The 56,905-nt window shown below is 68.6% G+C and carries 56 protein-coding genes (2 of these 56 only partly in view); 23 read left to right on the top strand and 33 right to left on the bottom strand.

From position 1 onward, the window contains the following. A protein-coding gene (locus AB0I34_RS27715; RefSeq protein WP_360450427.1) for a 2-oxoacid:acceptor oxidoreductase subunit alpha crosses the window boundary here: on the top strand, window position 1 shows a 1-nt sliver of it. Its footprint begins 1,991 nt before the window's first position; only 1 of the gene's 1,992 nt is visible here; its start codon lies beyond the left edge, outside the window; its stop codon straddles the left edge of the window (only 1 of its three bases is visible, at window position 1). Next, window positions 1-1,077 carry the 3' portion of a 2-oxoacid:ferredoxin oxidoreductase subunit beta gene (locus AB0I34_RS27710; protein ID WP_360450424.1) on the top strand. Its footprint begins 3 nt before the window's first position, so the window shows 1,077 of its 1,080 coding nt (coding positions 4-1,080); its start codon lies beyond the left edge, outside the window; the stop codon is at window positions 1,075-1,077. Before AB0I34_RS27715 ends, AB0I34_RS27710 begins: the two co-directional genes overlap by 4 nt. On the opposite strand, the gene AB0I34_RS27705 is transcribed toward AB0I34_RS27710, so the two are convergent. Next, a complete protein-coding gene (locus tag AB0I34_RS27705) occupies window positions 1,070-1,825 on the bottom strand; it encodes an alpha/beta hydrolase (RefSeq protein WP_360450421.1) in 756 nt (251 codons plus the stop codon). The two genes, AB0I34_RS27710 and AB0I34_RS27705, sit on opposite strands and share 8 nt — an antisense overlap. After that, on the bottom strand, window positions 1,806-2,957 hold the full coding sequence (locus AB0I34_RS27700; protein ID WP_360450418.1) for a serine hydrolase domain-containing protein: 1,152 nt from the start codon (window positions 2,955-2,957) through the stop codon (window positions 1,806-1,808). Before AB0I34_RS27700 ends, AB0I34_RS27705 begins: the two co-directional genes overlap by 20 nt. An 81-nt stretch (window positions 2,958-3,038) precedes the next feature. Between AB0I34_RS27700 and AB0I34_RS27695 the strand changes: the two genes are divergently transcribed. Beyond that, window positions 3,039-4,001: a helix-turn-helix domain-containing protein gene (locus tag AB0I34_RS27695; RefSeq protein ID WP_360450415.1), complete on the top strand. Its 963-nt coding sequence runs from the start codon at window positions 3,039-3,041 to the stop codon at window positions 3,999-4,001. Window positions 4,002-4,127: 126 nt separating this feature from the next. On the opposite strand, the gene AB0I34_RS27690 is transcribed toward AB0I34_RS27695, so the two are convergent. Next, window positions 4,128-4,772, bottom strand: a complete 645-nt coding sequence (locus AB0I34_RS27690; RefSeq protein ID WP_360450412.1) for an HAD family hydrolase — start codon at window positions 4,770-4,772, stop codon at window positions 4,128-4,130. Next, a complete protein-coding gene (locus AB0I34_RS27685) occupies window positions 4,769-5,920 on the bottom strand; it encodes an alpha-hydroxy-acid oxidizing protein (RefSeq protein ID WP_131360346.1) in 1,152 nt (383 codons plus the stop codon). The genes AB0I34_RS27690 and AB0I34_RS27685 overlap by 4 nt, the downstream gene beginning before the upstream one ends. A 360-nt stretch (window positions 5,921-6,280) precedes the next feature. On the opposite strand from AB0I34_RS27685, the gene AB0I34_RS27680 reads away from it, so the two are divergent. Genes AB0I34_RS27680 through AB0I34_RS27665 form a run of 4 tightly spaced genes read left to right on the top strand, consistent with a single transcriptional unit; the run spans window position 6,281 to window position 10,331 of the window. Continuing rightward, window positions 6,281-7,264: a hypothetical protein gene (locus tag AB0I34_RS27680; protein WP_360450409.1), complete on the top strand. Its 984-nt coding sequence runs from the start codon at window positions 6,281-6,283 to the stop codon at window positions 7,262-7,264. Continuing rightward, window positions 7,242-8,465, top strand: a complete 1,224-nt coding sequence (locus AB0I34_RS27675; protein ID WP_360450407.1) for an MFS transporter — start codon at window positions 7,242-7,244, stop codon at window positions 8,463-8,465. Before AB0I34_RS27680 ends, AB0I34_RS27675 begins: the two co-directional genes overlap by 23 nt. A 35-nt stretch (window positions 8,466-8,500) precedes the next feature. Next, window positions 8,501-9,748: a DUF445 domain-containing protein gene (locus tag AB0I34_RS27670; RefSeq protein WP_360450403.1), complete on the top strand. Its 1,248-nt coding sequence runs from the start codon at window positions 8,501-8,503 to the stop codon at window positions 9,746-9,748. A 25-nt stretch (window positions 9,749-9,773) separates the two neighbouring features. Beyond that, on the top strand, window positions 9,774-10,331 hold the full coding sequence (locus AB0I34_RS27665; protein ID WP_360450401.1) for a DUF402 domain-containing protein: 558 nt from the start codon (window positions 9,774-9,776) through the stop codon (window positions 10,329-10,331). On the opposite strand, the gene AB0I34_RS27660 is transcribed toward AB0I34_RS27665, so the two are convergent. Together AB0I34_RS27660 and AB0I34_RS27655 are read right to left on the bottom strand one after the other, a co-directional pair. Continuing rightward, window positions 10,328-11,074, bottom strand: a complete 747-nt coding sequence (locus AB0I34_RS27660) for a D-Ala-D-Ala carboxypeptidase family metallohydrolase (RefSeq protein WP_360450399.1) — start codon at window positions 11,072-11,074, stop codon at window positions 10,328-10,330. The genes AB0I34_RS27665 and AB0I34_RS27660 overlap by 4 nt on opposite strands. Window positions 11,075-11,218: 144 nt before the next feature. Beyond that, a complete protein-coding gene (locus AB0I34_RS27655) occupies window positions 11,219-11,971 on the bottom strand; it encodes a TIM barrel protein (RefSeq protein ID WP_360450396.1) in 753 nt (250 codons plus the stop codon). Window positions 11,972-12,113: 142 nt separating this feature from the next. Between AB0I34_RS27655 and rarD the strand changes: the two genes are divergently transcribed. The 5 genes from rarD to AB0I34_RS27630 are packed head-to-tail and all read left to right on the top strand — an operon-like array spanning window position 12,114 to window position 17,053. After that, window positions 12,114-13,031 carry an EamA family transporter RarD gene (gene rarD / locus AB0I34_RS27650; protein ID WP_360450394.1) on the top strand — a complete coding sequence of 306 codons (918 nt, stop codon included), beginning with the start codon at window positions 12,114-12,116 and terminating at the stop codon, window positions 13,029-13,031. Window positions 13,032-13,076: 45 nt separating this feature from the next. Next, window positions 13,077-13,559, top strand: coding sequence for an Rrf2 family transcriptional regulator (locus AB0I34_RS27645; protein ID WP_360450392.1), 483 nt, complete (start codon window positions 13,077-13,079; stop codon window positions 13,557-13,559). A gap of 45 nt (window positions 13,560-13,604) precedes the next feature. Then, entirely contained in the window at window positions 13,605-15,014 is a 1,410-nt protein-coding gene (locus tag AB0I34_RS27640; protein WP_360450389.1) for an MFS transporter, read from the top strand. 28 nt (window positions 15,015-15,042) lie between these two features. After that, window positions 15,043-15,516, top strand: coding sequence for a cupin domain-containing protein (locus AB0I34_RS27635; RefSeq protein ID WP_360450387.1), 474 nt, complete (start codon window positions 15,043-15,045; stop codon window positions 15,514-15,516). Between the two features lie 28 nt (window positions 15,517-15,544). Further along, window positions 15,545-17,053, top strand: coding sequence for a phospholipase D-like domain-containing protein (locus AB0I34_RS27630; RefSeq protein WP_360450384.1), 1,509 nt, complete (start codon window positions 15,545-15,547; stop codon window positions 17,051-17,053). Here AB0I34_RS27630 and AB0I34_RS27625 read toward each other — a convergent pair. From AB0I34_RS27625 to AB0I34_RS27540, 18 genes are all read right to left on the bottom strand, one after another. Further along, window positions 17,050-17,607 (bottom strand): hypothetical protein, encoded by a 558-nt coding sequence (locus AB0I34_RS27625; protein WP_360450382.1) that lies wholly within the window; start codon window positions 17,605-17,607, stop codon window positions 17,050-17,052. The two genes, AB0I34_RS27630 and AB0I34_RS27625, sit on opposite strands and share 4 nt — an antisense overlap. A 252-nt stretch (window positions 17,608-17,859) precedes the next feature. Continuing rightward, window positions 17,860-18,882 carry a polyprenyl synthetase family protein gene (locus AB0I34_RS27620; RefSeq protein WP_360450380.1) on the bottom strand — a complete coding sequence of 341 codons (1,023 nt, stop codon included), beginning with the start codon at window positions 18,880-18,882 and terminating at the stop codon, window positions 17,860-17,862. Next, on the bottom strand, window positions 18,879-20,468 hold the full coding sequence (nuoN, locus tag AB0I34_RS27615) for an NADH-quinone oxidoreductase subunit NuoN (protein WP_360450377.1): 1,590 nt from the start codon (window positions 20,466-20,468) through the stop codon (window positions 18,879-18,881). The genes AB0I34_RS27620 and nuoN overlap by 4 nt, the downstream gene beginning before the upstream one ends. Beyond that, window positions 20,465-21,988, bottom strand: coding sequence for an NADH-quinone oxidoreductase subunit M (locus tag AB0I34_RS27610; RefSeq protein WP_360450375.1), 1,524 nt, complete (start codon window positions 21,986-21,988; stop codon window positions 20,465-20,467). The genes nuoN and AB0I34_RS27610 overlap by 4 nt, the downstream gene beginning before the upstream one ends. Next, a complete protein-coding gene (gene nuoL, locus AB0I34_RS27605; RefSeq protein ID WP_360450373.1) occupies window positions 21,985-23,856 on the bottom strand; it encodes an NADH-quinone oxidoreductase subunit L in 1,872 nt (623 codons plus the stop codon). The genes AB0I34_RS27610 and nuoL overlap by 4 nt, the downstream gene beginning before the upstream one ends. A gap of 11 nt (window positions 23,857-23,867) precedes the next feature. Further along, entirely contained in the window at window positions 23,868-24,167 is a 300-nt protein-coding gene (nuoK, locus tag AB0I34_RS27600) for an NADH-quinone oxidoreductase subunit NuoK (RefSeq protein WP_132411663.1), read from the bottom strand. Then, entirely contained in the window at window positions 24,164-25,000 is an 837-nt protein-coding gene (locus AB0I34_RS27595; RefSeq protein WP_360450371.1) for an NADH-quinone oxidoreductase subunit J, read from the bottom strand. Before AB0I34_RS27595 ends, nuoK begins: the two co-directional genes overlap by 4 nt. Further along, window positions 24,997-25,560, bottom strand: a complete 564-nt coding sequence (gene nuoI, locus AB0I34_RS27590; RefSeq protein WP_360450368.1) for an NADH-quinone oxidoreductase subunit NuoI — start codon at window positions 25,558-25,560, stop codon at window positions 24,997-24,999. Before nuoI ends, AB0I34_RS27595 begins: the two co-directional genes overlap by 4 nt. Continuing rightward, the gene (gene nuoH, locus AB0I34_RS27585) at window positions 25,553-26,860 is read right to left on the bottom strand and encodes an NADH-quinone oxidoreductase subunit NuoH (RefSeq protein ID WP_360450365.1); all 1,308 of its coding nucleotides are present in this window, start codon (window positions 26,858-26,860) and stop codon (window positions 25,553-25,555) included. Before nuoH ends, nuoI begins: the two co-directional genes overlap by 8 nt. Next, entirely contained in the window at window positions 26,857-29,286 is a 2,430-nt protein-coding gene (locus AB0I34_RS27580; protein WP_360450362.1) for an NADH-quinone oxidoreductase subunit G, read from the bottom strand. Before AB0I34_RS27580 ends, nuoH begins: the two co-directional genes overlap by 4 nt. Further along, window positions 29,283-30,584 (bottom strand): NADH-quinone oxidoreductase subunit NuoF, encoded by a 1,302-nt coding sequence (gene nuoF / locus AB0I34_RS27575; RefSeq protein WP_360450359.1) that lies wholly within the window; start codon window positions 30,582-30,584, stop codon window positions 29,283-29,285. Before nuoF ends, AB0I34_RS27580 begins: the two co-directional genes overlap by 4 nt. A 2-nt stretch (window positions 30,585-30,586) precedes the next feature. After that, window positions 30,587-31,315: an NADH-quinone oxidoreductase subunit NuoE gene (nuoE, locus tag AB0I34_RS27570; RefSeq protein WP_360450356.1), complete on the bottom strand. Its 729-nt coding sequence runs from the start codon at window positions 31,313-31,315 to the stop codon at window positions 30,587-30,589. Then, window positions 31,316-32,668, bottom strand: coding sequence for an NADH-quinone oxidoreductase subunit D (locus tag AB0I34_RS27565; protein ID WP_360450353.1), 1,353 nt, complete (start codon window positions 32,666-32,668; stop codon window positions 31,316-31,318). Beyond that, entirely contained in the window at window positions 32,668-33,375 is a 708-nt protein-coding gene (locus tag AB0I34_RS27560; RefSeq protein WP_360450350.1) for an NADH-quinone oxidoreductase subunit C, read from the bottom strand. Before AB0I34_RS27560 ends, AB0I34_RS27565 begins: the two co-directional genes overlap by 1 nt. Then, complete coding sequence (locus AB0I34_RS27555; RefSeq protein ID WP_360450347.1) at window positions 33,372-33,926, bottom strand: NADH-quinone oxidoreductase subunit B family protein; 555 nt, start codon at window positions 33,924-33,926, stop codon at window positions 33,372-33,374. The genes AB0I34_RS27560 and AB0I34_RS27555 overlap by 4 nt, the downstream gene beginning before the upstream one ends. Window positions 33,927-33,929: 3 nt before the next feature. Then, entirely contained in the window at window positions 33,930-34,289 is a 360-nt protein-coding gene (locus tag AB0I34_RS27550) for an NADH-quinone oxidoreductase subunit A (protein ID WP_360450344.1), read from the bottom strand. A 108-nt stretch (window positions 34,290-34,397) separates the two neighbouring features. After that, a complete protein-coding gene (locus AB0I34_RS27545; protein ID WP_360450341.1) occupies window positions 34,398-35,711 on the bottom strand; it encodes a geranylgeranyl reductase family protein in 1,314 nt (437 codons plus the stop codon). A gap of 151 nt (window positions 35,712-35,862) precedes the next feature. Continuing rightward, window positions 35,863-36,561, bottom strand: coding sequence for a demethylmenaquinone methyltransferase (locus AB0I34_RS27540; protein ID WP_360450338.1), 699 nt, complete (start codon window positions 36,559-36,561; stop codon window positions 35,863-35,865). Window positions 36,562-36,868: 307 nt separating this feature from the next. On the opposite strand from AB0I34_RS27540, the gene AB0I34_RS27535 reads away from it, so the two are divergent. Both AB0I34_RS27535 and AB0I34_RS27530 read left to right on the top strand, forming a co-directional pair. Beyond that, entirely contained in the window at window positions 36,869-38,140 is a 1,272-nt protein-coding gene (locus AB0I34_RS27535; protein WP_360450336.1) for an isochorismate synthase, read from the top strand. 2 nt (window positions 38,141-38,142) lie between these two features. Continuing rightward, entirely contained in the window at window positions 38,143-38,760 is a 618-nt protein-coding gene (locus AB0I34_RS27530; protein ID WP_360450333.1) for an MBL fold metallo-hydrolase, read from the top strand. Window positions 38,761-38,786: 26 nt separating this feature from the next. Here AB0I34_RS27530 and AB0I34_RS27525 read toward each other — a convergent pair whose 3' ends face one another. Together AB0I34_RS27525 and AB0I34_RS27520 are read right to left on the bottom strand one after the other, a co-directional pair. Then, on the bottom strand, window positions 38,787-39,623 hold the full coding sequence (locus AB0I34_RS27525; RefSeq protein ID WP_360450330.1) for a GNAT family N-acetyltransferase: 837 nt from the start codon (window positions 39,621-39,623) through the stop codon (window positions 38,787-38,789). Continuing rightward, a complete protein-coding gene (locus tag AB0I34_RS27520; protein ID WP_360450327.1) occupies window positions 39,620-40,447 on the bottom strand; it encodes a GNAT family N-acetyltransferase in 828 nt (275 codons plus the stop codon). Before AB0I34_RS27520 ends, AB0I34_RS27525 begins: the two co-directional genes overlap by 4 nt. Before the next feature lie 57 nt (window positions 40,448-40,504). Between AB0I34_RS27520 and AB0I34_RS27515 the strand changes: the two genes are divergently transcribed. From AB0I34_RS27515 to mptB, 4 genes are read left to right on the top strand one after another with little or no spacing between them, the layout of a single operon-like run. Continuing rightward, a complete protein-coding gene (locus AB0I34_RS27515) occupies window positions 40,505-41,152 on the top strand; it encodes a PadR family transcriptional regulator (protein WP_360450324.1) in 648 nt (215 codons plus the stop codon). Between the two features lie 58 nt (window positions 41,153-41,210). Further along, complete coding sequence (locus tag AB0I34_RS27510; RefSeq protein ID WP_360450322.1) at window positions 41,211-42,206, top strand: ATP-binding cassette domain-containing protein; 996 nt, start codon at window positions 41,211-41,213, stop codon at window positions 42,204-42,206. Continuing rightward, complete coding sequence (locus tag AB0I34_RS27505; protein ID WP_360450319.1) at window positions 42,203-42,967, top strand: ABC transporter permease; 765 nt, start codon at window positions 42,203-42,205, stop codon at window positions 42,965-42,967. The genes AB0I34_RS27510 and AB0I34_RS27505 overlap by 4 nt, the downstream gene beginning before the upstream one ends. 50 nt (window positions 42,968-43,017) lie before the next feature. Then, entirely contained in the window at window positions 43,018-44,439 is a 1,422-nt protein-coding gene (gene mptB / locus AB0I34_RS27500) for a polyprenol phosphomannose-dependent alpha 1,6 mannosyltransferase MptB (RefSeq protein ID WP_360450317.1), read from the top strand. Here the strand turns inward: mptB and menD are convergent. From menD to menE, 3 genes are read right to left on the bottom strand one after another with little or no spacing between them, the layout of a single operon-like run. Continuing rightward, window positions 44,426-46,066 carry a 2-succinyl-5-enolpyruvyl-6-hydroxy-3-cyclohexene-1-carboxylic-acid synthase gene (menD, locus tag AB0I34_RS27495; protein ID WP_360450314.1) on the bottom strand — a complete coding sequence of 547 codons (1,641 nt, stop codon included), beginning with the start codon at window positions 46,064-46,066 and terminating at the stop codon, window positions 44,426-44,428. The two genes, mptB and menD, sit on opposite strands and share 14 nt — an antisense overlap. Further along, the gene (locus AB0I34_RS27490) at window positions 46,063-46,995 is read right to left on the bottom strand and encodes an o-succinylbenzoate synthase (protein ID WP_360450311.1); all 933 of its coding nucleotides are present in this window, start codon (window positions 46,993-46,995) and stop codon (window positions 46,063-46,065) included. Before AB0I34_RS27490 ends, menD begins: the two co-directional genes overlap by 4 nt. After that, entirely contained in the window at window positions 46,992-48,083 is a 1,092-nt protein-coding gene (gene menE / locus AB0I34_RS27485) for an o-succinylbenzoate--CoA ligase (RefSeq protein ID WP_360450309.1), read from the bottom strand. The genes AB0I34_RS27490 and menE overlap by 4 nt, the downstream gene beginning before the upstream one ends. Window positions 48,084-48,145: 62 nt before the next feature. Here menE and AB0I34_RS27480 point away from each other — a divergent pair, with 62 nt between their 5' ends. Beyond that, the gene (locus AB0I34_RS27480; protein ID WP_360450306.1) at window positions 48,146-49,018 is read left to right on the top strand and encodes a 1,4-dihydroxy-2-naphthoate polyprenyltransferase; all 873 of its coding nucleotides are present in this window, start codon (window positions 48,146-48,148) and stop codon (window positions 49,016-49,018) included. Window positions 49,019-49,042: 24 nt separating this feature from the next. Here AB0I34_RS27480 and AB0I34_RS27475 read toward each other — a convergent pair whose 3' ends face one another. Then, on the bottom strand, window positions 49,043-50,449 hold the full coding sequence (locus AB0I34_RS27475) for an MFS transporter (RefSeq protein ID WP_360450304.1): 1,407 nt from the start codon (window positions 50,447-50,449) through the stop codon (window positions 49,043-49,045). Window positions 50,450-50,559: 110 nt separating this feature from the next. Between AB0I34_RS27475 and AB0I34_RS27470 the strand changes: the two genes are divergently transcribed. Continuing rightward, window positions 50,560-51,171, top strand: a complete 612-nt coding sequence (locus AB0I34_RS27470) for a TetR/AcrR family transcriptional regulator (RefSeq protein ID WP_360450302.1) — start codon at window positions 50,560-50,562, stop codon at window positions 51,169-51,171. Window positions 51,172-51,186: 15 nt separating this feature from the next. On the opposite strand, the gene AB0I34_RS27465 is transcribed toward AB0I34_RS27470, so the two are convergent. Further along, the gene (locus AB0I34_RS27465; protein ID WP_360450299.1) at window positions 51,187-52,305 is read right to left on the bottom strand and encodes a PLP-dependent cysteine synthase family protein; all 1,119 of its coding nucleotides are present in this window, start codon (window positions 52,303-52,305) and stop codon (window positions 51,187-51,189) included. Window positions 52,306-52,386: 81 nt separating this feature from the next. Between AB0I34_RS27465 and AB0I34_RS27460 the strand changes: the two genes are divergently transcribed. The 3 genes from AB0I34_RS27460 to AB0I34_RS27450 are packed head-to-tail and all read left to right on the top strand — an operon-like array spanning window position 52,387 to window position 54,282. Then, entirely contained in the window at window positions 52,387-52,746 is a 360-nt protein-coding gene (locus tag AB0I34_RS27460; protein ID WP_360450296.1) for a hypothetical protein, read from the top strand. Further along, window positions 52,743-53,762 (top strand): M48 family metallopeptidase, encoded by a 1,020-nt coding sequence (locus AB0I34_RS27455; protein ID WP_360450293.1) that lies wholly within the window; start codon window positions 52,743-52,745, stop codon window positions 53,760-53,762. Before AB0I34_RS27460 ends, AB0I34_RS27455 begins: the two co-directional genes overlap by 4 nt. A 37-nt stretch (window positions 53,763-53,799) precedes the next feature. Continuing rightward, complete coding sequence (locus tag AB0I34_RS27450) at window positions 53,800-54,282, top strand: GNAT family N-acetyltransferase (protein WP_360450291.1); 483 nt, start codon at window positions 53,800-53,802, stop codon at window positions 54,280-54,282. 73 nt (window positions 54,283-54,355) lie between these two features. Here AB0I34_RS27450 and AB0I34_RS27445 read toward each other — a convergent pair whose 3' ends face one another. Together AB0I34_RS27445 and AB0I34_RS27440 are read right to left on the bottom strand one after the other, a co-directional pair. Beyond that, complete coding sequence (locus tag AB0I34_RS27445; protein ID WP_360450288.1) at window positions 54,356-55,918, bottom strand: MFS transporter; 1,563 nt, start codon at window positions 55,916-55,918, stop codon at window positions 54,356-54,358. A gap of 58 nt (window positions 55,919-55,976) precedes the next feature. Beyond that, window positions 55,977-56,582, bottom strand: coding sequence for a TetR/AcrR family transcriptional regulator C-terminal ligand-binding domain-containing protein (locus AB0I34_RS27440; protein WP_360450285.1), 606 nt, complete (start codon window positions 56,580-56,582; stop codon window positions 55,977-55,979). Between the last annotated feature and the right edge of the window lie 323 nt (window positions 56,583-56,905).

Below are 56,905 nucleotides of genomic sequence, written 5' to 3'. Positions count from 1 at the left end.
AGTACGGTCGACCTCGGCCTGCCGAGTCTGCCCGGTGGGCTGCACGGCGTCCCGGCCGCGAGCGAGCCGCAGAACCGCAAGGAGTACGTGTCGGACCAGGAGGTCCGGTGGTGCCCCGGCTGCGGTGACTACGCCGTGCTGGCCGCGTTCCAGGGCTTCCTGCCCGAGCTCGGGATCAAGCGCGAGAACATCGCGATGGTCTCCGGCATCGGCTGCTCGTCCCGGTTCCCGTACTACCTGTCGACGTACGGCATGCACTCGATCCACGGGCGCGCGCCGGCGATCGCGACCGGTCTCGCGGTGGCCCGGCCGGACCTGAGCGTCTGGGTGGTGACCGGTGACGGCGACGCGCTGTCGATCGGCGGCAACCACCTGATCCACTCGCTGCGGCGGAACGTGAACCTGAAGATCCTGCTGTTCAACAACCGGATCTACGGCCTCACCAAGGGTCAGTACTCGCCGACCTCGGAGCCGGGCAAGGTGACGAAGTCGACGCCGATGGGCTCGGTGGACAACCCGTTCAACCCGGTCTCGCTGGCGCTCGGCGCGGAGGCGACGTTCGTGGCCCGCACGATCGACTCCGACCGCAAGCACCTGACCTCGGTCCTGCGCGCGGCCGCCGAGCACCGTGGCACCGCGATCGTGGAGATCTACCAGAACTGCCCGATCTTCAACGACAACGCGTTCGAGGCGTTCAAGGACCCCGACACCCGTGACGACGCGATCATCCCGCTGGTGCACGGCGAGCCGATCAGGTTCGGCAAGGAAGGCCGGCTCGGCGTGGTCCGCGACGGCTTCGCCTCGCTGGCCGTGAAGGAGGTCGCCGACCTGCCCAACGGCGAGGCCGACCTGGTCGTCCACGACGCCCACGCGGACGACCCGGCGTACGCGTTCGCGCTGTCCCGGCTGACCGACGCCGGTGTCTTGCACCAGGCGCCGATCGGCATCTTCCGTGCGGTCGAGCGCCCGGCGTACGACGACATGGTCCGTCAGCAGATCACCACCGCCCAGGAGGCTCAGGGCACCGGCGACCTGCAGGCCCTCGTCACCGGCTCGGATACCTGGACCATCAACTGAGAAAGGTCCGGACGGCTTTCTGAAAGCCGTCCGGGTCTTCCACCCACGGGTAGTGCCCGACACCGTCGAGCACTACCCGTTCCGCATTCGGCAGCGCGCGCAGCAGACTGTCCGTGACGTACGGCGGCCGCAGATCCTCCGCACCGTGGATCAACAACGTCGGTACGTCGATCCGCTCGCAAGCGCCAGCCCGATCCGGCACCGCACGGAGCTCGGCCAGCAACGCGTCGGCGCATTCCTGGTTGGGCTCGAAGCGTGGTGTGTTGAGCCGACGCGCGGAGTCGAGAGCGGTGGACTGGTCGGCGAAGTTCGTGGCGATGCGCGCGATCCAGGGATCAACTGACGGCACGAGCCGCTCGGCAACGCGGTCCCGGTACGACGGGGGTGGTCCGTCGAGCCCGGTGCTCGAGACCAGGATCAGGTGGCTGAGGTGGTCGAGGTGCGCAGCGGCGTACTGGAGCGCGAGGGCCGCACCCCAGGAGTGGCCGACCAGGACGAACTTGTCGTGGCCGCGGCGGATCGTCTCGAGGTCGGCGACCGAGCGTTCGAGGGTGTACGGACCGCGGCGATCGGACCGGCCGCAGCCGCGCTGGTCCCACCGGTGGACCCTGAAGCCGGGCAGCAGCCGAGGGAGGCCGTCGAAGACGTCCCACCAGCCAGGGCCGCCGTGGACGAGGACGACGGTTGGTCCGTCGCCGGTCGCCTCGGTCCAGAGCCGGCAACCGTCGTCAGTCGTCGAGTGAGGCATAGACAGCGGCGCGCAACTCGCGACGGATCGGATAGCTGGAGGACGGACGCAACTGGGTCAGGAAGACGACGGCCAGCTCGTCGGCCGGCGAGACGAAGAACGCCGTCGAGGCGGCACCACCCCAGAAGTACTCGCCCGGGGTGCCGATCGTCTGCGCCACCGCCGGATCCAGCAACACCCCGAACCCGAGGCCGAAGCCTTGTCCCGCTCGCTTCGTCTCGCCACCGAAATCGGCCACCGCCGCGAGGTCCTGACCACCGGGGAGGTGGTTCATGGTCATGAACCGCAGTGTCCGTGGGCCGATGATCCGCACACCATCCAGCGAACCGCCGGCGGCCAGCATCCGGGCGAACCGCAGATAGTCCCCGGCCGTCGACACCAACCCAGCCACGCCGGACAGGAACGCGCGCGGCCGAAGGTACGCGCTCGTCAACGGGTCGTCCGCCGGCGCGAAGCTGCCGTCGGCGTACGTGTAGCTCGCGGCGAAGCGGGAGATGCTTGCCTCGGGCACCGAAAACCCGGTGTCCGTCATACCGAGTGGATCGAAGATCCGGGTGCGCAGGTACTCGTCCAGCGGCAGACCGCCGATCACCTCGCAGAGCAGCCCGACCAGGTCGGTCGAGATCCCGTAGATCCAGCGCGTCCCCGGATCCGCCTGCAGTGGAAGATCTGCCAGCCGGGCCGGTAGCTCCGACAACGGTGCGTCCGAGTCCATCCCGGTCAGCCCGGCGTCCTGGTAGAGCCGGCTGACCGGGTGCTTGCCGTTCGAGGCCGCGAGCCCCGACATGTGCATCAGGATGTCGCGCACCGTCATCTCCCGAGTGGAGTCGCGGAGCGCGCCGTCCGCGAACACCTTCGGGCGGCCGAGCGCGGGCAGGTACTTCACCACCGGATCGTCGAGCTGGAACCGGCCCTCCTCGTACAACTGCATCAACCCGAGGCTCACGATCGGCTTCGTCATCGAGAAGATCCGGAAGATCGTGTCCGGCCGCATCTCCCGGCCACGCTCGGCGTCCGCGAGTCCGCAGGCCTCGAAGAGCTCCACCTTGTCCCGCCGGGCCACGGCTGTGACCGCGCCCGGATAGCGTCCCGCGTCGACGTACCGCCGGACCAGGGCCGCGACTCGCTCCATCGAACCTCCTTGTAGCGAACACTTCAGAACCGACGGTATGTGTTGTGAACGTTACATTGCAAGAGCGGATACCGTGGCGACGTGGACGAACGCCTGGTCCTCCTGGTCGCGTACGACGGTGCCGAGTTGCTCGACATCGCCTGTGTGACGTCGTGTCTGGACATCGCGAACCGCATCGGCGCCAACCCGCCGTACCGGATGGTGCTGGCGACGCCGGGGAAGCGCGCGGTGCACTGTGACTCGGGTCTGCAACTGCAGGCCGATGTGGCGCTCGAGCGGTTCAACGAACCGATGGATACCTTGCTCGTGTCCGGCGGACTCGGACACGAGGACGCCGCCGCCGATCGCAGCCTGGTCGGGCATGTACGACGCTTGTCCGCGCTCGCCCGCCGGGTGTCGTCGGTCTGCACCGGCGCGACCGTGCTCGCGGCCACCGGCCTGCTGAGCGGGCGCCGCATCACAACCCACTGGATGTACGCCGACCAGCTCGCGGCGAAGCACCCGGATGTCGATGTCGACGCGGATCCGATCTACATCCGCGACGGCGAGATCGCGACCTCGGGTGGCGTCACGAGCGCACTGGATCTGACCATGTCGTTCATCGAGGAGGACCACGGCGAGGCGATCGCCCGCGGTGTCGCGCTGGGCACGGTCACCTACCTCCAGCGGCCGGGCGGCCAGTCCCAGATGAGCATGTTCGTGGCGAGCCGGCTGAGCGGCGACCTCCTCGTCCGCCGGCTCCGCGACCACATCGTCAGCCACCCGACCTCGGACCTGAGTACGCCGGCCCTGGCGCGACTCGCCGGGGTCAGCGAGCGGCACCTGTCGCGGATGTTCCTCACCCACGTCGAGCAGACGCCGGCGCAGTACGTCCGCGGTGTCCGCACCGAGGCAGCGGCACACCTCCTGGTTTCGGGAGAGCTGCCACTCGCGGCCGTCGCCCGGCAGTGCGGCTTCGGCTCGACCGAGTCCCTCCGGCAGGCCTTCCTCGACCGGTACGGCGTACCTCCGTCGCAGTACCGGCGGACGCAGACACCGGCCTGATCCCAGGAATCCGGCCCGGTCCAGCAGACATCCGGACCTGATCGGTCCGGATGGATGGCCCGGCGCCGGACAGTCCGGAAGATCGTGCCATGACGAACGACTTCTCCGACTCCGAAGACCGGAATCTCAGACCAGTTGCGTGAGGGTGACGCCGGCCGCGCGATCGAGGTGATGCGCGGTCAGGCCGACGGCGCGGGCCGCCAGCACGTCCAGCTCGAGGTTGTCGCCGATCATCAGTGTGTCCACCGGGTCGACGCCCAGCGCCTCGCAGGTCCGCAGGTAGGTCTCTGGGGCGGGCTTGCTGACGCCGAGGGATTCCGTCGTACAGACCACGTCGACGAGGTCAGCCAGTCCGATCGCCTGGAGCTTCGCGTTCTGCTGTTTCGTGCTGCCGTTGGTCAGCACGCCGATCCGCCAACCGTTGCTCCGGGCAACTTCCAACGCCGGGCGCGCGTCCGGGTACGCGGTCCAGCTCGACCGGTAGTGGTGCAGGTAGCCGGTGAACAGCTCGTCCAGCTCCGCATCCGTCGGCGGCACCGGGAGGCCGAGCAGGGGCAGGAAGTCGCGGAGCCGGCCACGCCGCTGCCCCTGGTGCGTGATCTCGCGGGCCAGGAACCGGCTGTAGACACGGTCCTCGATCACGAACCACTCCGCGACCAGCTCGTCGGTCGTCGTACCACCCAGCTCGGGGATCCAGCTCCGGATCGCGTACGTCGCCGACCCGGTGTGGTCGAACAGTGTGTTGTCCAGGTCGAAGATGACCGCCTTCACGCCCGGACCACCGAGTCCCGGTTGAGCTCGCGGTGGTTGGCGTAGCCGGACAGTGCCAGGGTCAGGTCGAGCTCGGCCAGGAAGCAGCGCAGGACGTGCTCGACACCCGCCTGCCCGGCCAGTGCGAGGCCGTAGAGAAGCGGACGGCCGAGCAGCACGGCCTTGGCCCCGAGTGCGAGGGCCTTCGCCGCATCCGAGCCGGTGCGGACGCCAGAGTCGAAGAGGACTGTCAGCTGCTCACCGACCGCGTCCGCGATCGCCGGCAGCGCGTCGAGTGACGCGATCGCGCCGTCGACCTGGCGGCCGCCGTGGTTCGAGACCACGACCCCGTCCACGCCGTGCTCGGCGGCCAGCTTGGCGTCCTCGACGGCCGTGATCCCCTTCAGCACGATCGGGCCGTCCCAGTTGTCCCGCAGGAACGACAGCTCGTCCCAGCCCAGGCCGACGTTCGGGAACATCTGCGCCCAGTGCATCACCGCCGCGCCCGGGTCCTCGGCGACCGGCTTGGCCAGCTTCGCCTGGAACGCCGGGTCGCTGAAGTAGTTCGCCAGACCCTCTCCCTTGAGGAACGGCAGGAACCCGCGGTCCAGATCGGCCGGACGCCAGCCCAGCGTCCCGGTGTCGAGGGTGACGACCAGGACGCCGTACCCGCTCGCCTTCGCCCGCTGCAGGAAGCTGAGGCAGACGTCGCGGTCGGTCGGCCAGTAGAGCTGGTACCACTTGCTCTTCGCCTCGATCTGCTCGAAGGCGTGACTCGCCTGCGTCGAGTGCGTGTAGGTCAGGCCGAGCGCGTCCGCCGCCCGGGCCGTCGCCAGCTCGCCGTCGGGGTGGGCCAGCGTCTGTACTCCGATCGGCGCGACCAGCACCGGCGCGGGCATCGCCGTACCGAGGATGGTGCAGGACAGGTCACGGTCGGTGCTGCCGCGCAGCATCCGGGGCACCAGCCGCCACCGATCGAACGCCGCCAGGTTCGCGCGCGCCGTCGCCCCGCTGCCCGCGCTCGGCACGATGTACCCCATCGCCTCAGCGGACAGCGTCCCGGCCGCCTGCGACTCCAGCCGGGCCAGGTCGGTCGTGATCTCCGGCCGTGTCCCCTGCAGCATCCCCTGCAGATAGATCTGCAACTGGTGATCCCCATAGTTGGCCATGCCGGATGCTCCCACGCCCACCGCGCGACCTCAACCACACCACCCCGGCCAGGGCGACGAGGCAGCACAGCCAGGCGAACCAGTCGCCCCAAGCGGTGTAGACGGTCCGGTCTCTGCGCGTCGCTGAGGGTGAGGCGGCTCTGGCTGCGTCGCGGGCCATCGGGATGGAAGACCAGGGCGCGGTTGTAGTCGTCGGGACCGAAGACGGTGAGGCCGACGACGAGCTCAACCTTGTTGCTCGTGGCAAGTGTCTGGCCCTGAGCCATGACATCCGTCAGGTCCGGGGCCCGACGTCCGTCAGCGCAGGATCCGGACGGATCGCATCGGTGCCGGCGCCCGTCGAACGCGAGAGTGAGGAGCGTGACCGACACAACCGATGTGAGTGTGATGAAGCGGACCCTGCCGGCCCTCGGGTTGTTCTTCCTGGCGCCACTGGTGGCGGAGTTCCTGCTGGGGAACATCCCGATCAACCAGATCTTCGCGCTGCTGTTCCTGGCCCCGCTGTACGGCGGTGGCGCGGTGCTGATCCGTGAAGTCGTCAGGCGCCGCGGCTGGGGCTACCCGAGCGTGATGATCCTCGCGCTGGCGTACGGCGTACTCGAGGAAGGGGTAACCACGCAGTCGCTGTTCAACCCGAACTACGCGGACCTGCGGCTGCTCGACCCGGGACATATCTCGGCGCTGGGCATGGGCGCGCCATGGACGTTGTTCGTTCTCGCGCTGCACACGGTGTGGAGCATCACCGTGCCGATCGTGCTGGTCGAGTCGGCCTCGCGCCGCCCCCGCGAACCGTGGCTCGGCAAGATCGGCCTCTGGGTGTACGGCGCGATCTTCGTCGCCGGCATCGTGGCCAACACGGCGTTCGCCCTGAGCAGCGACTCGTTCGTCGCATCGCCGGCGCAGTTCGCCGGGACCGGAATCGCGATCGTCGTCCTCGTCGCCATCGCGGCCCGGGTCGGCTCCCGCGGACGGCGTCGTACGGCGGGCACGGTGCCCTCGGCGTGGCTGGTCGGCGCCGCCGGGCTGGTGCTCAGCTCGGCGTTCATGCTGGTGAACGACCTGGTGAAGAACGGCTGGCTGCAGGCCGGGCTGATGGCCGCGCTCGACGTACTCGCAGTGATCGTGGTGGTGCGGTGGTCGCGGCGGACCGGCTGGACGCAGCTGCATTCGCTCGCGGTTGCGGGTGGCGCGCTCCTGACCTACGCGTGGCACGCGTTCCCGGAGGACCCGGTGATGGACGCGTCGCGGACCACCGACCTGATCGGCAATGTGGTCTTCGCCCTCATCGCGGTGCTGCTGCTCGTGGGTGCGACAATCAGGCGTGAAAAACTCAGTGACTCCTGACAGCCGCAGCACCGAGTGGCCTGTCGGCCTCGCTCTGTTCGCGCTGGCGACCGGTGGTTTCGCGATCGGAACCACCGAGTTCGTCACGATGGGAGTACTGCCCCAGATCGCTGACGGTGTGGGGATCTCGATCCCGACCGCCGGCCACCTCATCTCGGCGTACGCGCTGGGCGTGGTGGTCGGCGCACCGGTGATCGCGGCGCTCGGTGCCCGGACCGGCCGGAAGCGGCTGCTGCTCGGGCTGATGGCGGTGTTCGTGATCGGCAACGTGCTGTCGGCCGTTGCCTCGAGCTACGAGTTCCTGATGGCGGCGCGGTTTCTGACCGGCGTACCGCACGGGGCGTTCTTCGGCATCGGCGCGGTGGTCGGGACCACACTCGTGCCGGTCAATCTGCGGGCCTGGGCGGTGTCGATGACGATGGTCGGTCTCCCGGTCGCCAACATCATCGGCGTACCGATCACCACTCTGATGGGTCAGCGACTCGGCTGGCCAGCGCCGTTCCTCGCTGTCGGCGCGCTCGGGCTGGTCACGCTGGTGGCGGTGTGGTTCTGGGTCCCGCCGCAGCCGGTCGGCAGCGACGTCAACATCCGTAGCGAGCTCAGTGCCCTGTCCCGGCCGCAGGTGTGGATGGCGCTGCTGGTCGGGATGGTCGGCTTCGGTGGCATGTTCGCGACGTACTCCTATATCGCCCCGACGATGACGGAACTGTCCGGGTTCTCGGAGGCCGCGGTCACGGTGGTGTTGGCCATGTACGGCATCGGCATGACTTGCGGCACCGTCGTCGGCGGCCGGCTCGCCGACCGCGCCCTGATGCCAAGCCTGTACGGCGGCCTGCTGGCGATCACCGTCGTACTCGGGACGTTCGGATGGCTGGCGCAGACCCGACCCGGAGCCCTGATCGCCGTGTTCGCGATGGGGTTCTCGGCGAGCATCCTGGTGCCGGCGCTGCAGACCCGGCTGATGGACGTCGCGCACGAGGGACAGTCGCTGGCAGCGTCGCTCAATCACTCGACGCTGAACATCGCCAATGCCCTCGGCGCCTGGCTCGGCAGTGTCGTCCTGGCCGCCGGCTACGGCTACGAATGGCCGAGCCGCGTCGGCGCCGTCCTGGCCGTCGCCGGGCTGCTCCTGGCCCTCGTCTCCGGTCTGATGGATCGTCGTACGGTCCGGAACTCAGACACGACCTCAGTCGTCGCCTGACCTTCTGATCACCGGGGACTTGGTTAGATCGGGGTATGGCGACATTGACGTTGGGCGCCGCCGACCTCGTCCGGCGGCGCGGGCTGCGGCAGATGCGATCGGTGGCGTTGTCGTTGCTGCTGCTGGCAGCGGTGATCTATGTGGCCACGCTGCACCGCGACGGCGGCTGGGCGTACCTGAACGCCGCGGCAGAGGCTGCGATGGTGGGTGCGCTGGCGGACTGGTTCGCGGTGACCGCGCTGTTCCGGCGGCCACTGGGGCTGCCGATCCCGCACACGGCGATCGTGCCGACCCGCAAGGACAGCCTGGCCGAGAGCCTGGAGCAGTTCGTCACCGAGAACTTCCTGTCCCAGGAGGTGGTGGCGGAGAAGATGCGGACCGCCGAGGTGAGCCGGCGGGCCGGTGAGTGGCTTGCCTCCGGCACCCATGCCGAGCGGATCGTGGCCGAGGGCGCCCGGACCATCGGGGCGGCGCTGCCGCGACTCGGCGACGAAGACGTGGCGGCGTTCGTCCGGGGGTCGCTGCTGCCGCGGTTCGTGCAGGAGCCGCTGAGCCCGATCGCGGGGCATTTCCTGCAGTCGGTCGTCGATGACGGCGCCCACCACGCACTGTTCGACCTGCTGATGGTGGAGGCGCATGACTGGTTGCGTGACAACCGTGAACTGCTCGCCGACGTGGTCGGTCCGCGGGCGCCGCGGTGGTCACCGCAGTGGGTCGACCGGCTGGTGATCGACCGGATCCACCGCGAGGCGCTGGCCTGGCTGGCCGACGTACGGGACAACCCGACGCATGCGGCGCGGCGAGCGGTCGACCGGCTGCTCGGGCAGCTCGCCCACGACCTGCAGAACGATCCGGCGACGATGGCGCGCTTCGAGGCGTTCAAGGCGCGGATGCTGACTCATCCCGATATGGGCTCCAGCCTGACCGCGGTGTGGGACGCCGTACGCACCGCACTGATCGACTCGATCGCCGATCCGGACAGCACACTGCGGGTGCGCGCGACCAAGGCCATCCAGGAGCTGGGGCAACGACTGCAGGACGACGAGGCGCTGCGCGGGAAGGTCGACGCCCGCGCCTCCGAAGCCGTCGGGTACGTCGTACGCACCTACGGCAACGAGATCGTCTCGGTCATCTCCGACACCATCGAACGCTGGGACGGCCGCGAAGCCGCCGCCCGGATCGAACTCCACGTCGGCCGGGACCTCCAGTTCATCCGCATCAACGGCACCGTCGTAGGTGCCCTCGTCGGCCTCCTCATCCATGCCGTGAGCCAGCTCCTCTGACCTGTGGGGTTGGGATGGTGGGAGTGTGAAGACGACGTACGTCCGGAAGCGGAAGAGGCCGATGGGGTGTGGGTTGTGGCCGTCGTACGAGTGGGAGGCGGATGAGTTCGGGACGTGGTTGTTCACGCCGGCACATTCGCGGCATCGGGGGGACGACGGGGCGTTCTGCGAGGTGGCGCAACGCTGGCCGGGTGGGCCTGGGGAGGACGCGTTGCATCTGGTGCCGCGGGATGGGTGGTGGTTTGCGACGTGGCGGCCGCGTGGGTTGCTGGTGGCGGACGTGAGTACGCAGCCGGTGCTGGTCGGGGACGAGTGGACGTACGTCGATCTCGAACTCGATCCGTACCGTCGGCCGGATGGGACCGTGGGCACCGAGGACTGGGATGAGCTCGCGGAGGCACAGGCCGCTGGTTTGATCGACGATCACGAACACCGGGCGGCCGTCGAAGCGGCTCACACGTTGGAACAGCAGTTCACCGACGGCATCGAGCCCTTCGGCACCACAGGCTGGACCAGGCTGTCAGAGGCGATCGCCCTGGAGCTACCACCCCTGACCAACTTCGGCAACCAACCGATCACCTAGATCCCGCAGTTGGGGGCGTCCCAGACGTTGCTGGTGCGGATGTCTACGTGGGTGTGGTCGTTGTGGCCGGGGTAGCCGGGGCCGAAGATGCCGCCGAAGCCGTGGTTGCGGGCTTGTTTGGCGAGGGTGCAGAACGAGTGGACCCCGGTGAGGTCGGCCGACCGGCCGTACAGGTGCTGGCTGTTACTCGCGCCACCGACCGAGTTGTTGCAAGGAATGCTCCGGAACCCGCTGGAGATGTTCAACGGCTGGTCGCCGAGCGCGTGCCGCATCGCCTCCAACTGCCACATGGTCTGCAACGCGTTCGCCTTGGTCGCCGCCGCCGACAGCGGTCCGCCATCCCACCCGGATCCGCCGCACCCGTCGTCGAGTTCGGTGTACGCGAAGTGGATCGGCGTGCAGTCGTCGTCCTGCAGCGCATAGATCTTGCTGAACGTCGCCGGCCCGGCGACCCCGTCCGCCCCGAGCCCGTACGCCGACTGGAACCGCTGCACCGCGGCCTTGGTGGCCGGCCCGAAGTCTCCGTCGACGGCGAGGTGACCGCCGTACCCGGGATATCCGGCGACCCTGATCTGCAACTGCCGCACATCCTCGCCGTTCAGGCCCTGGCTGAGCGTGCGGCCCCACGTGTAACAACCATCCGCGTGCGCCTCGGTCGCGGTCACGACCTGGCTGGTCGTGAGCGTCGCCGCGAACAGCAGCAGTACGGCGATCAGCCGCGGCGACGGTCGGGTGATGGACATCGGACACCTCCGGGGCGGTGAAGGAACCTGTCCCGGCCCAGCATTCCGTCACCATCCACCGCTTGGCCAGTGCTCAGCGAAACTTTCCGACGCGACGGCACCCATCCGCCCGACCCACCCGGTCGCTCTCTACCTGCCCGTCGATCAGACCCAGGCGTGCAGGTCGGCGGCGTCCTTGGCGAGCTGCTCCGGGGAGTCGTCGGCGACGAACTCGAGGAGAGCGTTGATCTCGCGGGGCTCGGCGGCGAGGCGGTCCAGGACCGGGCGCCAGAGCGACTCACGGCCGGCAAGCGGGAGCCGGGTGTTCGACGGCCACCAGGAGAAGACGTGGACAGTGGTCAGCCACGGCATCAGGGCTTCGAGCTGGTCGAGGCACTGGGCGTCGTCCAGGTCGACGGGCGGCTGCCAGTACGTCTTGAGGTTGGGAGCCCCGACGTCGAGCAGCAGCGTGATGGTGGAGTCGACCTCGTCGGTGAGCGTGTTGCGGTGGAACTCCATCGCGATCTCGATCCCGGACGAGGCCGCCACATCGGCCAGCTCGGCCAGCCCGCGGGTCACCGCCATCCGGTCCCCCACGCCCGCTTGCGCCGTACCGACATTGCCCGCCCAGACGCGGATCCGGGGCGCGCCGAGGGCCTCCGCGGTCGCGACCGCGGAGCGCATCTCCTCCCGGTCGATGCTGCCCGCACGCAGGTAGGAGCCGTACGCCGCGATCTCCAGCCCGTGGACCTCGCACAGCGCCTTGACCCGCTTGGCGGTGACCAGATTGCCGAGCGGGACATGCACGTCACCACCCCACTCGATCGCCGCGAGTCCGGCCTTCGCAGCCAGCCCCACCACCTCGTCGGCCGGCAACTGGCGGAACGTCACCGAGACCAGACCGGTCCTCACACCCACGCGTGCCTCCTCGTGTCCACCCCTCTATCCAACCGCATCGCACCAGCGGCTCCCCGGGAACAACGGGTGCTGGACGCCGGCCCGTCTCACGTCATGAGCAAAGCAATTGGATGCGACTGTCGCGTGGGCATAGTCTGACGGCGTGCCAGAGCAGCGCAGAGGGTTCATCTACGGGTTCGCCGCCTACCTGATCTGGGGTCTGTTCCCGCTCTACTGGAAGCTGCTGGACCACTCCGGCGCGATCGAACTGCTGGCCCACCGGGTCCTGTGGTCGCTCGTGACGATCGCGATCCTGGTCGTCGTACTGCGGAAGTTCGGCCAGGTGAAGGCGTTGCTGCGAGAGCCTCGGCGCCGGTGGCCGTTGATCGTGGCCGCGTTCCTCATCTCGGTCAACTGGGGCACCTACATCTGGGCGGTGAACCACGGCCGGGTCGTGGAGACGTCACTCGGGTACTTCATCACTCCGCTGTTCACCGTGCTGCTCGGCGTCGTGGTGCTGAAGGAGCGGTTGCGGGCGCTGCAGTGGGTCGCGCTCGCGGTCGCCTTCGTCGCCGTCGCCGGGCTGACGATCGAGAACGGCCGGCCACCGTGGGTCGCGATCATTCTCACCTTCTCGTTCGGGTTGTACGGGCTGACGAAGAAGCAGGCCGGCGCCGGCGCGATCGAGGGAATGGCGATCGAGTCCGCGACCGTGGCACCGCTCGCACTCGCGGCGATCGTCGTACTCGGCGCGCAGGGTGATTCGACGGTCACGCACCAAGGCCCCGGTTATCTCACGCTGGTGCTGCTGACCGGGCCGATCACCGCCGTACCGCTGCTGCTCTTCGGGGCGTCCGCGACCAGGGTCTCGATGACCACACTGGGCCTGCTGAACTACATCGCGCCGATCATGCAGTTCGTCTGCGGCGTACTGGTGTTCCACGAGGAGATGTCGTCGATGCGGTGGGCCGGGTTCGGGCTGGTCTGGCTGGCGCTGGTGATCTTCACCATCGACAGCATGAACCGGCGGCGCCGGACGATCGCGATCGAGCGCGCCGCGGTCACCGCCTCCGCGGTGTGACCCTTCGCTTGACGACCGGGATTCAGGACATTTAGTATCCAGGTTATGAAGATGAACGAAGGCGTCGAATGGGCGATGCACAGCTGCGTGAATCTCAGCTGGCTGCCCGGCGAGGCGGTCACCGCCAAGCGACTCGCCGCGTTCTACAACCTTCCCACGGCGTACCTGAACAAACAGCTCCAGGCCCTCACCCGGGCCGGCATCCTGACCTCGGTCTCCGGGCCGAAGGGCGGCTTCCAGCTGGCTCGCGACCCGCACAAGATCACCCTGCTCGACATCGTCGTCGCGATCGACGGGCCGGACGACGCGTTCCGCTGCACGCAGATCCTGAAACAGGGCCCGGGCGCCGACCCGAAGGCCGACTACACCAAGGTCTGCGTGGTCTCCCAGGCGATGCGCACCGCGGAGCTGACCTATCGCCGTACGTTGGCCGACCAGACCATCGCGGACATCGCGGAGCGGGTGGTGAGCACGTCTCCGGACGCTCCCGCCAGCACCCGGAACCGGTTCGCCAACCTCAAGTCCTGAACGTCACCCACCACCTCTCCGCCCAGACCCAGGAGTTGATTCTGGATGTCAAATATCCTGAATAAGCCACTGATCCTGTCCCTGCTCGCGTTCGCCCAACTGATCATCTCGATCGACTACACCATCGTGTACGTCGCCGTCCCGGACATCGGCCGCGAACTCGGCTTCGCCGCCCACAACCTGCAATGGGTGGTCAGCGGGTACGCCGTCGCCTTCGGCGGGTTCCTCCTGCTGGGCGGCCGGATGTCCGACCTCCTCGGCCGGCGCCGGATGTTCACCGCCGGCCTCATCCTGTACGGCGCCTCGTCGCTGGCCGGAGGTTTCGCGACCGAGCCGGGTCTACTGGTCGGCGCCCGGGCGGTGCAGGGATTCGGCGGTGCCGTCCTCGCGCCCGCCACGCTGTCCCTGATCGGCACGCTGTTCGCGGAGGGCCGGGAACGCAACCGGGCCTTCTCGATCTGGGGCGCTGCCGGCGGCAGCGGGATGGCGCTCGGCTCGCTGCTGGGCGGCGTCCTGACCCAGTCGTTCGGCTGGGCAGCGATCTTCTTCGTCAACGTCCCGCTCGCCGCGATCGGTGTGGTGGCGGCGCTGATCCTGCTCCCCATCGACGGGACGGATCGCGGTCGCCGCAGGTTCGACATACCTGGTGCGGTGACTGCGACGGCAGGGATCACCGCGGTCGTGTTCGCGTTGGTGCAGGGGCCTGCGACCGGGTGGGACGGTGTCAGCGTGGCCGCGGCCGTGGGCGGCGTCGTACTGCTGGCGGCGTTCGTCTTGATCGAGCTCCGGTCGCCGGATCCCCTGCTGCCATTGGGATTGCTGCGCGTTCGCAACCTCCGCAACGGCGTCGCCGTGATCCTGCTGTTCGCCGCGACGCTCGGAACGCTGCTGTACTTCGAGACTGTCTACTTCCAGGACGTCCTGGGCTACAACGCGCTGGAGACGGGCTTGGCGTACCTCCTCCCGATGCTGGCGATCTTCGTCGGCTCCAACCTGGGCGGACGGTTGGCGACGCGGTTCGGCCTCCATCTGACCCTCGCGGTCAGCCTGTCCGTATCCGCGGTCGGCGTCGCGCTCCTCGGCCTGGTCCTGTCGAGCAATGCGTCGTACGGCGTGCTCGTCCCGGCACTGCTGATCCTCAGCTTCGGCCAGGGCAGCGCGTTCAGCACCATGTACGCCGCCGCGTCCACCGGCGTCGCCGCGGAACACCAAGGCATCGGCTCAGGGATGGCGTCGACCGGTCAGCAGATCGGGAACGCGGTCGGTCTCGCGATCCTCGTTGCCATCGCCAACCGCGGCACGGCCGGCCTGACCGGCGAGTCGCTGCGTACGGCGACCACCCACGGGCTCCGGCTCGCCGTTCTGCTCACCGCGGCCGGGGTCGTTGTCACCGCCGCGATCGCGCTCACCGGCCGGCGCCGTACGCCGGTCCTGGTCGATGCCGTCAGCAACTGATTTCCCAACTACTGAAGGAGAAACTGTCATGAGCACCAACCCGCCCGTCCTGGTCCGCGCCGCCGAGGCCGAGGTCCTTCCCGCCGCCGGAGTCACCCTGTTCGCCGACGTCGCCGACACCGGCGGTCACCTGACCAGCCACCGTTCGATCCTCAGGCCCGGCAAGGACAGCGCTCCCCCGCACCAGCACCAGGAGGCGTCCGAACTGTTCTTCGTCCTCACCGGCAGCCTGCGTGTCCTGCTCGGCGACGACCTCATCACCCTGGCCAAAGGCGACTTCCTCGTCGTACCGCCGAACACCCCGCACGCCTTCGAGGCGGCCGGCGACGAGAACACCGAGGTCTTCTTCGTCCTCACCCACGCGAAGCCGCGCTTCGACTACTACCGCCTCCTGGAACGCGTCTACCGCGGCGAAACCGACGCCGCCGAACTGGCTCAGACCAGCGACCTCTACGACAACCACTACATCGAAAGCCCCACCTGGCAGACTCGCCAGTCATGATGTGGCCGATAGCGGGCACTGGGAACTGATGAGGCACGACTGGTTCCTGACCGCGGCCGAGCGGGGCAACCCTGCGACGGACATCGACGCCGACGGGGCCTGGATCGAGGGCAACCTGGTCCAGGCCCTGGTGCACGGCGCGACCTACTTCCGAAAGCTGTACGACGAACTGCGCGCGCTGCGGCCGGGCGACCGGGTGTACTTCACCGACTGGCGTGGCGATCCGGACGAGGTCCTGGTCGAGGGCGGTCCCGGCCTGGGTGCGACGCTCTGCGACCTGGCCCGCGCCGGAGTGGAGGTCCGGGCACTGCTGTGGCGGTCCCACTCGGACCACATGAACTTCAATTCGCAGGAGAACCAGCGGCTCGGCACCGAGCTGAACGAGGCCGGCGGGGAGGTGCTGCTCGACCAACGTGTCCGTCGGTTGGCGTCGCACCACCAGAAGCTGTTCGTGATCCGGCATCGCGACGATCCGGCCTCGGACGTCGCCTTCGTCGGCGGCATCGACCTGTGTCACGGACGACGTGACGACGAACGGCATCTGGGTGATCCGCAGCCGGCGCCGATGGATGTGCGGTACGGATCCCGTCCACCCTGGCACGACGTCATGGTGGAGATCCGGGGTCCCGCCGTGGGTGATCTGCTGCGCTGCTTCGTCGAACGCTGGGACGATCCCCATCCGCTCGACCGCAGAACGCCGTACCGGATGGTGATCCAGCGGCTGGCGCGGATGCCTCGGCATCCGTCGAACCTGCCGGAGGCCTTCCCGGATCCGCCGCCGGCCGGGCCGCACGCCGTACAGGTGTTGCGGACGTATGCGCACAAGCATCCGAGGTTTCCGTTCGCGCCGCGTGGGGAGCACAGTGTCGCTCGTGGCTATCTGAAGGCCTTCGCGCGGGCACGGTCGCTGATCTATGTGGAGGATCAGTACCTGTGGTCCACAGAGGTGACGCTGTGCCTACGGGAGGCGTTGGTGCGGTCGCCCGGGTTGCGGATCATCGGCGTCGTACCGCGGTATCCGTACCAGGACGGGAGGGTGAGTGGTCCGCCGGCCCGCTACGCGCAACTGGAGGCGATGCGGTTGCTGGAGTCGGATCGAGTGGCGATCTACAACCTGGAGAACGAGGCCGGCGTACCGATCTATGTGCACGCGAAGGTCTGCATCGTCGACGACCAGTGGTTGACGTGTGGGTCCGACAACTTCAACCGCCGGTCCTGGACGAACGACAGCGAGCTGACGTGTGCGGTCGACTCCGAGGACCTGGCCCGCTCACTGCGGTCGGAGCTGTGGTCCGAGCATCTGGGCACCCACGACCTCGAGCTCGACCCGATCGCCGGCTTCGACCAGTGGCGCGAGACGGCCGCCACCCTGGACGACTGGCACTCAAATGGTTGCCTCGGGCCACGACCCGCGGGCCGCATCCGCCCGCACAACCCCCAGCCGGTCACCCGCCTCCAGTCCACCTGGGCCGGCTGGCTCGCTCGCCACCTCTACGACCCCGACGGCCGCCCCCGCCGCCACCGCAACTCCTTCTAGGCAAAGGTGACGACGAGCACCACGATGGCGAGGAGGGTGTCGAGAACGGCGCAGAACTCGGACATCGAACGTACGACGACCCGACCCGTGCGATGGTGGTAGGTGTCCCAGGCGGCGTGGGCGAGCAGACCCGTCGCCACGAGTAGTCCGGCTACGGTCTGATCCGCCTCGACCGCCACCAGTGCCGCAGCAGCCAGGACTATTAGAGCCGCTGCCTGCAAGGGCAGGCCCCAGGGTGGGCGGAGGGCGCCGCGGACGACGCCGTACACGGCCAGTACGGCGGCGAGGGCCAGCATGACCCAGGTTGCGTTGACGCCCTCGAGGTAGGACCCGAGTCCTACCGCGACGAAGCTGACGGCGAACATCGGCCAGGCAGCCTTCCGGCGTTGCAAGGCCGCGGCTCCCAGGTACAAGAACGCCGACGCCGTCACGATCGGCGCCACGTCGGCACCGCTCTCCATCCCCCACGCCGCGAACGCCGCCATCGCGGCGCCCGCCACCGCGGGCCACCGCCGCAGCACCCACGGACGCTCCACCTGCTCGACTGTATCCACCAGCACCTCCCGGTCTCTGACCGACAGAGGACCACGCAGCCCTTTCAATCCGCTTTCGGCGCCGCCAAGACTCTTTCGGCGCTGCAACGAGACTTCGCCCCCTGGCAAGGCGCGGCCCTGCGCGTGGCGGCGACGGCTACCGGAGAAGCAGTTGCCGCCATCGCTTCAGTCGACCGAGGACGAGCGCTGGGCAGCTCTCACCGCTATGACCCCAGGAGCTGGAGGCCAGACCCCGCGGGCTGCGAGCGGTGTTCAGACGGAGCGGGTGACGACCAGGTCGCAGAGGGAGTCGAGGGCCTCGCGGGCCGGCCCGTCGGGGAGGTCGGCGAGGAGCTTGCGAGCGTCGGCCGCGCGGCGGCGTACGTCGTCCTCGGCCTGACGGAACGCCGGGTGCGCCTGCAGCAGCTCGAGAGTCTCGGTCAGCCGGGCGTCGTCGGAGAGATCGGAGTCGAGCAGCTCGAGCAGGCGAGCGTCGTCGGGCTGAGCGGGGTCGGCCTGCGCGCGGAAGATCAGCACCGGCAGCGTCGGAACGCCTTCGCGGAGGTCGGTGCCTGGTGTTTTGCCGGACTGGTCGGACTCGGAGGCAATGTCGAGGATGTCGTCGGCCAGCTGGAAGGCGACGCCGATCTCCTCGCCGAAGGCCCGCAGCGATTCCTGGACCTCCTCGGACGCACCGGCGTACCGGGCTCCGAACAGCGCCGAGGTCGCGATCAGCGAGCCAGTCTTGTCGGCGACCACCGACAGGTAGTGCGCCAGCGGGTCCTGGCCCTCGCCGACCCCGAGAGTCTCGCGGATCTGGCCTTCGACCAGCCGGCCGAAGGTGCGGGCCTGGATCCGGACCGCCTCCGGGCCGAGATCGGCGACCAGGTCCGACGCCCGCGCGAACAGCCAGTCGCCGGACAGGATCGCGACCGAGTTGTCCCACCGTGCGTTCGCAGTGGACGAACCACGCCGGAGCGCCGCCTCGTCCATCACGTCGTCGTGGTGCAGGGTCGCGACGTGGGTCAGCTCGACCACGGCCGCCGACTTGATCACCTCAGGGGCAGCGGGCGACGGACCGAACTCGGCGGCCAGCAGCACCAGCAGCGGCCGGAACCGCTTGCCACCGGCAACCATGACGTGCTGCGCGGCCGCCGTCACGAACGGCGCCTCGGACTGGGTCGCGTCGTGCAGTTCCCGCTCGACCGACTCCAGGCCGTCGCGAACCCGGGACTCGAGCGCCTCGTCGGCGAACGCGAATCCCAGGCTCTCGGCCGGCAGCGGGGTCGGACTCACCGGATGAACTCACCCGCTCGCGCCGCCAGGTCGAGCATCGGCCCGGGAACCAGGCCGAGGACCACCGTGGCGGCGAGACCGAGCGCGACCGCGCTCGTGGTCTGCCAGCCGGGCAGAACCACGTCCGGCGCGTCGGCCGGGAGGTCGGAGAAGAACATCAGCACGATCACGCGGACGTAGAAGAACGCGGCGACCAGGCTGGCCAGCACCGCGACCACGACCAGCGGCCACGCGCCACCGGACCACGCCGCGCTGAAGACCGCCCACTTGCCGGTGAAGCCCGCGGTCAGCGGGATACCGGCGAAGGAGAGCAGGAAGAAGGCGAAGATGCCGGCCAGCAGCGGCGACTTCTTGCCCAGTCCGGCCCACCGGGACAGGTGGGTGGCCTCGCCGCCCGCGTCGCGCACCAGCGTGACGACGGCGAACGCGCCGACGGTCGGGAAGCCGTAGGAGACCAGGTAGAACAGCACCGCCTGGGTCGAGGTGATCCCGTTGTGTACGCCGTTCCCGACCTGCGCCAGCCCGACGAACGCGGTCAGCAGGAAGCCGGCGTGCGCGATCGAGGAGTAGGCCAGCATCCGCTTCACGTCGGTCTGGGTGATGGCCACGATCGAACCGACCACCATGGTCAGGATCGCGACGATCCACATCATCGGGGCCCAGTCCCAGCGGGTGCCGCCGAGGGCCACGTAGAAGACCCGCATCAGCCCGATGAACGCGGCGATCTTGGTGCAGGCCGCCATGAACCCGGTGACCGGGGTCGGGGCGCCCTGGTACACGTCCGGGGTCCAGGAGTGGAACGGTACGGCGCCGACCTTGAACAGCAGGCCGACAGCCACCAGACCGGTGCCGGCCAGCAGGATCGAGTCACCGCCGGTCTGCGTGGCCAGCGCGTCCGAGATCCCGCCCAGCGACATCGTGCCGGCGTACCCGTAGAGCAGCGCGATGCCGAACAGCAGGAACGCCGAGGAGAACGCACCGAGCAGGAAGTACTTCATCGCGGCTTCCTGCGAGATCAGCCGGCGACGACGCGCCAGGCCGCAGAGCAGGTACAGCGGCAGCGAGAACACCTCGAGCGCGACGAACAGCACCAGCAGGTCGTTGGCCGACGCGAACAGCATCATGCCGCCGACCGCGAACAGCGTCAGCGGGAAGATCTCGGTGTGCTCGACCTTGGCCGCGGTGCCCTCCCGCTCGGCCTCGGAGCCCGGTACGGCGGCCGCCTGGCCGGCGAACGCGGACAGCCCGCCGTCGACCGACCGCTCGGCGAACAGCAGCACGCTGATCAGCGTCAGCGCCAGCAGGATCAGCCAGGTGAACAGCGCCGGGCCGTCGACCGAGATCGCACCCTGCGCAGCGATCAGCTCCTTGTTGTCGTTCATCAGGAAGCCGGTCAGTACGCCGGACACGAGCACGGCGACCACCGTGATCGCCAACTGCACCAGGTGCCGCAGCGGGCGAGGCAGGAACGCCTCCGCCAGGACGCCGACACACGCCGCACCGAAGACCACGAGCAGCGGCGACAGCTCGCTGTACTCGATCTTCGGCGCGGTGAAGTCCGCCAGCGGCAGGATGTGCGCGATCACTTCTGTCCCTCCGTCACGGGGATCTGCGGTGCCTTGTCGGTCACACCGACGTGCTGCATGGTCGACTCCACCGCCGGCTTGATGATGTCGACCACCGGCTTCGGGAAGATCCCGAGGCCGACGATCAGCACCATCAGCGGAGCGATCGCGAGCACCTCACGCACGTTCAGGTCCTTGAGCTTCTCGATCCCGTCGCGGACCGGACCGGTCATCAGGCGTTGGTACATGAGCAGGATGTAGAGCGCGGCCAGCACGATACCGACCACCGCGATCACCGCGATCACCTTGTGCCGGCTGAACGTCCCGGCCAGCACCATGAACTCGGAGATGAACGGCGACATGCCGGGCAGCGCGAGGCTGGACAGGCCGGCGAACAGGAACGTGCCGGCCAGTACCGGTGCAACCTTCTCCACCCCGCCGTAGTCGGCGATCCGGGCCGATCCGCGCCGGGAGATCAGGTACCCGGCGACCAGGAACAGCGCGGCGGTGGAGAGACCGTGGTTGAACATGTACAGCGTCGACCCGGTCAGGCCCTGCGACGTCAGCGCGAAGATGCCCATCACGATGAAGCCGAAGTGCGAGATCGAGGTGTACGCGATCAGCCGCTTGATGTCGGTCTGCCCGATCGCCAGCAGAGCGCCGTACAGGACCGAGATCAGCGCCAGCACCAGGACGACCGGGGTGGCCCACTCGGACGCGTTCGGGAACAGGCCCAGGCAGTACCGGATCATCCCGAAGGTGCCGATCTTGTCCAGGATGCCGACCAGCAGGACCGACGTACCCGGCGTCGCCTCACCGGCGGCGTCCGGCAGCCAGGTGTGGAACGGGACCATCGGCGCCTTCACCGCGAACGCGAACATGAAGCCGAGGAACAACCAGCGCTCGGTGTTCTGGCTCATGTCGAGCTTCATCATGTCGGACAGCAGGTACGACGGGGCGCCCTGCTTCGCCGAGACGACGTACAGACCGACCACCGACGCCAGCATCAGCAGACCGCCGAGCAGCGAGTACAGCAGGAACTTCACCGCGGCGTACGAGCGCTGCGGACCGCCGAAGCCGCCGATCAGGAAGTACATCGGGATCAGCGTCGCCTCGAACAGCACGTAGAAGAGGAACACGTCGGTGGCGGCGAACACGCCGATCGACAGGGCCTCGAGGCCGAGGACCCAGGCGAAGAAGGCCTTCTCCGACCAGCGGCCGTTCTGCGCGTCGTTCCAGGAAGCGATCAGCACGACCGGCGTCAGCAGCGCGGTCAGCACCAGCAGGACGACGCTGACCCCGTCGAGGCCGAGCGCGTAGTGCGCGCCGAAGGCCTTGATCCAGGTGTAGGTCTCGGCGTAGTCCTCGGCACCGTTGCGCTGGTAGCCGATCGCAACGATCGCGGTCAGCACCAGCGTGACGAGCGAGAAGCCGAGCGCGACCTGCTTGGCCAGCAGAGCCTTCGCCTTGGGCACGAGCATCGTCACTATCGCCCCGACGAACGGCAGGAGCAGTAACAGGGTCAACCAACCGATGTTCACGACAACCTCACCGCGAGGAGGGCGACGACCACGAGTGCGGCGCCGAAGACCATGCTGAGTGCGTACGAACGGACGAAGCCCGTCTGGAATCGGCGGAGCCGGCCGGACAACCCACCGAACAGTGCGGCCAGCCCGTTCACAAAGCCGTCCACACCACGGTTGTCGAACCAGACGAGCGTCCGTGTGAGGTACTGGCCCGGACGCATCAGGACCGCCTCGTTCAGTGCGTCGCCGTACAGGTCACGGCGCGCGAGGGTGGTGACCGGCGAGACCCGGACCGGCGCCTCGCGCGGGATGTCCCGGCGGAACAGCACGACACCGATGGCGGCGCCGACGATCACGACCGCGAGGATGAGCAGGGTCATCGCCAGCTGGCTCATCGGGGGGTGCGCCTCTTCGAACCCGGTCACCGGCTCCAGCCAGGTGACGATCCAGTCCTTGACGAAGTAGAGCGCACCGCCGACCAGCGAGAGGATCGCGAGGATGATCAGCGGACCGGTCATCACGTTCGGCGACTCGTGCGGGTGGACGTCCTTCTCCCAGCGCTTCTCGCCGAAGAAGGTCATCATCATCAGCCTGGTCATGTAGAACGCGGTGATCCCGGCGCCGAGCAGCGCGCACAGACCGACCACAGTGTTCTCCGCGAAGGCGACCTCGATGATGTGGTCCTTGCTGAAGAAGCCGGAGAACGGCGGGATGCCCAGGATCGCCAGGTAGCCGAAGGCGAACGTCACGTAGGTGACCCTCATGTACTTCCGCAGGGCGCCGTAGTGACGCATGTTCACGTCGTCGTTCATGCCGTGCATCACCGAACCGGCACCGAGGAACATGTCGGCCTTGAAGAAGCCGTGCGTGAGCAGGTGGAAGATCGCGAAGACGTAACCCACCGGGCCGAGGCCGGCGGCGAGCATCATGTAGCCGATCTGGCTCATCGTCGAACCGGCCAGTGCCTTCTTGATGTCGTCCTTGGCGCAACCGATGATCGCACCGGTCAGCGCGGTTACCGTGCCGACGACCACCACCGCGGTGGACGCCGCGTCGGTGACCTCGTAGATCGCGCTCGAGCGGACCACCAGGTAGACGCCCGCGGTGACCATGGTCGCCGCGTGAATGAGGGCCGACACCGGGGTCGGGCCCTCCATCGCGTCCAGCAGCCAGGACTGCAGCGGCACCTGCGCGGACTTGCCGCAGGCCGCCAGCAGCAGCATCAGGCCGAGCAGCGTGGCCCAGGTGCTCGACAGCTTGTCCGCGCCGGCGTTCACTGTGGCGAAGGCCGAGGAGCCGAACAGTGCCCACATGCTCATCACCGCGAGCGACAGCCCGATGTCACCGACCCGGTTCACCACGAACGCCTTCTTCGCGGCGACCGCGGCCGAGTTCTTGTACTGCCAGAACCCGATCAGCAGGTACGACGCCAGGCCGACGCCCTCCCAGCCGACGAACACCACCAGGTAGTCGGCCGCGAGGACCAGCAGCAGCATCGAGGCGATGAACAGGTTCAGGTAGCCGAAGAACCGGCGCCTGCGCTCGTCGTGCTCCATGTAGCCGATCGAGTAGATGTGGATGAGCGAGCCCACACCGGTGATCAGCAGCACGAACAGGATCGACAGCGGGTCGATCAGCAGGCTGAACTCCACCTTGATGTTGCCGACCGAGAACCACTCGAACAGCCGGACCGTCTCGGACCGGTCGTCGCTGGGTTTGCCCTGCATCTGGACGAACAGCACGACGCCGAAGGCGAAGGAGATCAGCGGTGCCAGCGTGCCCAGCAGGTGACCCCATGCGTTGGTGGCCTTGCCACCCAGCAGCAGGATCGCCGCGGACACGGCCGGGACCGCGACCAGCAGCCACGTCAGCTCATGACTCATCGGTGCTTACCTCAGTACTTGAGCAGGTTGGCGTCGTCGACCGAGGCCGAGCGACGGGTGCGGAAGATGGCCATGATGATCGCCAGCCCGATCACGACCTCGGCCGCGGCCACCACCATCACGAAGAAGGCGGCGATCTGGCCGTCGAGGTTGCCGTGCTGGCGGGCGAAGCTGACGAACGCGAGGTTGGCCGCGTTCAGCATCAGCTCGACGCACATGAAGACGACGATGGCGTTGCGGCGCACCAGGACGCCGAGCGCCCCGATGCTGAACAGAATCGCCGCGAGCACGATGTACGGCTCGGTGCTCACAGTTTGTCCTCCTCGCCGTATCCGGACAGGTCCGTGCCTTCGAGTTCGGGCCGGACCTGGTCGCCTGCGTCGCGGTCGAGGACCTCGTCGATGTCGGCCCGCTCGTCGGCTTCGGGGAACACGGTGCCACGTGCCTGGAGCACGCGCGAAACCGAGGTCGGTGCGATCGACCCATCGGGCAGCAGCGCCGGCGTGTCGACGGCGTTGTGCCGGGCCAGAACACCCGGGGTCGGCAGCGGACCGGGGTGGATCCCCTGCTCGGCGTACTTGCGGATCCGCTCCTCGGCGTGGTCGCGCTGGGTCCGCTTCTTGGTCAGCCGCTCGCGGTGCGCCAGCATCATCGCGCCCAGGGCCGCGGTGATCAGCAGCGCCGAGGTGACCTCGAAGGCGAACACGTACTTGCCGAACAGCAGTTGCGCGATGCCCTTCGGGTTGCCGTCCGGCTGCGCGTTGGCCAGCCCGACCGGGTTGCCGTACATCGCGTTGCCGACGGCCGCGACCAGCAGGACCGCGAAGCCGAGGAACGCCAGCCCGGCCAGCAGCCGCTGGCCGCGGATCGTCTCGACCAGGGAGTCAGACGCGTCCACACCGACCAGCATCAGCACGAACAGGAACAGCATCAGGATCGCGCCGGTGTAGACGATGATCTGCACCGCGAACAGGAACGGCGCGTCCTGGGCGGCGTACTGGAGGGCCAGACAGATCATCACCGTCGCCAGCAGCAGCGCGGAGTGCACCGCCTTGCGGACCAGCACCATCGCGATCGCGGCCAGGACCATGACCGGTGCGAGCATCCAGAACGCGAACTGCCCGCCGGTGACCATGCCGATCATTTCGCGTCACCACCATCGGCGGGTACGACGGAACCGGTCAGACCGAGGTAGTAGTCCTTCTCGGTGGCGCCCAGCTGCATGTCGTGCGGCGGCTCCTGCATGCCCGGCAGCATCGGTGCCAGCAGGTCCTTCTTCTCGTAGATGAGGGACTCGCGGGTGCGGTCGGCCAGCTCGTACTCGTTGGTCATCGTGAGCGCCCGGGTCGGGCAGGCCTCGATGCACAGGCCGCAGAGGATGCAGCGCAGGTAGTTGATCTGGTACACCCGCCCGTACCGCTCGCCCGGGGAGAAGCGTCCGGAGCCACCGTCTGCGTTGTCAGAGTTGTCCGCGCCCTCGACATAGATCGCGTCCGCCGGGCAGGCCCAGGCGCACAGCTCACAGCCGATGCACTTCTCCAGGCCGTCCGGCCAGCGGTTCAGCTGGTGCCGGCCGTGGAAGCGTGGCGCGGTCGGCTTCTTCTCGAACGGGTACTGCTCGGTGAACACCTTGCGGAACATCGTCCGGAAGGTGACCCCGAACCCGGCTACCGGGTCCCAGATGGACTCTTTGACACTAGCCACGGTGGGCTTCCTCGCTTCGGCTCGGAGTCTTGACGAGCGGTGGTGGCACCGGGAACCCGCCGGCGAAGGCGTCGAAGTCCTTGCCGTCGTCGTCCTCGGTCTTGTCGTTCTTGGGCTTCTGCGGGACTGCCAGCGAGATCAGCGCCAGCAGTACGGCGATACCGGCCGCGACCAGCAGCCAGGTGCGCGGCGTGGACGCCTCGCGGCCGACCGCGCGGACGGTGGCGACCAGCAGGATCCAGCCCAGCGACACCGGGATCAGGATCTTCCAGCCCAGCTTCATGAACTGGTCGTAGCGCAGCCGCGGCAGCGTTCCGCGCAGCCAGATGTAGAAGAAGATGAAGCACATCATCTTGCCGACGAACCACAGCACCGGCCAGAAGCCGGAGTTCGCGCCGTCCCAGATCGAGATCGGCCACGGTGCCCGCCAGCCGCCCAGGAACAGCGTGGTGGCCAGCGCCGACACGGTCGCCATGTTGATGTACTCGGCCAGGAAGAACATCGCGTACTTCATCGAGGAGTACTCGGTCAGGAAGCCGGCCACCAGCTCGCCCTCGGCCTCCGGCAGGTCGAACGGCGCGCGGTTCGTCTCGCCGATCATCGAGACCACGTAGATCACGAACGACGGGAACAGCAGGAACGCGTACCAGCCCGGGATCGGGATGTCCGCGCCGAACAGGTTGACCGACTGGTGCGAGCCCTGCGCCGCGACGATCTCCGAGGTGGACATCGACCCGGCGAACAGGAACACCGTCACCAGCGCGAGGCCCATGCCGACCTCGTAGGAGATCATCTGCGCGCTGGACCGCAGGCCACCGAGCAGCGAGTACGTCGAGTTGGACGACCAGCCGCCGAGCACGATGCCGTAGATGCCGATCGAGGCGACCGCCATCACGTACAGCACCGAGACCGGCAGGTCGGTGATCTGCAGCCGGGTGTAGATGTCGGTGAACGGGATCTTCACCGTCGGCCCGAACGGGATCACCGCGAAGGTCAGGAAGGCCGGGATCGACACGATCACCGGGGCCGCGACGAAGACGAACCTGTCCACGCCCTTCGGCATCAGGTCTTCCTTGAACATCAGCTTCATACCGTCGGCGAGCGACTGCAGCAGGCCCTGCGGGCCGTGCACGTTCGGCCCGATCCGCTGCTGCATCCGGGCCACGACCCGGCGCTCCCACCAGATGTTGAACAGCGTCAGCACGACCAGGAAGATGAAGACCAGCAGCACCTTGAGGCCCACGACCCACCACGGGTCGTGGCCGACCCCGGCGTCCGGCACCGCGAGCGGGATATTCATGCGTTCCCTCCGGCGATCGTCACGATCGAGCCATGGTCTGCGTGCAGCGACCGGCGTACATGGGAGTCGGCCGAGTTGGTCGGCAGCCAGACCACGTTGTCGGGCATCGGAGTGATCACGACCGGCAGCCGGATCGACCCGGCGTCCGTGCTCACCACCAGCTCGTCGCCGTCGGCGACACCGACCCGGCGCGCCGTGGTCAGCGAGATCCGGGCGACCGGCGTACGGGCGGTGGCCGTCAGGTGCGGCTCACCGTCGTTCGCGCGGCTGTCGTCGATCAGCATCCGCCAGGTCGCGAGCCGGGTGGAGTCGAACGCGCCGAGCGACGGACCGGCCTGGTACGTCGGCTCCTGCGCGCGGTCACCGTCCCAGCGGCCGAGCTCGTCGTACTCCTTCTTCGCGCCGGCCGGAGTGCTGAACCCGAGCGACCGGTCCATCTCCTGCGCCAGCGCCGCCAGTGCCCGTACGTCGGGCATCGCGGCCGCGACCTTCAGTACCACCGGGAACGACCGCTCGCGGCCCTCCCAGTTGACGAAGGTGCCGTCCTTCTCCGCCGGCGGAACCACCGGGAAGACGACGTCGGCGTACTCGGTCACCTGCGTCTTGCGGACCTCGAAGCTGACCACGAACGGCGCGGCCTCCAGCGCGGCCAGCGCCGCCGCCGGGTCCGGCAGGTCGTCGATCTCGACACCCGCGACCACCAGCGCGTCCAGCGATCCGGCTGCCGCGAGGATCTCGGTCAGGTCCTTGCCGACGTTCGACGGCAGGCTGTCCACACCCCACGCGGCCTGGAGGTCGACCCGCGCCTGCGGGTCGGTCACCAACCGGCCACCGGGCAGCAGCCCCGGGAGGCAACCGGCCTCGAGGGCAGCCCGGTCACCCGCACGCCGCGGGATCCAGGCCAGCTGCGCGCCCGTGTCGAGCGCCAGCCGCAGTGCGGTCGAGTAACCACCCGGAACGCTGGCCAGCCGCTCGCCCACGATGATGATCGAGTCGGAACCCAGCGCGGCCCGCGCAGCCGCTCCGGCCTCGCCCGCACTGCCCAGGTCGGCCAGTAGGGCGGCCTCCGTGCCGGGCGATGCCTGGACGACCACGCCGTCGAGCTTCTCGACTCCGCGGGACGCGTACGCCGCCACGCTGAAGACCTTGGTGCCATGCGCCCGGACGCCCTTGCGCAGCCGCAGGAACACGGCCGGCGCTTCCTCCTCGGGCTCGAACCCGACGAGCAGCACCGATCCGGCCTTCTCCAGGTCGGAGAACGTCGTACCGAGGCCGGTGCCGGCGACCGCGGCGGCGAGGAAGTCCACTTCCTCCACGGAGTGCGGCCGGGACCGGAAGTCGATGTCGTTCGTGCCGAGGACGACGCGCGCGAACTTCGAGTACGCGTAGGAGTCCTCGAGGGTCAGCCGGCCACCGGTCAGCACCGCCGCGTTGCCGCGGGCCGCCGTCAGCTTCTCGCCCGCGAAGGTCAGCGCCTCCGGCCAGGACGCCGGCCGCAGCTCGCCGTCCTCGCGGATCATCGGGTGGGTCAGCCGGTCACCGGTGGTGGCGTAGTTGAACGCGAACCGGTCCTTGTCGGAGATCCACTCCTCGTTGACCTCGGGGTCGTCGCCGGCCAGCCGGCGCATCACCTTGCCGCGCCGGTAGTCGACCCGGATCGCCGCCCCGGACGAGTCGTGCTCGGCCACCGACGGCACCGACACGAGGTCGAACGGCCGGGACCGGAACCGGTACGCCGCGCTGGTCAGCGCACCCACCGGGCAGATCTGGATGGTGTTGCCGGAGAAGTAGCTCTCGAACGGCTCCTTCTCGTAGATGCCGACCTGCTGCAGCGCGCCGCGCTCGACCAGCGCGATGAACGGGTCACCGGCGATCTGCTCGGAGAACCGGGTGCAGCGCGCACACAGCACGCAGCGCTCGCGGTCCAGCAGCACCTCGGCCGAGATGTTGATCGGCTTGGGGTAGGTCCGCTTGATCTCGTGGAACCGCGACTCGCCGTACCCGTTGCTCATCGCCTGGTTCTGCAGCGGGCACTCGCCGCCCTTGTCGCAGACCGGGCAGTCCAGCGGGTGGTTGATCAGCAGGAACTCCATGTTCCCGTGCTGCGCCTTGTTCGCCACCGGCGAGCTCACCTGGGTACGGACCACCATGCCGTCGGCGACGGTGATCGTGCAGGAGGCCTGCGGCTTCGGCATCCCGCGGCCGTTGCCGGCATCGGTGATCTCGACCAGGCACTGGCGGCAGGCGCCGACCGGGTCGAGCAGCGGGTGGTCGCAGAACCGCGGGATCTGGATCCCGATCTGCTCCGCCGCCCGGATCAGCAGGGTGTTCTTGGGAACCTTCACCTCGATGTCGTCGATGGTGACGGTGATCAGATCGGTCCGCTCCACCTCCGACCCGGCCGGTGGGTTCGCTTGGATCGTCATGCGCTTGCTCCAGCGGTAGCGAAGACTGTGCTTGCCATCGGGTCGAACGGGCAGCCGCCGTTCTCGAAGTGCGCCAGGTACTCGTCCTTGAAGTGCTGGATCGAGCTGGTGATCGGCGCGGTCGCACCATCGGCCAGCGCGCAGAACGCCCGGCCGGTGATGTTCTCGCACAGGTCGAGCAGCGTGGCCAGGTCGTCCTTGCTGCCCTTGCCGTGCTCGAGCCGCTCGAGGATCTGCACCAGCCACCAGGTGCCCTCGCGGCACGGCGTGCACTTGCCGCAGGACTCGTGCTTGTAGAACTCGGTCCAGCGCAGCACCGAGCGCACCACGCAGGTCGTCTCGTCGAAGATCTGCAGCGCCTTGGTGCCGAGCATCGAGCCGGCCGCGCCGACGCCCTCGTAGTCCAGCGGGATGTCGAGATGCTCGGCGGTCAGCAGCGGCGTGGACGAACCACCCGGAGTCCAGAACTTCAGCTCGTGGCCCTCCCGGACCCCGCCGGCCAGGTCGATCAGTTGCCGCAGCGTGATGCCCATCGGCGCCTCGTACTGTCCCGGGCGGGTGACGTGCCCGGACAGCGAATACAGCGTCATGCCCTTGGACTTCTCGGTGCCCATCGAGGAGAACCAGTCGGCGCCGTTCTTGATGATGACGGGAACCGATGCGATCGACTCGACGTTGTTGATGACAGTGGGGCTTCCGTACAGACCGGCCACGGCCGGGAAGGGGGGACGCAGCCGAGGTTGACCGCGACGACCTTCCAGCGAGTCGAGCAGCGCCGTCTCCTCGCCGCAGATGTAGGCGCCGGCGCCGGCGTGCACGATCACGTCCAGGTCGTAGCCGGTGCCGAGGATGTCGGTGCCGATGAAGCCGGCTTCCTTCGCCTCGGCGACCGCCTGCTGCAACCGGCGGACGACGTGCAGAACCTCACCGCGGACATAGATGAACGCGACCGACGCGCGGATCGCGTAGGACGCGATGATGACGCCCTCGACCAGCGTGTGCGGCGAGGCGAGCATCAGCGGGATGTCCTTGCAGGTGCCCGGCTCGGACTCGTCCGCGTTCACCACCAGGTACTTCGGCTTCGGGTTGTCCTGCGGGATGAACGACCACTTCATCCCGGTCGGGAAGCCCGCGCCGCCACGGCCGCGCAGTCCGGAGTCCTTGACGGCGTTCACCACGTCGGCCGGCTGCATCCGCAGCGCGGTACGCAGAGCTTCGTACCCGCCGGACCGCTGGTACGACGCCAGTTGCCAGGAACGGATCTGGTCCCAGTTGTCGGACAGTACCGGGGTCAGCATGGTCAGTCCTCCTTCTGGGTGTCGGCACCCTGCGTACCACCAGGGGCGGTCCAGTTGCGTTCGCGGGCCAGGCGGAGGCCGGCCAATGTCGCCTTGCCGCCGGTCGGGCCCTCGTCGGCACGGCCGTCGGGGAAGCCGGCCAGCACGCGCTCGGCTTCCTTCCAGGTGCAGATCGTCGCGCCGCGCGGGGACTTCACCTCGTTGCCCTCACGCAGGTCGTCGACCAGCTGGGTGGCCGACTCCGGCGTCATGTCGTCGAAGAACTCCCAGTTCACCATCATCACCGGCGCGTAGTCGCAGGCGGCGTTGCACTCCAGGTGCTCGAGGGTGATCTTGCCGTCCTCGGTGGTCTCGTCGTTGCCGACGTCGAGGTGCTGCTTGAGCCGGTCGAAGATCACGTCGCCGCCCATCACGGCGCACAGCGTGTTGGTGCAGACCCCGACGTGGTAGTCACCGACCGGGCGGCGCTTGTACATCGTGTAGAAGGTCGCCACCGCGGACACCTCGGCACCGGTCAGCCCGAGGATCTCGGCGCACGCCTCGATGCCCTCCGGGGTGACCCGGCCCTCGACCGACTGCACCAGGTGCAGCATCGGCAGCAGCGCGGACCGGCCGACCGGGTACCGGGCGGCCAGCTCGCGCATCTCCGCGATCGTGGTGTCGGTGATCTTCGAGTCACCGGTGCTGTACGGCACCGGGACGTCGGTCGCAGTCGCGTGATTCTCGGCCATCTATCGGTCCACTCCACCCATCACCGGGTCAAGGCTGGCGACGGCGACGATCACGTCGGCGACCTGTGCGCCCTCGCACATGATCGGCATCGCCTGCAGGTTTGCGAAGGACGGGTCACGGAAGTGCGCCCGGTACGGCTTGGTACCGCCGTCGGAGACCAGGTGGCAGCCCAGTTCGCCGCGCGGCGACTCCAGCGCCACATAGGCCTGGCCGGCCGGCACCCGGAAGCCCTCGGTGACCAGCTTGAAGTGATGGATCAGCGCTTCCATCGACTCGCCCATGATGTGCTTGATGTGGTCGAGCGAGTTGCCCATCCCGTCGGTGCCGACGGCCAGCTGGCTCGGCCAGCCGATCTTCTTGTCGGCCACCATCACCGGCTCGCCCTCCATCTTGGCCAGCCGGTCGGCGCACTGCTCGACGATCTTCAGCGACTCGTGCATCTCCTGCAGCCGGACGCGGAACCGCCCGTAGGAGTCCGACGAGTCCCAGGTCGGTACGTCGAAGTCGTACGTCTCGTAACCGCAGTACGGCTGGGACTTGCGCAGGTCCAGCGCGTACCCGGTCGAGCGCACCGGCGGACCCGAGATGCCCAGCGCCATGCAGCCGGCCAGATCCAGGTAGCCGACGTTCTGCAGCCGGGCCTTGAAGATCGGGTTCGCGTTGCACAGCTCGGCGTACTCGGGCAGGTGCTTGTTCATCCAGGTGATGTACTCGCGGATCTTGTCCAGCGCACCCGGCGGCAGGTCCTGGGCGACACCGCCCGGCCGGATGAACGCGTGGTTCATCCGCAGGCCGGTGATCAGCTCGAACAGGTCCAGCGTCATCTCGCGCTCGCGGAACCCGATCGTCATCACGGTCAGCGCGCCGATCTCCATGCCACCGGTGGCGATGCAGACCAGGTGGCTCGAGATCCGGTTGAGCTCCATCAGGAGCACCCGCATCACGTTGGCCTTCTCCGGGATCTGGTCCTCGATCCCGAGCAGCCGCTCGACCGCGAGGCTGTAGGCCGCCTCGTTGTAGAACGGCGACAGGTAGTCCATCCGGGTGCAGAACGTGACGCCCTGCACCCAGGAGCGGAACTCCATGTTCTTCTCGATGCCGGTGTGCAGGTAGCCGATGCCGCAGCGGGCCTCGGTCACCGTCTCGCCCTCGAGCTCGAGGATGAGCCGGAGCACGCCGTGGGTGGACGGGTGCTGCGGGCCCATGTTGACGACGACGCGCTCCTCGGGCTCGTCGCCGAGGCCGGCGACGACCGAGTCCCAGTCCTGACCGGTGACGGTGAAGACCTTGCCCTCGGTGGTGTCGCGAGTGGTCGCGTACGGGTCCGACTGTGTCGATTCTGTCTGGGTCATCAGTTGTACGACCTCCGCGTGTCGGGCGGCGGGATGACCGCGCCCTTGTACTCGACGTCGATCCCGCCGAGCGGGTAGTCCTTGCGCTGCGGGTGTCCGGGCCAGTCGTCCGGCATCTGGATCCTGGTCAGCGCCGGGTGTCCGTCGAAGATGATGCCGAAGAAGTCCCAGGTCTCCCGCTCGTGCCAGTCGTTGGCCGGGTAGACCGAGACGACCGACGGGATGTGCGGGTCGGCGTCCGGGCAGGAGACCTCCAGCCGGATCCGCCGGTTGTGCGTGATCGAGAGCAGGTGGTAGACCGCGTGCAGCTCGCGGCCGGTCTCGTTCGGGTAGTGCACGCCGCTGACGCCCGAGCAGAACTCGAACCGGAGCGCCTCGTCGTCGCGCAGGTGCCGGCAGACCTCGACCAGGTCCTCGCGCTTGATGTGCAGGGTCAGCTCGTTGCGGTCGACCACGACCTTCTCGATCGCCGCGTCGCCGACCAGGCCCTGCAGGCGCTCGGTCGCGCCGTCGAACCAGGAGCCGTACGGCTTCGGCGTACCACCCGGCAGTGCGACCTGGCGGCGCAAGCCGCCGAAGCCGGAGGTGTCACCGGTGCCGCGGACACCGAACATGCCCTCGCGCTGGTCCACCACCTCGGCCGCCGGAGTCTGAGCGTCCCCGGCCGCGGACGTCGCCGGAAGGTTCTCCGGTTGCGTGTCACTCACCGAAGCAGCCCCTTCATCTCGATCGTCGGCGAGGCGGCCAGTGCGGCGACCTCCCGCTCCTGCAGCTCCGCCCGCTTGTTCGCGCCGAGCTTGCTGTGCTGGATGTGGTCGTGCAGCTTGAGGAACGCGTCCAGCAGCATCTCCGGCCGCGGCGGGCAGCCGGGCAGATACATGTCGACCGGTACGACGTGGTCCACGCCCTGCACGATCGCGTAGTTGTTGAACATGCCGCCGGACGACGCGCAGACACCCATCGCCAGCACCCACTTCGGGTTCGGCATCTGGTCGTAGATCTGGCGCAGGACCGGGGCCATCTTCTGGCTCACCCGGCCGGCCACGATCATCAGGTCGGCCTGCCGCGGCGACGCCCGGAAGACCTCCATCCCGAACCGGGCCGCGTCGTAGCGCGGCGCACCGGTGGTCATCATCTCGATCGCGCAGCAGGCCAGCCCGAAGGTTGCCGGCCACAACGAGGCCTTGCGCATGTAGCCGGACAGGCCCTCGATCGTGGTCAGCAGTACGCCGGCCGGAAGCTGTTCCTCAACACCCATAGCTCAGTCCCACTCCAGTCCGCCGCGCCGCCACACGTAGGCGTACGCGATGAAGACGGTGACGATGAAGATGACCATCTCGACCAACCCGAACAGCGCCATCTGGTCGAAGGCGACCGCCCACGGGTAGAGGAAGATGATCTCGATGTCGAACACGATGAAGAGCATCGCGGTGATGTAGTACTTCACCGGGAAGCGCCCGCCACCGACCGGCTGCGGGGTCGGCTCGATCCCGCACTCGTAGGAGTCGAGCTTGGCCCGGTTGTAGCGCTTGGGTCCGACCAGCGCGCTCGTCACCAGCGTGCCCGCCACGAAGATCGCCGCGAGTACACCGAGAACGAGGATCGGTACGTAAGGGTGCATCGGTCTCGTGCTCCCTCTCCTTCAGCCGGTGGTCTGTCTTGTTCTGTCTGTTTCGGAACAGCACTGTGTTATCAGTACCGCTGTGGCTCAGCTCACTCGCCCCGCCGGTCAGGCCGCCGGTGCGAGCTTGGTGAGACCGTTGATGATCTTGTCCATCACGTCCCCGTCACGCGGGTCGGTGAGGTTCGCGAGCAACTTCAAGGTGAACTTCATCAGCGTGGTGCGCGGCAGACCGTACTTCGTGCACAGCCGCATCACCTCCGGATTTCCGATCAGCTTCACGAAGATCCGGCCGAGTGTGTAATAGCCGCCGTACTCCTGCTTCAGCGCCTTCGGGTACGCCGTCAGCGCACGCTCGCGCTGGTTCGGCTGCCGGCGCAGTGCCTGGGCGGCGACCTCGGCGGCGAACGCCCCGGACTCCATCGCGTACGGGATGCCCTCGCCGTTGAACGGGTTGACCATGCCGCCGGCGTCGCCGAGCAGCATCAGGCCGCGGGTGTAGTGCGGCTGCCGGTTGAAGCCCATCGGCAGCGCGGCACCACGGATCGGAATGGTCTGGAACTCGTCGCGGAACTGCCACTCCTGCGGCGTGTTCTTCAGCCACTGCTTGAGCAGGTCGGCGTAGTCGACCTTGCCGAACGCGTCGGAGGTGTTCAGGATGCCGAGACCGACGTTGACCGTGCCGTCGCCCATCCCGAAGATCCAGCCGTACCCGGGCAGCAGCACACGGCCACCGGGCTGCTTCGGGTCGTCGGCCCACAGCTCGAGCCAGGACTCCAGGTAGTCGTCGTTGGTCCGCGGGCTGGTGAAGTACGTCCGGACCGCGACGCCCATCGGGCGGTCGTCGCGCTTGTGCAGGCCCATCGCGATGCTCAGCCGCGACGAGTTGCCGTCGGCGGCCATCACCAGCGGCGCCCGGAACTCCAGGTCGTCTCCGGCCCGCCGGCCGTTGTCGTCCACCGGCTTCGCGGTGACGCCGACGATGTGACCCCGGTCGTCCAGGATCGGGCCGCTCACGTTGGTCCGCTCACGCAGCCGCGCCCCGGCCTTCACGGCCTGCCGGGCGAGCATGTCGTCGAAGTCCATCCGGTTCCGGGTCAGCCCGTAGTTCGGGTGGCTGGACAGGTCCGGCCAGTCCAGTTGCAGGACATGCCCGGAGCCCTGGATGCGCAGGCCGTAGTTGCGGATCCAGCCGGCCTCTTCGGAGATGTCGATGCCCATGTTGATGAGCTGCTTGGTGCCGCGCGGGGTGAGCCCGTCGCCGCAGACCTTCTCGCGCGGGAAGGCCGTCTTCTCCAGCAGCAGGACGTCGAGGCCGGCGTTGGCCAGGTGGTACGCGGCGGCCGAGCCTGCGGGTCCGGCGCCGACGACGATCACATCGGCGGTCTCGGCCTGCTGCCCGTGCGGCACGCTCTGGCTCATCTCGATTCCCGGCCTGATTTGGGGGCTGTGCGCTCGTGAAGGGATTCACTAAGCCTCGTCACCCGACAGTCTAGGACTGCCTGACGCGGACACGAAACCGGCCCTGACTCCCTTGCCTGCAAGCAAATTACGCGCAGATCTTCTTGCGTAATTACACGGGCTTGACCGCCCGGTGGATGGCGACCAGACCACCGGTCAGGTTGCGCCACTGGACCCGGGTCCAGCCCGAGGCCTCGATGGTCCTGGCCAGCGGTTCCTGGCCCGGCCAGGCGCGGACCGACTCGGCCAGGTACTCGTACGCGTCCGGGTTGGTCGACACCGCCTTCGCGACCACCGGCACCGCCCGCATCATGTACTCCAGGTAAGCGATCCGGAACGGCTTCCAGGTCGGGTGCGAGTTCTCCAGTACGACGAGCCGTCCACCCGGCCGGGTCACCCGCAGCATCTCCCGCAGCGCGACCGTGACGTCGTTCACGTTCCGCAGCGCCCAGGAGATCGTCACCACGTCGAACGTCGAGTCGGCGAACGGCAGGCGCAGCGCGTCTCCGGCGATCAGGTCGAGGTCCGGGTAGCGGCGCTTGCCGACCCGCAGCATCCCGACCGAGAAGTCGCACGACACAACCTCGGCGCCGGCCTCCCGCAACCTGATGCTGGACGCGCCGGTCCCGGCGGCCAGGTCGAGGATCCTCATGCCCTTGCGCGGCGCGATCTCGGCCAGCGTCTGCGGCCGCCAGTAGTGCTTCTCCAGACCCATCGTCGCCACCGCGTTGGTCCGGTCGTACCCCTCGGCCACGTTGTCGAACATGGCCGCCACGGCCTGTGGTTCCTTGCTCAGATCTGCGCGGGTCACTTGTCTAGTGTCCTGCACCGCCTGCCGTGCGCCAGCTCCGGTGTCCAGGTGGGTGCATCGCAAGGCGGAGGAGCGTCCTCGATGCGGGGTTCATCGTGGGCGCTCCTCCAACGCAGCGAGGTGCCCGCATGGGCGCCGGAGATGGTGTGCGGAAGGCGGTGCAGGACGCGAGGTTGATCACGGGTCAGACGGGCGCCGAAACTCGCTGGACATCGGTCAGGCATACGCTTGCATCTCGTGAGTGCATCTCCAGTACGCCGGCCGGCCACCGTGACCCGGGGCCGGAGCGCTAGCGAGGGGTGGAGTCGTGAGCTTGTCTGACCCGGTCCGATCCGGTCATCAGCCGGCACCGCATCTGGTGATCCGCAGCCAGCCCGTCGACGGAGTGTCGGCGCAACTGATGGACCATCTGCCCACCGAGGGCGGCCTGGCCTGGGTACGACGTGGCGACGGCCACGTCGGCTGGGGCGTCGCCGCCCGGCTCGATGTTGCCGGTAGCAACCGCTTCCAGGACGCGGTGTCCTGGTGGAAGGAGCTGGTCGCGGCCGCCGTGATCCGCGACGAGGTCGGCGTACCAGGATCGGGACTGGTCTGCTTCGGGTCGTTCGGGTTCACCGACCAGGACCCGAGCGAGCTGGTCGTTCCCGAGGTGATCGTCGGCCGCCGCGGCGGCACCACCTGGGTGACCACGATCTCGCCGGCCAGCTCGCTGACCGCGCCGCCCGAGCTGGTCGCGAACGAGCCGAACCCGGTGTACGACGTGACGTTTTCCGACGGAGCCCGGTCCGGAACGGACTGGTCGACCATCGTCGCGGACGCAGTGCAGCGGATCACGGCCGGTGAGCTGGACAAGGTGGTGCTCGCCCGCGACCTGATCGCGATCGCCGAGCAGCCGATCGATCTGCGCTGGCCGTTGCGGCGGCTGGCGTCGGCGTACCCGAACTGCTGGACGTTCTCCGTCGACGGCCTGATCGGTGCCACCCCGGAGCTGCTGGTCCGGCGGGAGAAGGGCCTGATCACGTCCCGCGTACTGGCCGGCACGATCCGCCGTACCGGGGACGACGCGCACGACCTGGCGCTGGCCGCATCGCTGGCCCGGTCGAGCAAGGACCTCGAGGAGCACGAGTACGCCGTACGGTCGGTGGCCGAGGCGCTCAAGCCGCACTGCAAGTCGATGCAGGTGCCCGAGACCCCATTCGTCCTGCACCTGCCGAATGTGATGCATCTCGCCTCTGACGTCGCCGGTGTCGCGGCGAACGGAGCGTCCGCGCTCGGCCTCGCCGCCGCGCTGCACCCGTCCGCGGCGATCTGCGGTACGCCGACTCCGGTCGCCCGCAACCTGATCGGTGAGATCGAGGGGATGCAGCGCGGCCGGTTCAGCGGACCGGTCGGATGGATGGACGCGGCCGGCGACGGCGAGTGGTGCATCGCACTGCGCTGTGGCCAGGCCGACCCTGACAACCCACGCCGGATGCGGCTCTTCGCCGGCGCGGGCATCGTGGCGGGCTCCGATCCCGTCGCCGAGCTGGCGGAAACGAACGCCAAGCTGGTTCCGATGAGAGACGCGTTGGGAGACTGAGGGTGAAACTCACGAAGTTCACGCATGCCTGTGTGCGGATCGAGAAGGACGGGAAGGTGCTGCTGGTCGATCCGGGGTCGTTCAGCGAGGACGCGGCGTTCGAGCGGGCCGACGCGATCCTGGTCACCCACGAGCACCAGGACCACATCGACATCGATCGGGTGAAGGCGCTGGACGCGCCGGTCTACACCAACTCCGGTGTCGCTGGGCAGTTGACCGACCTGGGTGACCGGGTGAACGTGGTGGCCGGCGGGCAGTCGTTCGAGGCCGCCGGATTCCGGGTCAGTGCCTATGGCAAGGACCACGCGGTGATCCTGCCGGAGCTGGGTGTTCCGTGCGAGAACATCGGCTTCCTGATCGAGGACGCGGTGTATCACCCGGGCGACTCGTTCACCCAGCCGGACCGCGCCGTCCACACGAACCTGGTGCCGATCTCCGGCCCGTGGTTCGCGCTGCCGCCGGCCGTCGGCTACGCCCGCGAGATCAAGTCCGAGCAGCTCGTCGGCATCCACGACGCTCTGCTCAGCCAGCTCGGCCTCGGCATGATGGGCCGCTTCCTCAACTCCGACGAGCGCCCGTACCACGCCCTCGCCCCGGGCGACACGCTCGAGATCAACTGACGACGAACCGCCGCGGGTCCAGCACGTCAGATGAAGGTATGGCCGACGAAGTCCTGGACGGGGTGGAAGCCGATGGCGGCGTAGATCTTGTTGGAGGTGGGATTGGCGAGGTCGGTGAACAGGCAGACCTCGTCGCCCGCCTCCCGCAGGCGGCGCGAGACCTCGGCGGTCAGAGCGCTGGCGTACCCACGGCCGCGTGACTCCGGTGGGGTGTAGACCGGCCCGATCCGGACGGCGCCGAACATCGGGCTCTGGTGCCCGACCAGGCTCACGAGGCGACCTTCGTCCTCCCAGACCCACAGGCGTCCGCGCTCGATCCGCTGCTCCAGCCAGCGCCGGTCCTCCGCCGCGCCTTCCGTAGTGTGACCGGCCTCGGCACGGTAGGCGCCGAACATCGGCGTGAGCACCGCAAGGTCCGTCTCCACCGCCGGCCGCGGCGCACCGTCCGCCTTCTGCTCGACGAACCGGCCGAGCTTGTGCAGCCGGCTCCGCTCGACCTCGCGCGAACTTCTCCCGGTCCGCGCGCAGTACAGCTCGGCGAACAAGGGCACCGCGTCCTCCCGGCCAGTGACGCAGATCGAGTGCGGTGCCGCCTCGGCCAGCGGATCGGCCACGACCGGCACGAGCTCCACCGGCAGATTGCCCAGGAGGATCCCGCGCAAGGCCGTACCCAGGACCGCGCCGACCACCTCGCCGCTGTCGTGGACCGAGACGAACACCGGTGGCTCAGGATCGGCCAGGATGCCGCGGATCCGGTCCGCGGTACCGGTCAGCAGCGCCGAGTTGAGCACCGGATCGCGTTGCAGGAAAGGGAAAGTGAGATCCCGGAAAGCGGCCGGATCACTGGTGACGCGGGCGATCACGCGGCGAACTCCACGTGCACGAAGTCGGCCACCGGGCGGTAGCCGGCCTGGTGGTAAATCTTGTTGGAGGTGGGATTCGCCAGGTCGGTGAACAGGCAGAGCTGGTTGCCCTGAGCAAGAACCTTCGCGGACACGTGACTGGTCAGCGCCCCGGCGTACCCGTGCCGGCGGTGCTCGGGTGGCGTGTAGACCGGGCCGATCCGGCACACCCCGAACGTCGGCGGCCGGTAGCCGACCATGCTCACCGGATCCCCGTCGGCCTCCCAGATCCACATGGTCTGCTGCTCGAGGTGCCGGTCGGCCCACTCCCGGTAGCCGAGCCGCAACTCCCGCGGGAACCCATCGAGTCCCCAGGCGCCGACCACGTCGACCTCGTCCGCGCGCATCAGTCGCGCATGACCGGCGTCCGCGGTGAGCGGCGAGAGGGTGCCGAGCTTGTGCAGCCGGGACACCGTCGACTCGGTCGCCCGCACACCGCGCAGTTCGCACCACCGCCGCCCGAACCGCTCGACGGCCGGCCGATCACCCTCGACACCGTCCAGTTCCAGCAGTACGTCGGCATACGCGTCTGCCACCGGATCCGCGAACTCGGCGCGCAACGCCCCGAGGTAGACCCCGCGGCCCGGCGTCCGCATCGCGGCCCCGACGACGTCGCCGTCGTGGACCGAAACGAAGTACGACGGGCCGGTCTCGGCAATGGCGGTGCCGTTGGCGCGCTGGTGGACACTGCTCATGAGGAGGTTGTTCAGCACCGGATCGCGTTGCAGGAAAGGGAAGACGGTCCGCTCGAACGCGGCCGCGTCGGTGGTCACACGCACGTCCATGCTCCCGGACACTACGCCTCGGCCGCTGTTCAGGTCGCCCGGATTTACACTGCGAGCATGTCCACCACGCGGTTGCTGTTGCTCGGGGTCGTGCGGATCTTCCAGCCGGCCTACGGCTATCAGTTGCGTCGTGAGTTGCTCACCTGGGACGTGGAACAGTGGGCCAACATCAACCCGGGCTCGATCTACACCGGGCTGCGGACGCTGGCCAAGCACGGCTACCTGCAGGAGCTCGAGGAGAGTGACCAGCGGCCCGGCCGCACCTCCTACAAGCTGACGAGCGACGGCGAGACGGAGTACTTCTCGCTGCTGCGCGGCATGCTCTGGACGGTCGACAGCTTCCACCCCGACAAGATGCAGGCGGCGCTGGCCTTCCTCTGGTCGCTGCGCCGGGACGAGGTCCTGGCCGCCCTGGAGGCCCGCATCACCCAGGTGGAGTCGTGGCTCAAGGCCGAGCCCTTCTCCGAACGCCAGATCCTCGAGGACCCCGCCACCCCCAACCACGTGGTCGAGATGTTCCGCATCTCGACCGCCCGGGACAAGGGCGAGCTGGAGTGGACCCGGGAGTTCCACCAAAGGGTCGCCGACGGCGCCTACGCGTTCGCCGGCGAACCGACCGACTGGGAACCGTACCCCGGCATGGTCACCCACTGGCGCGAGATCCCCGACCGCTCCGGCGACAGCCCGGACCGCTCCGGGAAATGACCTGATTCGAGTTTTGATCAACATTGACTAGTCAATGTTGATCACTCAGACTGTCCGCATGATGATCGAAGCTCGCGGACTTGTCCGCACCTTCAAGACCAAGCGCGGGCCGGTGCAGGCCGTGCAGGGGGTTGATCTGGATGTCGCCGACGGGGAGATCGTCGGCTTTCTCGGCCCGAACGGGGCCGGCAAGACCACCACGCTGCGGATGCTGGCCACGCTGATCCAGCCGACCAGCGGGACCGCGACGGTGGCCGGCTGCGACCTGGCCAAGGACCCGGTCGGCGTACGGCGTGGGATCGGCTACGTGCCGCAGAGTGGGTCGACACTGCCCGAGGCGATCGCCGGGGACGAGGTCGTCGACCACGCCCGGCTGTACGGCGTACCGAAGGCCAAGGCCGCCGCGGACGGTCAGCGGCTGTTCGAGGAGATGGATCTGCCCGGGCTGTGGCGGCGGCAGTGCAAGACGCTGTCCGGCGGCCAGCGGCGCCGGCTCGACATCGTGATGGGGCTGATCCACGAGCCGAAGCTGATCTTCCTGGACGAGCCGACCACCGGCCTCGACCCGCAGGCGCGGGCGAACCTGTGGGAGCACATCCGCAGCCTGCGCGATCGCGGCGCGACGATCTTCCTCACCACCCACTACCTGGACGAGGCGGACGCGCTGTGCGACCGGATCCTGGTCATCGACCATGGCAAGATCGTTGCCGCCGGCACCCCTGAGGCGCTGAAGCAGCAGGTCTCCGGCGACGCGGTCCGGCTCAGTCTGGCCGATGCCGGCCGGGCGCCGACGGTGAGCAAGATCGTCAGCGAACTGGACGGTGCGGTCGAGGTGGAGACCGACGGCGACGTGGTCGGCTTCCGGATACCGCGCGGCGGGTCGGTGCTGCCCGGGTTGCTCCGCTCGATCGATGCCCAGGGCATCGAACTGCAGGGGGTCGAGGTGCACCGCCCGACGCTGGACGACGTGTTCCTGAGCATGACCGGCCGGTCGTTGCGGGACGAGGACATCACCCCGGCCAAGACCGAGGAGAAGCAGGAGGCGGTGGCATGACCACGCTTCGCGAGACCTGGATCGTGTTCCACCGGGCCATGCGGCTGTCGCTGCGCAACCCGATGTGGTCGATCCTGATGCTCAGCCAGCCGCTGATGTATCTGTTCCTGTTCGGCCCGTTGCTGAAGCCGATCACCGCGCAGATCAGCCAGGGCGCGACCACCAACGCCTACCAGGTGTTCATCCCGGGCCTGATCGTCCAGCTCGGCATGTTCGGTGCGATGTTCGTCGGCTTCGGCCTGATCGCGGAGTACCGGGCCGGTGTGATCGAGGCCGACCGGGTGACGCCGGCGTCTCGCATCGCGCTCATGGCAGGCCGGGTACTGCGTGACGTCGTCGTACTCGTGGTCCAGTCCATCCTCCTGCTCGTCGCGGCAATCCCCCTCGGCCTGCGGGCACCGTGGAGCGGCGTACTGCTGTCGCTGGTGATCGTCGCCCTGCTCGGCGCGACGTTCGCCTCGCTGTCGTACTCCGTCGCGCTCATCACGAAGAGCGAGGACGCACTGGCCCCGCTGCTCAACGGCATCGCGATGCCGTTGCTGCTGCTGTCCGGCATCCTGCTGCCGATGCAGATCGGCCCGGAGTGGCTGCAGCGGCTGTCCGACATCAGCCCGCTGAAGCACGTGGTGAACGGCGTCCGTTCGCTGTTCCGCGGGGACATCAGCAGCTCGTCGTCGCTGTGGGGCCTGTTCTGGGTCGTGCTGTTGACGGTCGTCGGACTGGCCGTCGGAGCCCGCACCTTCCGCAAGGAATCCGCCTGACGCAAGTTGTTGTTCATCGGGGAGTCGCCCGGCCTGCCTAACCTCCGGCTGTGCGCTCGCCGATGATCCGTGGAGTGGTCGGCTCCGCCGTCGTCGCCGTCGCGAGTCTGGTGACCTCGGTGGTGCCGCCTTCGTCGTGGGTGGCGGAGCTTCCGATCACCGGCGACCTGCGGACCACTCTGGCCGGCCGGATGGTCGGACTCACGTTCATGGTGGCCGGGCTCGGGCTGATGGCCTGGGCCTGGCTGTCGGCGGGGCGCCAGGTCATGACTGGGCAGCGCACACCGTTGCTGCGGATGGCGGCGTACTGGAGTGCACCGCTGCTGCTGATCCCGCCACTGTTCAGCCGGGACGCCTGGAGCTACGCCGCGCAGGGCGCACTGGTGGCCGAGGGCTACAACCCGTACGAGGTCGGCCCCGGCGTGCTGTCCGGCCACATCGTCGAAGCGGTCGATCCGATGTGGATGCAGACTCCGGCGCCGTACGGGCCGCTGCCACTCGCGTACGGCGGCCTGATGGCCCACCTCACGATGGATCCGTACGTCCTGATGCTGACCCACCGGCTCCTCGCCGTCCTCGGCATCGTCCTGATCGCTTGGGCCGTGCCACGGCTGGCGACGGCCTGCCGCGTCGATCCGGCCATCGCGACCTGGCTGGTGGTTGCCAACCCGATGCTGATCACCCATGGCATCGGCGCCGCGCACAACGACATCCTGATGCTCGGACTGGCCTGCAGCGCCTTCGCTCTGGCCCTCACCGGCCGCTGGGGTACGGCGGCTGTGATCGCAGGTGCTGCGGCTGCGGTGAAGCTACCTGGCGGGCTCGTGGTCATCGCCATCGCTGCTGTGATGAGTCCGCTGGCCGGACGGGCGCTCCGCTTCGCCAGCCTGGTGATTGCCGGCGCGGTGTCGGTTCTCACGCTCGTGACGATCGGCGAACTGACAGGTGTGGGCTCCGGGTGGCTGAGTGCGCTCGACGTACCTGGGCTGGTCCGCTCGCCGTTCTCCATCGCGAATCTGATCGGCATGGCGGCGTCCGGCGTACTGGAGTGGCTCGGCGAGGACACCGCGGCGCAGCAATCGCTCCAGATCGTCCGACTGGTCGGCATGGTTCTGGCTGTCACGCTGATCGCCGTACTGAGCCTGCGGTCGTCCATCCATCACGCGGCGCGGGCCGTCGGCATCGCCCTGCTGGCAGTGGTCCTGCTGGGGCCGACGGCGCACGACTGGTACTTCCTGTGGTGTCTGCCGTTCCTGGCCGTTGCCCGGCCTGGCCGGCGGTTGACCACCACCATCACCGCGGTCAGCCTGATCTTCACCATCGCCGCGCCACTCAACTCGTCGCTGCGCGGTGCGACCATCCCGATCCTCACCACCACGGCGCTGGCGATCGCAACCATCGCGCCGCTGCTCAACCACTTGCGGACGCTGCAGCCCTCGAAGAAGGCCCGGGTCGCGGTTACTGCTGGCTGAGTGCCGCCACCAGCGCCTCGGTGACCGGGCGGTGGGTCGTGCGCGGGATCCGGGCTTCGACGACGTCCAGACCGGCGACCGTGCGGGTGAGTGCAGCGCGGAGAGCTTCTGGCGTTTCCGCGAGCGTGTACGGCGTACTGGTCGCGGCGCACAACGCACCGAGGTCGGTGTTGTGGGGTGTGCCGAAGACCCGCTCGAAGTGGGTGGCGTGGGTCTGATCGCCCTGCTCGAGGGTGGAGAAGATGCCGCCGCCGTTGTCGTTCACCACCACGATGCGCAGGTCGGGCCGCGCCTCGTCGGGCCCGATGATCAGGCCGTTGGAGTCGTGCAGGAAGGCCAGGTCGCCGATCAGCGCGTACGTCGGCCCAGCGTTCGCGAGGGCAGCGCCGACGGCGGTCGAGATGGTGCCGTCGATGCCGGCCAGGCCGCGGTTGGCGATGGTCCGGATCGGGACCACCGGGGCCAGATCGAGGTCGCGCACTGGGTTCGAGGAGGCAACCACGAGCATGCCGTCGGCACCGACCGCCTCACCGACGATGGCGGCGACGCCCGGTCCGGTCAGGCCGTCCGTTACGACCTTGTCGATCGCCGGGCGCGCCAGTTGGTCCGCCCGCTGCCAGCGCTCCAGCCAGTCGGTGGTGTCTGCCCCGGTGACCTCCAGCCCGGTGACGACAGACGCGGCGCGGCGGGCCGGGTCCGGCCACGGCCCGGTCGGTGAGACTACGACCACCTCGACGTCCGGACGGGCCAGCAGCTTTGAGACCGGTCGGGACAGCGTCGGGTGCCCGAACACCAGCACCCGCTGGATCTCGCCGGCCAAAGCGTTTGCCTGCAGCAACAACCGGTACGCCGAGATGACCGCCGGACCGGTCCGTGCCCGGCTGGACGGCTCGGCGAACAACGGCCACTGACCCGACTCTGCCACCAGCCGCGCCGCCTGCGACGCGCCATCGCCTGCAACCACCACCGTCTTCGGGCCGGGCGATACCGCCGTCGGCGGTCCGCTGGCCGCGTGCACAGCAGTCCAAGGCCCAGTACTGCGACCAGCCAGCGACTCCGGCCAGTCGGGACCGTCGGTTGGCACCAGCGGTTCTGACAGCGGGCAGTTGAGCTGCACCGGGCCCGGATCGGCCGACCGTGCTCCCACCGCATTGGCCACGGCGCGGGCAACCTGTGAGCGCCAGTAGGCGACCTGCCCGACCTCACGGACCGGCGTACCCATCTCGTGGAACAGCCGCACGGCGGAGCCGAACACCTTCAACTGATCCGTCGTCTGGTTCGCTCCGCTCCCCCGCAGCGCCGGCGGGCGATCCGCACTCAGGACGATCAAGGGCAGGCCGCTGTGCGACGCCTCGAGGACTGCCGGGTGCAGGTTGGCGACCGCGGTGCCGGAGGTTGTCACCACCGGTACCGGCAGTCCGGTCCCGCGGATCAGGCCGATCGCGAGGAACCCCGCCGTACGCTCGTCGATCCGGACATGCAGCCGCAGTCGTCCCTCCCGGTCCGCAGCGGCGAACGCCAACGCCAGCGGGGCGCTGCGCGAGCCGGGGGCGACCACAGCCTCGCGCACACCGTTCCGGATCAGCTCGTCGACCACCACCGTCGCGAACGCTGTGGACGGGTTCATCCGGCACTCCTCTTCTGCACACGGGTCATGCGTTCTTCCCACACTGCGGTCCTGGTCGCATCCGCTCGGGCCGCGGCCAGCAGCGCCGCGTCCGGCTGCACGCGTCTGACCGGCAGGAGGCCGTCCACCGGCAGCAGTGGCTCCGCGACGACTTCGCTGGTGAACATCGACACCGTGGCGAGGCCGCATGCGTAGGGCAGGTCCGGAAGGGCTGCAGCCAGTGCGACGCCGGCGGCGATCCCCACTGACGTCTCCAGTGCGGACGACACCACCACAGGTAGGCCGATCTGCTCGGCGATCTCCAAGCAGGCACGGACTCCGCCGATCGGTTGCACCTTGAGTACGGCGATGTCCGCCGCCTCCAGCTTCTTCACCAGCAGCGGGTCTTCGGCTCGCCGGATCGATTCGTCCGCTGCTACGGGTACGTCGGTACGCCGTCGTACCGCGGCCAGGTCCTCCACGGCGGCACACGGCTGCTCGACGTACTCCAGGTCGAAGCGGGCCAACTCCTTCAGGCTCTTCACGGCCTCGTCCACGGACCAGGCGCCGTTGGCGTCGATCCGCACGCGGCCCGCGCCGATGGCGTCCCGTACGGCCTCCACTCGCTCCAGGTCGTCTGCCAGCGTCTGCCCCGGCTCGGCCACCTTCACCTTGGCCGTGCCGCACCCGGACGCCCGGACGATCTCTGCCGCCTTCGACGGACCGATCGCCGGTACCGTGCAGTTCACCGGTACGACGTCCCGCACCGGCGCCGGCCAGCCGTCGACAGCCGCCTCGCGGGCTGCCCGCAGCCAGGAAACACAGGTGGCGTCGTCGTAGTCCAGGAACGGGCTCCACTCGGCCCAGCCCGCCGGGCCCTCGAACAGCATGCCTTCGCGCACGGTGATGCCACGGAACTTGTTCTTCAGGCCGATCGAGTACGTGATCACCGCACGGTCTCCAGCAGGCCCTGCCGATCGACCTTGCCCGAGGCAAGCATCGGCAAGGTGTCCAGGGCAACCACCTGGCGTGGCGCCCAGGTCCGCGGTAGTGCCTCCGCTACGAAGTCCCGCAGCTCGTCGCGGCCGGGCTCTCCGACGACGAAGGCGACCACTCTGGTCCCCCACTCCGAGTCCGGCACTCCCAGCACGACGGCGTCCTTCACGCCCGGATGCTCCAGCAGCCGCGCCTGGACGGTGGTCAGGGTGACGTTGACCCCACCGGAGATCACCACGTCGTCGATCCGGCCGATCACGCGCAGGCGCCCGTCCACGATCTCGCCGCGGTCCTGCGTTCGGAACCAGCCGTCCCGCAGCACCTCCGCGGTGAGCCCCGGCTGCAGCCGGTACCCGGAGAACAGCGTGGTGCCCTTGATCAGGACCCGCCCGTGGTCCAGCGCGATCGACGTACCGTCCAGCGGCTCACCGGCGTACACACAGCCACTGCCGGTCTCGGTCATGCCGTACGCCGGGATCGCGGTCACCCCTGCCTCGGCAGCACGAGCCTTCAGCGGGGCCGGACTGGCGGCGCCACCGATGATGATGGCGTCGAACGACCGCAGCGCGTCCAGATCGGTGTCCAGGTAGCGCGCTAGCTGCGTGGGCACCATCGCTGTGTAGCGGCGTGAGCCTGCCATCGACGCGGCCGCCTCGGTGAAGCTCTCGCCGAGCATCACTGGTGTTTGGCCGGCCACCACCGAGCGGGTGAGGATCTGCAGGCCGCCGACGAAGTACGGCTTCATCGGGAGCAGCCACTGCCCCGGTCCGCCGAGGCGGGCGTGCGTGGCGATCGCGGACGCGAGCAGGGCGTCGCGGGAGAGCAGTACCCCCTTGGGCTCACCGGACGACCCGGATGTGGTCAGCACCACGGCGCAACCGTCCTCCAGCGGCTCGTCCGGTGCGGCTGCCTGCCTGACGCGGGCCGCCGCGGCCGGATCGGACGGTACTGGAGCGAACGGCGTACCCGTGCCATCCAGTACGCCGCTCAACGCGGACAACACGGCATCCGGCGTACCGGGGACCAGGCGCAGGCTAGACATGTCACTCCGAGCGTACGGCCCGGCTTCGGACCTCCGACTCGCGGCTGACAGAATCGACGGTCATGGCCACCCCTGCCCAGTGGATCGAAGGCGCGCGCCCACGCACGCTGCCCGCCGCGATCTCCCCTGTCCTCGTCGGAACCGGTGCGGCCGCGTACCTGGACGGCTTCGTCTGGTGGAAGGCGCTGCTCGCGCTCGGAGTCGCTCTGACACTGCAGATCGGCGTCAACTACGCCAACGACTACAGCGACGGCATCCGCGGCACCGACGAGAACCGGGTCGGCCCACTGCGCCTGGTCGGCTCCAAGGTCGCCACTCCGGGACAGGTGAAGACCGCAGCCTTCACCTGCTTCGGCGTGGGCGCCGTACTCGGGGTCATCCTGTCCGCCACCTCCAACTGGTGGCTTCTGGTCGCTGGGGCGGCGTCGCTGCTCGGTGCGTGGTTCTACACGGGTGGGAAGAGGCCGTACGGGTACCGGGCGCTGGGTGAGGTCAGTGTCTTCCTCTTCTTCGGGCTGGTCGCCGTACTGGGCACGACGTACGTCCAGGCGGAGAAGCTGAGCTGGACGGCCGTTGCCGGTGCGGTCTCGATCGGGTCGATCGCCTGCGCCCTCCTGGTCGCCAACAACCTCCGCGACATCCCCACCGACACCGTCACAGGCAAACGCACCCTCGCCGTAGTCCTCGGCGCCGCAAACTCCCGCCGCCTGTACGCCGCCCTCGTAGTACTGGCGTTCGTCCTGGCAGCCGTCTCCGCAATCGCAACCCCCTGGACCCTCCTGGCCTTCATCGCCATCCCCCTGGCCGTCCAGTCCATCCGAGTGGTCCTCAGCGACGCAGTAGGCCCAGCCCTCATCCCCGTCCTCAAAGGCACAGGCCTCACCGAACTCCTCTACGCCATCGGCCTAGCCGTCGGCCTCGCTCTCGGCGGCTGATGGCCTGCAGGTCCCGGGCAAGGCTTACGTGGGGTCGGACCTCGTCAGCCGCAGGCCGGTGAAGACGGCGGTGATCAGGGTGACGACGCCGGCAACGATGAAGGCGCTGTCGAGGCCGGATTCGAAGGAGCCGCCGCCGGATTCCCGGGTGCGGACGATGGCTCCGAGCAGCGCGACGCCGAGCACCGCGCCGATCTGCCGGGTAGTGCTGCTGATTCCCGAGGCGAGGCCTCCCTCCTGCGGGCTGACCGCCTGGATGGCGGCGCCGGTCAGCGGGGACATCGTCAACGCGAAGCCGATGCCGACGACTGCCAGCCGCCACCACACATTCCCGTAGCCGGTGTCCGCGTGCACCAGGCCCAGGGTCAGCAGCCCCAGCCCGGCCAGCGCCAGCCCGATGGTGACCACGATCCGGAAGCCGTACCGCGCGGCGAGTCGGCCTGCGTACGGGCTGACGAAGACCATCGCGAGTGAGGTGGGCAGGGTCTGCAGGCCAGCCCGCAGAAGCGAGCTGCCCTGCACGTACACGAAGAACTGGGAGAAGAAGAACGACGAGCCCATCAGCGCGAAACCGACCACGACCATCGCCGTGTTGGCCGCAGTGAACAGCCGCTGCCGGAACAGCCGCAGCGGCAACATCGGCGCCACCCGACGGCCTTCGACTGCGACGAAGCACGCGAGTAGTACGGCCGCGGCGGCGAAGCTGCCCAAGATCACTGGCGACGTCCAGCCGCGGGACCCGCCCTCGATCAGCCCGTAGGTCATTGCCCCTACCCCGAAGACGGACAGGATCGTCCCAGGGATGTCGACTGCGGGGGCGCTCGGATTGCGGGACTCGCGCAGGACGCGCAGACCGGCCAGCAGCAGGACGACGCCGATCGGCACGTTGACGAGGAAGATGGCCGGCCAGCCGAAGGCATCTGCCAGCACTCCGCCGGCCACAGGCCCGGCGGCCAGACCGATGCCGCTGATGCCGGCCCACAGCCCGATCGCCTTGACTCGCTGCTGAGGCACGGGATACGCGGAGGCCAGCAACGCCAGGGAGGCCGGGCTGAGCGCCGCGGCGCCGACCCCCTGCAACACCCGCCCGGTGATCAGCCAACCGATCGACGGTGCGAGGGAGCAGAGTACGGATGCTGCGGTGAACACCGCGACACCGGCCAGATACACCCGCTTGCGGCCGAACCGGTCGGCGAGGACTCCGCCGGACAGCAGCAGCATGGCGACCAGCAGAACGTAGGCGTCGACGATCCATTGCAGGCCGGACAACTGGGTGTGCAGTCGCTGCTGCATGTCGGGCAGCGCCGCGCCGACGATCGTGTTGTCGAGCAGCACCATGAACTGGCCCAAGCAGGTCAGCGCGAGCAACGCTGCCCGGCTCGATCGACCCACCGGCGGTGCAGCCGTCGCAGTGTCTTCGTACGCGCTCAAGAGTGTTCCTTCTTCCACCTGGTGCCAACTAAACGCAGTCGATTACTGCGTTAAAACAGTACGGTGCTTCGCTGTGCAAACGCAACCGAGAACTGCGTTAAGGTGGAGGCGTGGATGATCGAGAGCGAGCCCGGCGGCCCGGCGGGCGCAGCGCTCGTGTCAGCGCGGCGGTGCACCAGGCGGTCACCGACCTGGTCGGCGAACGCGGCTACGGCAGCTTCACCGTCGGCGACGTCGCCGCCCGCGCGGGCGTGGCCGACAGCAGCATCTACCGCCGGTGGGGCAGCCTGGAAACCCTGCTCACCGACGTGGCGCTCACCCGCCTCAACGCGCGATCGCCGATGCCCGACACCGGGAGCCTGGCCGGCGACCTGCGCACTTATGCGGCCGCCGTGGCCCGCGAGATCACCGGACCCGAGGGCCTGGCGGTCCTGCGCCTGACCATCGCCCTGACCGGTAGCGGCCAACAGGGCCTGCAGGCACGGGACGACTTCCTCGGCGAACGCAGGCGCCTGCTGGAGTCCATGCTCGATCGCGCCCGCGAACGCGGCGAGAACCCGCCCGACGTCCTCGACGTCCTCGACCACATCATGGCCCCGCTGTACATCCGGGTCCTGTTCGGCGCGAGCCCACTCACGCCCGATTACGTCGACGGACTGGTCGACCGATTGCTGCGAGCACAACCACCCTCACGCCGCCGAGACGAAGGATCGCCTGCCTAGCACGCTGGGGAAGGACTACTCGCCCGGTTCGCGCCAGCGGCCGGTGGTGGCGAAGGTTTCGAGGGTGGTGGTGTACGGCGTGATGTCGATGCCGCTCGTGCGTAGCCAGGCGTCGTCGTAGTACGTGTTGCCGTAGCGTTCGCCGCTGTCGCAGAGCAGGGTGACGATGCTGCCGCGGACGCCCGTACGCCGCATCTCCGCGGCCAGCCGTAGTGAGCCCCACAGGTTGGTGCCAGTCGAGCCGCCGACCAGCCGCCCGGTCACCCGTGAGCAGAAGCGCATCGCGGCGATCGAGGCGGCGTCGGGGACCGAGATCATCCGGTCGACCACGCCGAGGACGAACGACGGTTCGACTCGGGGGCGGCCGATGCCTTCGATCCGGGAGGGGCGGCCGGTGGAGTAGTCGTCGTCGCCGGCTTCGAACGCGGGGAAGAAGGCCGAGTTCTCCGGGTCGACGACCGCGACCGAGGTGTCGTGCCGCTGGTAGCGGACGTAGCGTCCGATGGTGGCCGACGTACCCCCGGTGCCGGCACCGACGACGATCCAGCTCGGCACCGGGTGCTGTTCCAGCCGGAGCTGATCGAAGATCGACTCCGCGATGTTGTTGTTCCCACGCCAGTCGGTGGCCCGCTCGGCGTACGTGAACTGGTCCATGTAGTGGCCGCCGGTCTCCTCGGCCAGCCGCTTCGCCTCGCCGTAGATCTGGCCGGACCGCTCGACGAAGTGGGAGCTGCCGCCGTAGAACTCGATCAGCTCGACCTTCTCCGGGCTGGTGGAGCGCGGCATCACCGCCACGAACGGCAGCCCGAGCAGGCGGGCGAAGTACGCCTCGCTGACCGCGGTCGAGCCGCTGGACGCCTCGATCACCGTCGTGCCCTCGCCGATCCAGCCGTTGCACAGTGCGTAGAGGAACAGCGACCGGGCCAGCCGATGCTTGAGCGAGCCGGTCGGGTGCACGGACTCGTCCTTCAGGTACAGGTCCACGCCCAGCGCGTCCGGCATCGGGAACACGTGCAGGTGGGTGTCCGCGCTGCGGTTCGCGTCGGCGTCCACGATCCGGATCGCCTCCGACACCCAGGCGCGCGCCTTGTCGTCGCGCCGGTCCACCTCACGGCACACGTCAACCTCACTCATGCGGGCCAGGCTAGGGCGTACCAGGCGATTTGAGTATTCCTACGCTGAGCAACCGGTGTCCCGGACGGAACGATGAGACCCATGGTGCCCCTGGGATTCGAGCCGCACTTCTCCACCGGCGAGATCGTGCTCATCGCAACCGTCGTCGTCGCCTTCGGAGTGTTCAGCGCCCTGCCGGCGACGGCCACGCTGGCGGCGGTCGGCTACCGCCGAGGCATCCGCCACCCCGGATGGAACGCCTTCTGGTACTGGCTCTGGGGCACCGCCCTCGCGCTGGCCGGCGTGGTCGGCATCCTCTTCGTGCACCCGTCCTGGTGGTCCGTCCCCCTGAGCTGGCCGCTCCCGCTCCTGCTCGCCTGGATCCTCAATCCGAAGGTACGGCGACCCAGGAGCGAGCTAGGTTGGACGGACACGAGGCCCAGTCAGCAGGGGGAACGATGAGCGAGAACGAAGAGCGCCCGACCCGGCAGCGGGTCACGCTGACCGACATCAGCTCGAGGGCGTGGGAGCACCCGGCCGACCGGGGCGCACTGGTGGCGTTGCGGCAGCTGAAGGGGTTCGACTACCTGCTCCGGAAGATGTCCGGGATGATCAACGAGCGGGCCTTCCGGCTGCAGTTCCTCGGCGGGGCGATCCGGGTCGACGAACGGCAGTTCCCCCGGGTGCACCGCCTCTACACCGAGGCCGCCAGCACCCTCGACGTCCGCGAACTGCCCGAGCTGTACATCGCCAACAACCCGATCTGGAACGCCGTCACGATCGGCATGGACCGGCCGTTCATCGTGGTCAACAGCGCGCTGCTGCAGGGCCTGGACGAGGAGGAACTGCGGTTCATCCTCGGACACGAGCTCGGCCACGCGCAGAGCGGGCACGCGCTGTACCAGTCACTGCTGCTCTGGCTGATGCGGCTGACCGGTGCGATCAACTGGATGCCGATCGGCGCGCTCGGGATCCGCGCGATCATCGCCGCGCTGCACGAATGGTCCCGTAAGGCCGAGCTCTCCGGCGACCGGGCCGGCCTGCTGGCCGTCCAGGACCCGGCGGTCCCTCTCCGCGTGCAGATGAAGCTGGCCAGCGGCGGCCAGCTCGGTGAGCTCGACACCACGGCGTTCCTGGCGCAGGGGACGGAGTACGAGAGCGCCGGCGACCTGCGCGACAGCGTGCTGAAGCTGCTGCTGCTCGAGGCACAGTCGCACCCGATGGCTGTCAACCGCGCGCACGAGCTGCGCCGCTGGGTGGACGACGGCGACTACACCTCGATCGTGTCCGGCACCTACCCGAAGCGCCAGGACGACGCCACCGCCTCCATGTCCCAGGAGGCCAAGAACGCGGCCAAGTCGTACTCCGACGCCTTCAGCCGCTCGCAGGACCCGCTCGCCAAGCTCCTCCGCGATCTCAGCGACGGCCTGGGCGGCGTCCGCGACTGGGTCTCGTCCAGGATCCCGCCCCGAAACTGAGTGGCGCCGGCCGCCCGCACGCTGGATCCTGTCCTCCGTGATCGAGCTACGAGACATCGGTGCGGACGACTGGAAACTCTGGCGCGACCTCCGGGTGGCCGCGCTGACGGAAGCGCCGTACGCGTTCGGCTCCCAGCTGGCCGACTGGGTCGACGCGCCCGAAGAACGCTGGCGCGAACGGCTCAGCGCACCCGGTGCCTACCAGGTGATCGCCAGTCTGGACGGTACGCCGGTCGGCATGGTCGGCGGGTTCCCCGGGGAGGAGACCGGCACGGCCGAGCTCGTGTCGATGTGGATCGCCCCGACCGGCCGGGGCCTCGGCGTCGGCGACACGCTCATCACCGCCATCGCGCAGTGGGCCGCCGGCACCGGCGCCCGGGTCCTGAAGCTGTCCGTTGCGGACGGCAATGATCCGGCGCACAAGCTCTATCTCCGCAACGGTTTCGCCGACACCGACGAGCTCGGCGACCTGATGCCGGACGGCGTCCGCCGCGAGCTCGTGATGCGCAGGCAGCTCTGAGGCTCAGGTACGACGAAGGGCCCGCTTTCCCTCCTCCCGTGGAAAGCGGACCCTTCGAGACTCGCGGGCTGGATCAGCCCATGTGGACCGGACCGTTCTGGTTGTCGTTGGCCAGATCCTTGTACTTGACCGACAGGCCGACCAGCGTGACCACGGCCGCGCCGAGCATCAGGAACGTCGACCACAGGAACGCGCGGGTGAAGCCGTGCGTGGTGGCGATCGCCGTGAAGTGACCCTCCAGTTGCTTCAGCTGGGTCGGCGACTGACCGGACTCGGCCGCCTTCTGCAGGCCCGGGGACAGCTCGGTGAACTTGCCCTTGATCGCGTTGGTGGAGATGGTGCCCAGCAGCGCCAGGCCGACCGCACCACCAATCTGCTGGACCGTGTTCAGTACGGCGGAGCCGACACCGGAGTCCTCGTTCGCGACGCCACTGACCGCGGTCAGCGTGAGGGGCACGAAGATCAGGCCCATGCCGAACGACAGCAGCAGGATGAACGGCAGCAGATGGGTCAGGTACGACGAGTCGACGTCGAGCCGACTGAACCCGAACATCCCACCCGAGACCAGCACCGCACCGGCACCGGCGATCCAGCGCGGATCCATCCGGGCGATCAGTGTCGAGGCGACCTGCGCGGCCACCACGATGCCGAGGCTGAACGGCAGGAACGCGAAGCCGGTCTTCAGCGCGCTGTAGCCCATGATGTTCTGCACGAAGATGCCCAGGAAGTAGAACATCGAGAACATCGCCGCGCCGACCACCAGCATCACGAAGAAGCTGACCCCGCGGGTCCGGTTCGCGAGGATCCGGAACGGCATCAGTGCATGCCTCGACCGGGCCTCGATCAGCAGGAAGGTCGCGATCAGCGCCAGACCGCCGAGGATGAAGGTCAGCGTCACCGGGTCACCCCAGCCGTCCGAGGCCGCGTGGTTCAGGCCGTAGACCAGACCGGCCAGACCGACCGAGCCGGTGATCGCACCGGGCAGGTCGAACTTCCCGCTCTGCCGGGCCGACTCACCCAGGTACCGCAACGCCAGCACCGCCACGATCAGGCCGATCGGCGTGTTGATGAAGAAGGTCCACCGCCAGGACGCCTCGGTCAGCGCACCGCCGAGGATCAGGCCGACGGCCGCACCGGCACCGGACATCGCGGCGTACACGCCCATCGCGCGGTTGCGCTCTTTGCCGGCCGGGAAGGTGGTGGTGATGAGTGCCAGCGCGTTCGGCGAGGCCGCCGCGGCGGCGAGACCCTGCAGGATCCGGCTGGCCAGCAGCACGCTCTCGCTCTGTGCGATGCCGCCGATGAACGACGCCACACCGAACAGCACGACGCCGAAGATGAACACCTTGCGGCGGCCGAGGATGTCCCCGATCCGGCCGCCGAGCAGCAGCAGACCGCCGAAGGCCAGCGCGTAGGCGTTGACCACCCACGGCAGCGAGGCGTTGCTGATGCCCAGATCGGTCTGGATGTGCGGAAGGGCGATGTTGACGATGGTGCCGTCCAGCACCACCATCAACTGCGCCATGCTGATCAGCGCGAGCGCGATACCGAGGTTCCGGTGGCCGTGGCCGGTCTCCGTCACCGCGTCAACCGGCCGGCCCTCGGGCGGATCAGCTTTGACGACGTCTTCGGACATAGAACTATTCCCCTCTTGGGCGTAACTGCTTAGTGGTCGCGGACCGGCCCCTCACCGGTCAGCTCGCCTGCGACCCCCGCGCCGCAGGCAGAATCACGTTGTCGATCACTCGGAGGATCAGGTCGTCGGTCGGCTCGACGCCGAGCAGGAAGGCATGGTGGATGATCACCGCCGGAAGCGTGTTGGCCAGCAGTTCGACGTCGATGTCCGGGCTGACCTCGCCGCGGTCGACCGCACGCTGGTAGACCGTTGCCACCAGCCTCAATCGCGGCGCCAGGAACCGCTCCCGGAACGCGTTCTGCAGTTCGGCGTCGTGCTGCAGAGCCGTCAGCAGCCCCGCCATCACCGACATCGGCATCTCGTCTGTGAACCCACCGGCGCCGCACGCCAGCGAGATCAGGTCACCGCGCAGGCTGCCGGTGTCGACGTTCTCCGGCATCGGGCACCCCTTCGCCCGGCTGACCGCGTCCACCACGAGCTCGGCCTTGCTGGTCCAGCGCCGGTACAGCGTCGCCTTGCTGGCCTTCGCCGCCGTCGCCACCGCGTCCATGGTCAGCCGGTCGTACCCCAGCTCGGCCACGAGCGCGACGGTCGCGGCGAGGATCTCTTCCTCACGACCACCCTCGACCCGCGGGCGGTGCCGCACTCCGGCTGTCTCGACCATGATCACCCTGTGTGAGTTCGTAGTAGCAGATAGAACGAAACGGTTTCGTTCTATCCACGACTCTACGACTCATGTGAAGGGTTGCACAAACAATTTTGCCAAGAACCTGACCGTGGCCTAGGTCACTCTCCGTACCAGTTGAACCAGTGGTACGGCGTACGTCCGCGTGATCGCGGGCCGCCTCCGCCCCATGGGTTCACCCACGCGCCGCCTCCGCCCCATGGGTTCACCCACGCGCCGCCTCCGCCCCATGGGTTCACCCACGCGCCGCCTCCGCCCCATGGGTTCACCCACGCGCCGCCTCCGCCCCATGGGTTCACCCA

The sequence above is a fragment of the Kribbella sp. NPDC050281 genome, from assembly GCF_040655855.1.
In the GTDB taxonomy this organism is placed as follows: Bacteria; Actinomycetota; Actinomycetes; order Propionibacteriales; family Kribbellaceae; genus Kribbella.
The sequence above is the reverse complement of the archived record's forward strand: the minus strand, read 5'-3'. Positions and strand labels throughout refer to the sequence as shown.

Bases quoted from the DNA above. Each gene is read 5' to 3' on its own strand.
- AB0I34_RS27705 (WP_360450421.1), bottom strand. From the start codon at position 1,825: ATGCCTCACTCGACGACTGACGACGGTTGCCGGCTCTGGACCGAGGCG.
- AB0I34_RS27700 (WP_360450418.1), bottom strand. From the start codon at position 2,957: ATGGAGCGAGTCGCGGCCCTGGTCCGGCGGTACGTCGACGCGGGACGC.
- AB0I34_RS27685 (WP_131360346.1), bottom strand. From the start codon at position 5,920: ATGGCCAACTATGGGGATCACCAGTTGCAGATCTATCTGCAGGGGATG.
- AB0I34_RS27670 (WP_360450403.1), top strand. From the start codon at position 8,501: ATGGCGACATTGACGTTGGGCGCCGCCGACCTCGTCCGGCGGCGCGGG.
- AB0I34_RS27660 (WP_360450399.1), bottom strand. From the start codon at position 11,074: ATGTCCATCACCCGACCGTCGCCGCGGCTGATCGCCGTACTGCTGCTG.
- AB0I34_RS27645 (WP_360450392.1), top strand. From the start codon at position 13,077: ATGAAGATGAACGAAGGCGTCGAATGGGCGATGCACAGCTGCGTGAAT.
- AB0I34_RS27640 (WP_360450389.1), top strand. From the start codon at position 13,605: ATGTCAAATATCCTGAATAAGCCACTGATCCTGTCCCTGCTCGCGTTC.
- AB0I34_RS27635 (WP_360450387.1), top strand. From the start codon at position 15,043: ATGAGCACCAACCCGCCCGTCCTGGTCCGCGCCGCCGAGGCCGAGGTC.
- AB0I34_RS27630 (WP_360450384.1), top strand. From the start codon at position 15,545: ATGAGGCACGACTGGTTCCTGACCGCGGCCGAGCGGGGCAACCCTGCG.
- nuoL (WP_360450373.1), bottom strand. From the start codon at position 23,856: ATGAGTCATGAGCTGACGTGGCTGCTGGTCGCGGTCCCGGCCGTGTCC.
- AB0I34_RS27595 (WP_360450371.1), bottom strand. From the start codon at position 25,000: ATGATCGGCATGGTCACCGGCGGGCAGTTCGCGTTCTGGATGCTCGCA.
- nuoH (WP_360450365.1), bottom strand. From the start codon at position 26,860: ATGAATATCCCGCTCGCGGTGCCGGACGCCGGGGTCGGCCACGACCCG.
- AB0I34_RS27580 (WP_360450362.1), bottom strand. From the start codon at position 29,286: ATGACGATCCAAGCGAACCCACCGGCCGGGTCGGAGGTGGAGCGGACC.
- nuoF (WP_360450359.1), bottom strand. From the start codon at position 30,584: ATGCTGACCCCGGTACTGTCCGACAACTGGGACCAGATCCGTTCCTGG.
- nuoE (WP_360450356.1), bottom strand. From the start codon at position 31,315: ATGGCCGAGAATCACGCGACTGCGACCGACGTCCCGGTGCCGTACAGC.
- AB0I34_RS27565 (WP_360450353.1), bottom strand. From the start codon at position 32,668: ATGACCCAGACAGAATCGACACAGTCGGACCCGTACGCGACCACTCGC.
- AB0I34_RS27555 (WP_360450347.1), bottom strand. From the start codon at position 33,926: ATGGGTGTTGAGGAACAGCTTCCGGCCGGCGTACTGCTGACCACGATC.
- AB0I34_RS27550 (WP_360450344.1), bottom strand. From the start codon at position 34,289: ATGCACCCTTACGTACCGATCCTCGTTCTCGGTGTACTCGCGGCGATC.
- AB0I34_RS27545 (WP_360450341.1), bottom strand. From the start codon at position 35,711: ATGAGCCAGAGCGTGCCGCACGGGCAGCAGGCCGAGACCGCCGATGTG.
- AB0I34_RS27520 (WP_360450327.1), bottom strand. From the start codon at position 40,447: ATGGACGTGCGTGTGACCACCGACGCGGCCGCGTTCGAGCGGACCGTC.
- AB0I34_RS27515 (WP_360450324.1), top strand. From the start codon at position 40,505: ATGTCCACCACGCGGTTGCTGTTGCTCGGGGTCGTGCGGATCTTCCAG.
- AB0I34_RS27510 (WP_360450322.1), top strand. From the start codon at position 41,211: ATGATGATCGAAGCTCGCGGACTTGTCCGCACCTTCAAGACCAAGCGC.
- AB0I34_RS27505 (WP_360450319.1), top strand. From the start codon at position 42,203: ATGACCACGCTTCGCGAGACCTGGATCGTGTTCCACCGGGCCATGCGG.
- menD (WP_360450314.1), bottom strand. From the start codon at position 46,066: ATGAACCCGTCCACAGCGTTCGCGACGGTGGTGGTCGACGAGCTGATC.
- menE (WP_360450309.1), bottom strand. From the start codon at position 48,083: ATGTCTAGCCTGCGCCTGGTCCCCGGTACGCCGGATGCCGTGTTGTCC.
- AB0I34_RS27480 (WP_360450306.1), top strand. From the start codon at position 48,146: ATGGCCACCCCTGCCCAGTGGATCGAAGGCGCGCGCCCACGCACGCTG.
- AB0I34_RS27465 (WP_360450299.1), bottom strand. From the start codon at position 52,305: ATGAGTGAGGTTGACGTGTGCCGTGAGGTGGACCGGCGCGACGACAAG.
- AB0I34_RS27460 (WP_360450296.1), top strand. From the start codon at position 52,387: ATGGTGCCCCTGGGATTCGAGCCGCACTTCTCCACCGGCGAGATCGTG.
- AB0I34_RS27455 (WP_360450293.1), top strand. From the start codon at position 52,743: ATGAGCGAGAACGAAGAGCGCCCGACCCGGCAGCGGGTCACGCTGACC.
- AB0I34_RS27445 (WP_360450288.1), bottom strand. From the start codon at position 55,918: ATGTCCGAAGACGTCGTCAAAGCTGATCCGCCCGAGGGCCGGCCGGTT.
- AB0I34_RS27440 (WP_360450285.1), bottom strand. From the start codon at position 56,582: ATGGTCGAGACAGCCGGAGTGCGGCACCGCCCGCGGGTCGAGGGTGGT.